Here is a 45,844-nt window from a genome sequence, read left to right as displayed (position 1 = left end):
GATCGCAGGAAATGATCCTGAAATCCGGATCACAATCGACCCTCAGTCCAAAAAAACAAGCCATCAGACAAATGAATCTCCAATTAGGATGGCTAATCTCCAACTTTGTTTTTCCGAAACATTAAATTTGATTTCCAATTAGGATGGCTAATCTCCAGCTTTGTTTTTCCGAAACATAAATATTCTGCGCTCTCTGTAGTCGATCGTGCATAAACCAGTTTTCAGGAAACACCAGCCTGAGTTAAAACTGGAAATAGATAAATTCCGTAACCCGGTTAAGGCTCAACACGCTCCAGACAAACAGCGCCGCCATCCCCAGGGCCAAAGCCGGATGGGGTCGCCAATGCCAATCATGCACCGCCTGCCTCGGAACCACTGTTGCCGGATAACCTTTGGAGGACAAACCCGGATTGTAGGGCCCCAGCCACTGATTGCTGTTGGGCAAAAACAGCACCCCCAAAAGCAACAGCGGGCAAAACACCAAAAGGTGTATCAGATGCTCCCCACTCATATCCGCCCAGGAGTGCCGTCCCATCCAAACGCCAAGATCGGGCCAAACAGGCTCCACCCAAACCACCAGTGTGTGGGGGAAGGTCATTCCGTTCAAACCCAACAACCCCTGATAAATCTCTCCCATGGCTGAAAAATCAGCGGTGCGAAATGGCACCCAAGCGAAAGTAACCACCATAAAGGTGAGGATCCAACCCATCCAATAAGGGATGGAACGGCGACTCTGACGCCAAGCCTGGTTGAAAATCAGGGCTACCCCGTGCAGAAAGCCAAACAGGATAAAGTTCCAACCCGCGCCATGCCAAAAGCCATCCAACAGAAAAGTCAACAAGGAGGGAAGCGTGATGGCAATCAGATAACGTTTGAATCGCCCACCCCCCAACTGGACAGAAAAACGCATAAAACGCAAAGCCAACGGCGTATAGACATAATCCAGGATCAGCCGGGATAGAGAGATGTGCCAACGGCTCCAAAATTCGATCATAGAGCCCGCCTTAAACGGCGAAGCAAAATTGATAGGCAGGCGAATGCCAAACATGAAAGCCAAACCCAACGCCATGTCCGAATAACCGGAAAAATCAAAATAGACCTGAAAACCAAAACTCAACACCCCCCCCCAAGCCTCCAATAAATGGGGCTCGTGGAGAGCAAAACTCGTATTGTCAAACAGGTTACTGGCAGAGAGCCCCATGGTATCGGCAATCAAAACCTTTTTGGCAAGGCCTATGCTAAAAAGGGACACGCCCACTGCCAAATTGAACCACAACTGGTCCGAAGGATTTTTGTCAAACTGTGGCATCATCTCCTTGTGGTGGACAATGGGGCCGGCAATCAATTGGGGGAAAAAACAGATAAACAGTGAATGGGACAACAGACCATAATGGCTCTTCTTGCGCTCCACAAAGGCATCCACCAGCAGGGTGATCTGTTGAAAAGTAAAAAAAGAGATGCCCAGGGGTAGAACAATACCTGCCAAGTGAAACTGGGAGCCAATCAGGCTGTTGAGGTTATCCAGAAAAAAATTAGCATACTTGAAATACCCCAAAACGGTCAGATTGGTCAAAATCCCGAAAACGTACCAGCGATAGCGTAATTGGTGGCTTATTGCGCCGATAATGCGTTGTTCAACGCCATAGTTGAAACCGATGGAAAAGAGCAGCAACAGCACAAACAGTGGATTCCAATAACCGTAAAAAATCAGAGAGGCGGCCACCAGCCAACCGAAAGCGGGTCGGGTTCCCAAACGGTTATAGATCACATAATAACCGGTCAGGGTGAGGGGCAAAAAAAGGAAAATGAAACCAAAGGAGTTGAAAAGCATGACTATGTTTCCGTTAGTTATTGATGTATAATAATCTCATTGAAATCATTAACCTTCCAAAAGAAAGGCGATCATCAGGACTACATCAAACCTGGCTCGGCAATGGTCTCATAACACAGGCTCTCCATACGCCAAACATGCTGGGAGTCCAGAAAAAAATTGCTCCCAGCCACCCCTGCCAAAATAAATACCGCCCCCCCCTCAGGATAATAATTTTTCACTCCCATCATGGGCCACTCGCTACTTTGCGGGTAATTTGTGCCACCACCTTCTCCAGTTGGTCCCAAGCCTCCCGGGTGGCGGGTGCCTCTTCGCCAAAACGGAGTTGGGCACGGGAGACATCGTCCCGCTGTCGTTGAAACAGCCCTCGCTCCCCAAGACTCAACCCTTTCCAGAGACCGTTGCCCGGATCCAGATAGTTGAACACCGTGTTATTGGATTCCATGGCAAAACGTTGCAACTGCTCGTTGGCCTGATCGGAGTTCATGGTGAGATGGCTCCAGTTTTCCCAATGCCCCTTCAACTGCCACTTGTCCCGCTCCTCTTGGGCGAAAACCGGCGACATGGGCACCAGATTAAACTTGAAAAGGTAGAGATAACGAGTCTGTTCCGGATTGACTGGCAGACTGTTAACAAAATCGATGGACTCTCCGACCGTTGCCGCCGTCTCCCCCGGATAACCCACCACAAAGGCCATTTCGATATGGATGCCCGCCCTGATCAAGTAGGAGGTGGCCTCATGGTAGTGACTGACGGTGTCCTTTTTGAACATATTGTCCAGCATGGTTTGGCTGCCGGACTCAAAACCCAGCACCAACATGTCGCATTTGGCCCGCTTTAGAAGTTCAGCGGTGCGGGGGGTGATGGAGCTTGCCCGGATGAAGCTGGCCCAGGAGAAGGGAAAATCCTCCTGGATATAGCGTTCACAAAAATCGATGACCATTCTTTCTGTGAGAAAAAAATTGTCGTCGGTAAACCAAACCCGCTCCACAAAAGAGTGATGGGTTATGCTACGCAACTCCTCAAACAGACCATCCATCGACTTTTTATGCACCTTGGTCAGGGAAAAATTACAAAAACCACACTTGAACGGACAGCCATAGGTGGTCTGAAAAGGGACCACTGTTGCCATATAGTTCCAGGGAATTTTATCCCAGGCGATACGGAACGCATCGATATTGTACTCTTCCGGTACTTTTTTATTGAATTGGAATAGCTCCGACCCCCCCGCTTTTAATCGTATTACTGAGTTGGGAAGATCCCGGGGACGCTTCCCTTTTTTTAACTGTTGGATCATTTCCAGCAGGGTCAGCTCGCCATGCTGATCGTAGATGTAGGCATCAATTTCGGTGATGGGATTGTCCGAGGTAAAGAAATAGACATTTTTCACCCCAGGTTGCTGGTAGAGAGGATCCTCTCGCCGTTGCCACACCTGGTAAGAGTGGTGGGTGTGATTCCCCCCCACCACAATCCAAGAATCGGGCAGATGGTTGCGAACATCCGCCACCAGGGTGCGTACGCTCTCCATCCCCAAAAAGGTGGTGGAAATCACCACACACTTCGGGTTTTCCCTAAACAACGCCAAACTTTGCCGATCCCCCGGATAATGACAGTTGAGCAGAGCGACATCGAGGTCGAAGCGGTTCAAAAAATCGTAGAGATGCAGCCCCGACCAGTAGATTTGTTGATAGGGGCGACGCTGCTCCTTGTGGCGCATTTTTTCCAGAAGATTGGGGGGTAACACCCGATTGTGTGCAAAGTAACTCTCAAGGTTGGGCAGAGTCATGGGCACGCCATCCAGGGTGAGACGAAAGTCATCCTTATGGCGCATTACATCCTTCTGGCCCAATGCGAAATGGCCACCAATGATCAAAACGTCCATGGAAGAACTTCCTTCAATTAAGCTCCAAGATCAGGGCACGCCCCCTGCGGGCAGCCCTACTCGGCCTGCTTGGCAGCAATCGCTCCAATCAGATCCGACACATCCTTCAACTCCCCCACCTCCGAAGCGCTGAAACGAATCTGAAACCCCTGTTCGATGGAGACCAGCAGTTGTACGTAACTCAAGCTATCCCATAGAGGAATATCGTTGGCGCTCAAGGTTTCAGTTACGACCAACTGCTCATCATCGAAAACCTCCTGAAAAATGGGGGTCAATTTCTGCAAAATGGCTTCACTCGACATATCATGCTCTCCAGAATAGCTAGGCTGAATCGACAGTTAAACACATTTGAAAGATAGGGCAGAGAGCATCCTTTGCCCCCCATGGCTGGTCTACGAAAAATCGACTGCCGCGCTCCATAATGACGGCTGCCCTACCCTTGGATTCGGATGGATCCGTGCGTTTTCCAACGATGGTGCCTCCTTCAAATGTGAGAGAAACGAACTGAATGGCCAAAGACATACAGCATCAAAATTGCTTTCCAGGGCATGTTAACACTATTCAGTGCATTGAAGACCAGAGTGAAGTGGATGAAGCAAAGAGTAAACCACGTTGAATTTGTCAAAGCATGAGAAGATTCTTCAAAACCCTTTTTCAATCGTCAGAACAGTCTCTCTATTTCATTGCATTTCTAATAAATTTCTCGGTCATATTCCCATGGATTCAACCAGTTCCTGGGGATGCGTCGTCCCATTGCAACGGATAGCACGAGGTTGCCGAAAACCACATTCTGTTCACGTTCACAAAGAGGACCAATCAATGGTACGAGCAGCCACTCTTTTCGGTCAACGAATTAAGAGGCTGTTTGGTGATTCGCGGAACCAGTTGAAAGTTTAGAAATATATGGTCGATTCTTATACGGAATCCATCCCTAAATGTCCTGATGTGAGCAAAGCTCAACAGCATTGAGCAACCACGGGTAACCAGCTATATCGGTAATCAATTTGGGGGTCTCCCAATAGGGTCTCAATGTATCGGTCAACCTGGATTCCAGGTGATCCACGTCTTCGAAAACCTCATTGGCCAGTGGCTCTCTCAATTCTTGAAACAGCCTCTCCGCTGGATTCAATTCCGGACTGTAGGGGGGCAAATGAAGTCCGGCGATATTTTTTGGCCACTGGAGAGCCCCGCTGGTGTGGCTGGGGGCATTGTCCATCACAAGGAGGATCTCTCTGTCTGAGAAAGCATTTGCCATCTCCTTCATGAAGACATTCATGCAGGCGCTGTTCACATAGGGCAGTGTCAGAAAAAAGCAATTGCCGGAGGCTGGTTCGACCGCAGCATACAACCACAACCATTGGTAGCGGTCATCGGTCGGCCATGGAGCCCGCACCCCTGTGGGCGCCCAGCGCCGCCGGTACCACGATTTCAAACCGAAACGCGCTTCATCAAATGTGAACAATAACTCCGGCTGGCTCAGAACCACGACAGCCCTGCAATTGCTGTTTGAAGGTCAGCGGCCCTCCTTCATGCAGTCTAACGAAGCTGAATAGTTACGATTTGGAAAGGTTCGTGCCAGGCACCCTGGATTCCCGCATCCGCGGGAATGTCAGCAAAAGAGCAACGGCATATGTCCAAATTCTTGATTTGAATTGCTATACGTGGCCAGGCTCCGGAACCGGTTTTTGGTCAGATCAAGGATCGACAAGCCGCCCGACAGTTTTCCATGCGTGGTCTGAAATTATGCGACGGGGAATGGAAGCTGGATGCTTTGGTCCACAATTTACGAAAGTTGCACTCGAAATCCGTTTTGAAGAGGGAAAAGAAGGAGAAAACAGTCCATTAAAGGGCTGAACTGGCCTTTTTGAGTGGCTTGAAGCAAATCAAGTCGCTCTGATAGCGATCTCTCTTTCAAAAACGAAGCTCTGAACCAAATTGCGACAGCCTCTCGCAACTCGGAGTCTATTTCATTGAAAATTATAATGAAGTCTAGCTCATGAAATTTGGCGCAGCCCAGGCAGATCTCTAACTTTTCCACGGCCAGATTCCATCCAAAAAAAATCTTCTCATGTTACTTGAACTCTTATAGAAGTATGTCACTCTAATTTTCCATATTTGCGTGATTTGCAATAATTGCGAAAATATTTTTCCAGTTTCAATCTGACCAAACGAGGTTAGCACCTTGGACCAGGAAAACCCACCACTCAGCCAGGAAGCATCCCTGACCACGACGGAAGCTGGTCGCCGTCTCGGCGTTTCCCAGCGCACCATTCATAACTGGGTGGAATTGAAAAACTTGCCATCATGGAAAACCCCCGGTGGGCACCGACGCATTCCCAAGAGCGCCGTCAATGAAATCATTCGGCAGCGCCAGGAGAAGATTCAAAAAGCCTCTGGGGCGCAAGCCGTTTCCATTCTAGTGGTCGAAGACGATTTGGCCATGATGACGGTCTACAAGTCTATGATTCAAGCGTGGTCTTTCCCACTTGATCTGATGACCGCCGCCAACGGATTCGATGCCTTGATCCAGGTTGGCAAGAAAGCGCCCGACATCATCATCACCGATCTGGTGATGCCCAATGTGGATGGCATCGAAATGGTGCGGGTCCTGCGGGAGAAGCCGGAACTCACCAGAACGCGGTTCGTTGTGGTAACGCTGCTTGACCCTGAGGAGATCACCCGTCGAGGGGGTCTGCCAGAGGATATTCCGGTTTTCCAGAAACCTGTCCCAGCAGGGCTGCTGAAGGCTTTGGTTGGCGAAAAAGCGATTGCGCTTGGAATCAATATAAAGAAACGATGAGAGAGTGGCAGGTATCGCGCTGATTGACGGAAGGCGTCGGAAACCGAAGGGGATTGATATGAGAAAAGTGCAACAGGGCGAAGGCGTCACCCGACGGCGGTTTCTGAAAACGGCGGGTGCCGTTGCAGCTGGAGCAGCTGTCATCACCCGTGCGCCCTTCGTACATACGGCGGAAAAGCCGGTTCTACGTGTTTTGGGAACCCACGTCACCCTGCGGGAGGCGATTCGCAAGAAGGCCGAGGAGGATCTGGGGTTTGCCATTCAGTTCGAGCCGGGGGGAAGCGCCCGTGTGCAGCAGAGGGCTTCCGCACGCCCCGACGCCTTCGACATCTATGAGCAATGGTCCAACAGTATGAACATCCTCTGGCGGGCCGAATCGATCCAACCCATCGACATCCGCCGCATCCGTTATTGGGACGAGATCAACGACCTGACCAAAACAGGACGCCTGACCCCCGAGGCGAAAGTCGGTCTTGGGGATGCCCCCTTCAAGCTGCTCTATGCCCAGCCTGAAGGAACCCTGGGATCACAGCCATCGGAGCTAATCAGCTTCCTGCCCTATGTTCATAACGTGGACTCCTTCGGCTACGACACCCGCGTCATACCCAAGGGGAAAGCCTACGAGACCGAAAGCTGGGGCTGGCTACTGGACGAGCGTTGGCACGGCAAGGTGGCGGTGGTCAATGAACCCACCATCGGCATCTTCGACATGGCGTTGGCAGTTGAGGCGCTGGGACTCATGAAGTTTGCCGATATGGGCAACATGACGGAAGCCGAAGTGGACAAGCTCTTCGACATCCTCATCCCCATGAAGCGGAAAGGTCACTTCAGCGGTTTTTGGAACTCGGTGCCAGAGTCCGCCGACATGCTTGCCAGCGGACGGGCTGTGGTGGCCAGCATGTTCTCCCCGGCTGTGGCTGAGTTGAATGAGCGGGGCATTCCCGCCGTCTATGCCGCCCCCAAGGAGGGCTACCGGGCTTGGCATGGGGTGATGTGCCTTTCCTCCCAGACCACGGGTCGAGTCCTGGATATGGCCTACGAATTCATGAATTGGTGGCTTTCCGGTTGGGCGGGGTCGTTTGTCGCCCGTCAGGGGTATTACATCGCCAATCCGGAGCGGACGCGACCATTACTGACCCCGGCGGAGTGGGATTATTGGTACGAGGGCAAGCCCGCTGCCACGGATCTGCCGGGTCCGGAGGGAAAAATTTCCGTTCGCAAGGGGGCGGTACGCAACGGCGGTTCCTATTGGAGGCGTTTCAGCAATGTGGCGGTCTGGAATACGGTGATGGATACCTACGAATACAGCCTGCCACGTTGGCACGAATTTCTTCTGTCCTGAGCGAGAAAAGTAGCCATGTTCGATTTTTTTAGCCTCTTTCGCTTCACTATCGGTAAACAGATCTTCCTGGGGTTCGGTCTGGTCATGGTCGTGTTCGCCGGTCAGGCAGTGATCGGCAACCTGGGCTTCGACAACGCCGTCACCCACTTTACCCGCTATGGCGAGACCAACCGGGAGGTGCGCACCATCCTGGAAATCGAACGCAACGTCCTGGACCTGCAACGCGGGGTATTGGCATTCACCTACTCTGGCTATGCAGGGGTCGCCCAGAGGGTGAAGGAGCTTCAAGCAGTGTTGACCAACCAGATTGAAACGGTTCGAGGCAAGGTTGGCGACGCGCAGAGGACAGATGTCCTTCGTCGGATGGGTGACAACTTCCGACTCTATGCAGGTAATTTCGATGCCGCCATAGAGGAACGCACCCTTCGCGACCGACTGGTTTTTGAGCGGATGATGGTTTTAGGTGATGAGATCGTGACTCTGTTGGAAGTCATCCACGACTCCGCTCTGGAACGGGGAGATATCCAGGGGGCTGAGATGGCTGGAGCTGCCCAGGGAAAGCTGCTGTTGGCTCAACGGGATGCCTTGCAGTTTCTCATCAAGCCGAAATCAAATCTGGTTGGGGAAACCAAGCGGAGACTGGCCTTGCTGTCCGGGTCGTTGGAGCGTCTGATCGACCACTTGGATGCTGGCGCGGAAATGGACAGCGCCCTTAGGGCCAAGGCATTGGCTCCCCAATTCGAGAAAGCATTTTTTGGCATGGTGCAAGCCACCCGCGCCTACATGCACCTCGTCTACGTGGTGATGGGGGGCGAGGCCGCTGAGATCGCCTTTTTGGCCAGAGAACTCAAGGAACTGACCCTGCGGGAACAGGAGCAGGTGGAAACGGTTATGACCAGTTCGGTGGACCAGACTCAGCGGACCACCGAGTATGCGTCCTTGCTGGCCATTACTCTTGGTCTGTTCCTGGCGTGGTGGATCAGCCGCAACATCGCCGGTCCTGTTCGGATCATGACCCGAACCTTGACCAGTTTGGCTCGTGGTCAAATGAACGCAGAGATTCCTGGAAAAGGTCGGCGCGACGAAATCGGGGCCATGGCCATGGCGGCGGACGTGTTCAAGGAAAAGGCTCACGAATTGGAGAACGCCAGCCGCTACAAATCGGAATTTCTGGCCAACATGTCCCATGAATTGCGGACGCCCCTGAACAGCCTCCTCATCCTTTCCAAAGTGTTGTCCAACAACGAGCATGGCAATCTGAGCCATTCCCAGGTTGATTCCGCCACCGTCATTCATGAAAGTGGCAGCGATCTTCTGCGCCTCATCAACGACATCCTTGACCTCTCCAAGGTGGAAGCGGGTCGTATGGATCTGTACGTGGAGGAGAAGAGCTTTGCCGACTTCATCAGTTCTATCGAACGCATGTTCCGTCCGGTAGCTGAAAAAAAAGGCTTGCTCTTCGAGGCAAACATTGGAGATGGCGTCCCGTCTGCCTTGGAAAGCGACTGGAGCAAGGTCGAACAGATCGTCCGTAATTTCCTTTCCAACGCCCTCAAATTCACTGCCGAAGGCAGCGTCACTGTTCGAGTAGAGCAGCCTCGGCGCGGGCTGGTCTTTATGAGCCCGGATCTGACGGCCGCCAACTGCGTGGGCGTAACCGTGTCCGACACCGGTATCGGCATTCCCCAGGACAAGCGAGAACAGATTTTTGAGGCTTTCCGACAAGCCGATGGCTCCACCAGTCGCAAGTTCGGCGGCACGGGCCTGGGACTTTCGATCTCTCGCAAATTTACGGAACTGATCGGTGGCGAGATCAAGGTGGAAAGCGAGGAAGACCACGGTTCCTCGTTCACCCTTTACCTCCCGCTGCACTTTCCATCGGCTCTGGATAGGGTGGAACGGGCGGCGAAGGTGGGTGGCAAACCCGGTCAAGACAGAGAGGAAGATGCTCGAAAAGCCATCGCATTCCGCGATTTTACCCGGACCATTCTGGTGGTGGACGACGACCGGCGCAACGTCTTTGCCTTGAAACAGGCTCTCGAAGGTCGAGTCGGTCAGGTACTCACCGCGCACAACGGGCGGCAAGCCCTGGATGTAATGAATGAACATCCCGACATTGATTTGGTTCTGATGGATATCATGATGCCGGAGATGAACGGTTACGAAGCGATGCAGGCGATCAGGGAACAAACCCGTTTCAGTAAACTGCCGGTCGTGGCGCTCACGGCCAAAGCCATGCCGGGAGATCGGGAGCAGTGTCTGGAGGCGGGAGCCAGTGACTATCTGGCCAAGCCCGTGGATGCGGAAAAACTGTTGTTGACCCTGGCGGATTGGCTCGGCAACCCCAAGATTCCGATCGTTCCCTATCCGATCAAAAACGGGGATGATACCATCCTGCCAAAAGTTCGCACCCTGTCCAATGGCGACTCAACTGGCGAGGAGGAACGGCTGCGGGAATTCCAACTTGGGGAGCCGCCGATCACTGTTCTGATCGTGGATGACGACATGCGCAACACCTTCTCTCTAGCCCAAGCATTACAGAAAAAGGTAAACCGCGTGTTGATGGCGCGGGATGGCGTGAAAGCACTGGCCGAATTGGAAAAAGAACGCGAGGTCAGTATCGTACTCATGGACATTATGATGCCCAACATGGACGGCTTGGAGGCCATCCGGGAAATCAGAAATCGGGACGACATGCGACATTTGCCGATCATCGCCTTGACCGCCAAGACCATGCCGGAAGATCGCAAGAAATGTCTTGAGGCCGGAGCCGACGATTACCTGAGCAAGCCGGTAGAGCTTGAAAGCCTGTTGGAGAAGATGCGTCAGTGGCTCAAGGCTTCACCCACCAGGGCAACCGGTCCATCGGAAAACAGGGGGAAGGAGTCGGAAATGCCATGAACCAACCCCTCCAACCGAAGATCCTCATCGTTGACGACAAACCGGCCAACCTCAAGGCATTGCGGACCCTTTTGGCGCAAGTGGATGCGGAGATCCTGGAAGCGCCCTCGGGCGATGAAGCTTTGGGTCTCATGGTCGAGCACGAACTGGCTTTGATGCTTTTGGACGTGGACATGCCGGGCATGGACGGCTACGAAGTCGCCAGGATGGCCCAAGGCGTGGACAAGACCAAGGGCGTCCCAATCATCTTTATCACCGCCGCCTACCAGGATGATTTTCATCGGCGCAAGGGCTATGAGTCCGGGGCCATCGACTACATCGAAAAACCGATTGACAACACGATCCTGCTCTCCAAGGTCTGGCTCTTTCTTGACCTCTATGCCGCCCACCAAAAGACCCGGCAAGCCAATGAGGAGCTGCGACAGGAAATCGTCCGGCGCAAGGAAACCGAGGGACACCTGCGGTTGACCCGGTTCATTGTCGAAAAGATGGGAGACGCCGGTTTCCTGATTGACTTCGATGGCCGTTTTCGCGACGTGAACGAGGCAGCATGCCGAACATTGGAATATTCGCGAGATTCCCTGTTGGGTCTCGGGGTGTTCGATATAGATCCCAATTATCCGGCCGAACGTTGGCCGGAAATCTGGAAGACGCTGAGTGAACAGCACAGTTTGGTATTTGAGTCCAGTCACCAGACCAAAACAGGGCACGTTTTTCCAGTTGAGATCCAAGCCAATTTCGTGACCTACCAGGGTGAGGATTACGTCTTCGCCTTTGTCCGCAACATCAGCCAACGGGTGAAAACGGAAACGGCGTTGCAGGTAGCCAGGGAACAAGCAGAGGCGGCCAACCGGGCCAAGAGTGCCTTTCTGGCCACCATGTCCCACGAAATCCGCACCCCTCTCAATTCTATCCTGGGTATGGGTGAACTCCTGGTGGATACCAAGCTCACAGATACGCAGGCATGGTTCGTCAAGACCCTTAACTATTCCGGGAAGTCCCTGCTGATTCTCATCAACGATATTCTCGACCTGTCCAAGATTGAGGCGGATCAGTTGACTCTGGAGGAAACGGTTTTCGACTTACGTCAATTGGTTGATGAGACCATGGAGCTTTTTGCTTTTTCTGCTTTGGACAAAGGTATCAAGCTCAAACATGAAATGGATGAAGGCGTTTCACAGTGGGTACGGGGTGACCCGACCCGGTTGCGCCAAGTGCTGCTGAACCTTATTGGCAATGCCGTCAAGTTCACCCAGGCTGGTCAAGTGACCTTCCGGGTGGAGGGCTGCACCAACGATCACGTATTGTTTAAAATTTTAGATACTGGTCCTGGAATTCCCAAGGAGAAGCAGGAGGAAATTTTCCACCCCTTTACCCAAGCGGACTCCACCACAACACGCAAGCACGGTGGAACCGGTCTCGGCCTGACCATCTGTCGGCGGCTTGTGGATCTGATGGGCGGACGCATTGAGTTGGAAAGTGAAGTCGGTCAAGGAAGTGCCTTCACTGTTATCGTTCCATTGCCTCTGGTCGAAGCTGACGCCACCCCAAAGGGAGAGTATGGCGGGGCAGGCTCTGTTGCGCTGTCCGAGGTTCAGAAGGTTGGGGCCTCCCCCCATAGCTTGAACATCCTGCTGGTTGAGGACTCCCCGGAAAATCAGATGGTCGTGGAAGCGTACCTTCGCAACACGCTACACCAAGTGACCCTTGCCGAGAACGGTGCTGAAGCCGTGGAGAAGTTCAAGAACGGCAGCTTTAATCTAGTACTGATGGACATCCAGATGCCGGTCATGGACGGCTACGAGGCCACACGTCAAATTCGCACTTGGGAGTCGGAGAACAGAGCCGACCCCACGCCCATCATTGCACTGACCGCTCACGCCATGAACGAGGAATCCGAGTCGATCAAAGCGGCAGGTTGTGACCTGCACTTGACCAAGCCGATCCGCAAGAAACGGTTGCTGGAGACCATTGTACAGATCGTTCACCAGGGTAGTTCACCTGCCAGGGCAACCGGTCCATCGGAAGAGATGGGGAAGGAGTCAGAGACGCTATGAATTCTCATTCCAAACCTGAGATTTTCATCGCCGATGACAAACCGGCCAACCTATGGGTGACAAATCCATGATTTCCGAGTAAAAACGGTGATTATGTGTCGATTTTATAGCCAGCTCCTGTGGTGCAGCTAAAGGATACCCTGATCCTTAACAGGTCATTTCATGGTCAAGCAGGTCTCCAGGGTTTCACCTGGAAAACGTATTGCGGGGTCTTTTTCAGCTACCTGAGACGGCGTGAATTGGAATTCGCCAGGGACACGTAAATCGGGCGAGATCATTGGGATCTCTTATCCGGCCTGAAAGTTTGCTGCAGAGCCTATGATTAGACAGAACTCAGAGGGTGGTGACTATGCCTCCTTTTTTACAAAACCAATCCAATAAATCCCCGTTCCACCCGGGAGCCCTTGCCGATGTTTAAGCCCTACCGGTTGTTGTTGATGGTGACCACGCTGCTGGTGGTTTTCGCTTTCACACCCACTCTGGACCCATGGCCCGTCTTGGAAACTGAGAAAGCGTTGGCCAAGAGCAAAGGAAAAAGCCGCTCTTCCTCCCGCTCCAAGAAAAAAGCTTCCTGGGGTCGTTCCAAAGCAAGCCCCCTGAAAAGCAGCTATCGATCCGGGAAGAGCCAGTCCAAGAAGAGCGCCTCCAGTAAAAAATCCAATATTTATTCCAATTCCAAATCAACCCGGAACGCCACCAGCAGCGGGTATGCAAAACCCGGGAAAACAGCAGGCACCAGCAGCGGGTATACAAAACCCGGGAAAACAGCTGCATCCAGTAACGGCTATACCAAACCCGGGACAGCAGCCACCAGCAGCGGGTATGCAAAATCCGAAAAAACAGCCACCTCCAGTGGTAGGTATACAAAACCCGGGCAGAGCAAGACCACAGGTGCAGGATCGGAGGCAACCCAAAAGGTCACCTTCAAATCCCAGCCCAAAATCAGCGCTCTGGATCGAAAATTGGCCCGCAAGCAATCGGCCAAGGCCCTGGGCAAACGCCGTAGCAAGCATATTGCCGCCCGTTCCAAGCTGGTTTCCGAATCCCGTACTTCCAAAACCTATCGCAACGTGACTCGAAATCGAACCTTCGACCGGCGTTCCATCGGCGACAGCCGCCGCCGTTTCTACAACCGTTATGATCCCTTTCCAAGCCGTTACCGTAGTTGGGACATGTTTGGCAGTGACCGCCATTATGGGGGGTTCGACAGCGGCTTTTTGATGACCATGCTGCTCTCCCAGGGAATGGGCAAGGAGATGGGGGACACCATGCTCTGGTATTCCCTGACCGGAAGCCCCGCCATCTCCCTGTTTTTGGCCGACTCCAAACGGGAAGCCATGGAGCGGGGGGATTCAGAGCTGTTGCAACGTGTTGAACAGCTGGAAAGGGATAACCGTCGGTTGCAAAACCAGGGAACCGCCCGTCCTTCATTGGAGCAAGCCCTTGAGACGGCGGAAATTCCCCCGGAAGCGGTTTTTCAGGAGGAGGTGTTGACCGGTGAGCTGTCAGCTCCGCCCATCTCCTTTGGCACAGGGGCCATCGGTGGGGCCTATGCCGCCTTCTGCCTGGGCGACGATGAATTGGTCGGGTTTAAGGAACGGGCAATGGATCTGGCTGTGGAGTGCGCTCATACCGCTGGCAGCGTGGACAACCTGCGTGGTTTCCAGGAGGGCCGTTTTGATGCCCTGCTGGCGCAAAGCGATGTGGTGGACGCCTGGCTGCGCCAAAGCGGAAACCCCGTTCTGGGACCGTTTCAGATGTCCATCTATCAGGAGCCCTTTTGGCTGCTGGTTCACGAAAAGAGCGACATCGACGCCTTGGACGACCTGGACCCGAAGCGTCATAAAATCTATGTGGGTCCCGAAGGGTCGGGTTCTGCGGAGGCATGGAACCACCTGGCCCAACGCTCCAAAAATGGCGGGCTGTTCGGGGATCAGGATTTGAGCCCCCTCACTACCCGCCACAGCTCCTATCTGGGATCTGCTGCCATGGTGGCCGGGGATGTCAATCAGGCCGCCTTCATGGTCATGGGGCTTCACTCGGAACTGATGCGTGCCATTAACGACAAGTTCGGCAACCGCCTGAAACTGGTCCCCGTGCATTCCAATGAACTGGTCAAGGCAGAAGACCGGGAGGGCAATCCCATCTATCGCAGTTGTGAAATTCCCGGTGGGGTATACAGCGAGCTTCAGGAGGGGTGGATCAATCTCACCTCCGGGGTGGAAACCCTCTGTGTGGATACCGTGCTGGCCCTCTCGCCCCAATGGATTGAAAACCACGGCCCCTGGGCGGAAAATATCTTCCTGGAGTCGGTCACCGACGCCATCGCCGAAGTGCGGGATTATCAGGGGTTGGCGGATTGAATCCACCCCCTTGACACATCGGCAGGGGGGTCGAAAGGGGGGCTCCTTCCGGGCCCCTGTCATAACAGGAAAGAGCTGGCGGATTTTTTTCTCTGGCCCCCTGCCATATGGATAAGGAAAGGATTGCGCCATGTCGATACGAGCGGCCATGGGGATGACCAGGGCGGTAGCTGGTTCCATGAAAAAACGTTTGTTCGGGGGAGGGGATGGCCCCAAGGAAAAACCACCTTTCGGGCTTGTCCCTGGGATGCCGATCACCGTGGAGGAGACCCCATTCATTCTCCATGAATCCCAAGGGGGACAGCTGCAGTGGCCCGGCCAGGATCTGGTTATCTCGGCGATGGGCCGTTTTGATCTGGAAGGGGTGCAGCTTTACCGGTTTTATCTGGACCAGGGGAAGGGCTTTTTGGAGGTGGCGGTGGCTCCCAACGGTGAGCCGTTTGATGGCGGTACCCGTTTTTTCCAGTCCCACGACGAAATCAATCCCTCCTCTGCACAAGAGTGGGAATTTTGGTTGTCGGAGGAGGATGGCTCCATCGGTCTTTCGAAATTTAAGAGCGTCAAGGGAAGTTTCCTTTATAATCGCGTGTGGGGTAGGGGGGACGAACAGGTTGCCCCGCTTTCCATGGAGGAACAGCATTTTTTCCCAGAAGAGGTAGAGGCAGAGGCAGCTGTATCACACCAAGCTATGCTCTATGCCCGGTTACTGGAAGGAGAGGGAAATGTCGAATATGCCCTGCTTTCAGCGGTGGAAACTGCGGATGAGGCCTGGGTGGAGATCAGTATGGGCCTGGATCTGGAGCCGACCTACTTCAAAGGGGGCTGATAGGGTGTTGCTTCTCCCCATCGGGAGTTGGAGAGACAGGGACATTTTATCATCGGTATTACTTTTCGAGTCAGGAGAGATGCATCATGGGATGGAAAGGATTTGCCAAGCTGTTTGGAAAAACCGCCAAAGTCAAAATGGAGGATGGCATGAAAAGTGTCACCTCCACCCTGGCCCGGCTTGATCCCGAAGCAGTCAGCCAAGCCCAGATCCAGATGTTGGATGACAAGCTCAATACCCTGCGGGAAAAACTGGTCAAGGCCCGGCGCGCTTACGACAAGGATGTGGAAGAGACCAAGGCCTGGGAGCGCAAGGCCGATCAAGTCCGCCAGGCGTTGCGCATCCTCAAGGGGCGCCTGGAAGGGGTGGATGAATCGGCACGGGCGGGCATCATGGACAAGGCCCGCAAGCTCGCCGCCCAGTTGCAGAACGCCCAGGCGGAAGTGGAACGGGAAAAGGGCGAGGATGGGGAGAAAAAGGCTATTCTGGATCAAATTCAGTCAGTTTACGATCAGGTCAAAGCTCGGCGTGAAACAATGCAACAACAGCTGGACAAGGCCCGGACCCGGATGGAAACGGCCAAAATGCGCCAGGAAGCCGCCAAAATGCGGGAGCAGGAGCAAAAAGAGCTGGCAGGACTCGCTGGCGGCTTCGATGAGATGGGTATTGCTCTCGACGCCATGAACCAAGCCACCGAAGAGGCTGAGACCCAGGCGGCGATGGCCACCATGAGCGCCGACGAAATGGCTGCCAAGGGCAAGAGCGGCGACGAGGATCTGTTGCAGGAGATCCTGGGAGCGGAAGCCAAAAAGGAGCAGGACATCTCCGATCCTTTCGCCGGACTTTGAGGAGGAGAGGGAATAGAATGGTTTCGTTGTTGAGGAGCTGTTGAGAAGGGGCAGGGCATGGGCTTTTTTGGCAAGCTGAAATCGATCAAAAATCTGGTCACGGGGGGTGGGGCTACCGTCACCCTGGAGGTTTTGGAACCCACCCTGGCGGGGGCGTTTCAAGTACGTGTGCAGGCCAATGTCGGCGAGGCGGCTTTGAATGTGGCCCGGGTCTATCTCAAGGTGCGGGGCCGGGAGGAGATTGAGCTTACGGATGTGCCGACAGCCATAGAGGATTCGCAAGGCATCCGCGTCGAGGAGCGCCACCTCCATCGCAGCCAGGAAACAGGCCGCCAGGAATATGAAATCGATGACATCGGAACCCTGGAGGCCGGTTCCGAAAACGAATGGCTCTTTGACGTGGAGTTGTCCGCCGGTTCCCTACCCACTTTTGACGGGGAGCTGTTCCGGCACGGTTGGTCTTTTTATGCCGGTCTCGATGTAAGGGGCAACGATCCGGATTCCGGCTGGGTGGGGGTGGAGATTGCCCAGGGGGGTGAGGCGGTCTCTTCGCCCGGGTTCGATGGTGCTGGCCATGCCGTTTCCGGGGGCCGGGTCAATCTGGAGGTGGAAGCGGTAGAGCCCAACCTGGAGGGACCTTTCCAGCTCCGGGTGCGTGCTGTTGTGGGATCCCAGGATTTGGAAATCCAACGGGTTTATCTGCAGATTCGCAGCGTTGAGGAGGTGGTGGTCGACAACCTGCCCACCCTGGTGGAGGAGGGGATGGAGGTCTACATTGAGCAAGAGGATCTGCCCGTCACCATCAATACCCATGCTGAAGAGCTGGAAGTGGATGGCTCCCTGCAACTTCAGGCCCATTCCGAGCATGAATGGGCCATTGATCTGACCCTGCCTCCAGGGGCCAACCCCAGCTATCAAGGAGAGGCAGCACGCCACATCTGGCAGGTGCAGGCCTGCCTGGTTGCCATCGGCAACGACGCCTGTTCCCGATGGACCCCCATGTGGGTGGCGAATCGTTGATTTCCAAGCAAAAACAGTTGTCCTCCTTGTAAATCTCATCGTCACCAAAAACATCTGCCTGCAAGGTCATGTCGATGACGGAGAACGAAGTTGGGGGAGGTGAGATGGACCAACTTTCGGGGGCTTTTTCAGCTACCTGCGACGGCGTGAGTTGGAATTCGCCATGCACAGGTGACTTTTCATCCTCTGGAAGGGTAGACGAGTATTTGTGAAAAAGAAATAAAAACAACGAGCACGGAATATGCAAGCAGGAGAGTCCTCAAAATTGCATCAGACGTCATAAAAGGGAGATGTTGGACCTCGAAACTCGACTCTAAAAAGCCTATTTTTCCAATTGCTTCATTGCTTCAAACATATGTGTGGCAACTCCCAAACCGACTTCATTGTAGACATTATAGACCTCGGTAATGCCGTGTTCTTTCAAGTATGCTTCCTGGTCAGGATATAGAGCGGTAGCTACTAAAGCCCCCTGATAGCCATGTTCACGTAGATTATCTGCCACTAAAATATTGGCCTTTTGATGGGGCATAGCCAACAAAATCATTTTTACCCCCTGATGGCCATCAGTAAATAGTGACCAGAATTCTGGATGGGAGGCGTCACCGAATACGACATTGCGACCATCTGCGCTGTTCTGCGCCACCACGTTTTCATCAACGTCGATACCCAGGATTTTCCCTTTTGATTGTTTCAATATTTCATCATAGGCTGCCTGTCCTACTTTACCCATCCCCAGGATTAGGAGACAGTTCCCGGAAATAGAAATTTCCTCATCTTCTGGTAAACGCTCATCTCTTTCCCAACGCACTAACCAATCATGGAATTTTTCGTAGAAATCATCCGTTCGGTTATTCAAAGGTGAGGCGAGGAGAAACGAAAAAGAGAGTGCAAGGGCGAGGATGGTAACCCACTCAGTTGGTAACCACTCCACATTTATGGCAATAGCGGCGACAATCAAGCCAAATTCAGAGTAATTGGTTAAAATGGCTCCGCCCTGTGTTGCGGCTCTGGCTCGGACTTTGAAACGAGTCAATAGTAGATAGAACAGCCCCCCTTTGACCGGCAAGATCAGAAGCAGTATCAGAGCAGCCAGAGCAGTCTCCCAAGTTGGCAAACCTGAAAGTCCTATTGTGAGGAAAAAACCAACTAAAAATACATCTTTGAAACCCAGAAGGTGTTTGGATAACTCCCCTGCGCGAGGATGACTTGCCAGTAACACACCTAAAATCAACGCGCCAAGATCTCCTTTCATCCCTACAAGTTCAAATATGGCTGCTCCACCCAGAGCAGTGACGAAACCGAACAGAGTGAGTAGTTCACGGTGGCCTGACAGAGAAAGTATATAGCCCAACAAATGGCGCCCAGGAATTAATGCCAACAAAAAGATAGCCCAGACAGATGGCAACTTGCCCGAGGAAGCAGCCAAAAAGATCACTGCTGCAATATCTTGAATAACCAATATTCCGATGGATGTCCGGCCATATTGTGAGCCCATAGCTCCTCGTTCTTCCAGGACCGTGACAGCAAAAACTGTGCTGGAGAATGAGAGAGCAAAAGCAACGATGAGTGCGGCTGTCCAATTCAGGTCGACAAATGCTTGAATTGCAGTCAGACTCAGGAACAGCAAAATCGATGTGGTGACAATAACACTGATGATCATGTGGGCAGTGGCAGTGCCCCATGTTTCAAGCCGGGCAAGTGTTTTTAATTGTAATTTTAGCCCGATGGTGAAAAGCAGCAGGGTCACCCCAAGATCTGCCAACTCATTCAGAAAAGAGTCGCTGGATACGCCCAGGATATTGAGCATAAAACCTGCTGCCAAAAAGCCTAACATTGGAGCAAGTTGGAATTGTTTGAATATTAGCCCGAATAGAAAAGCTATTGCGATCCAAGCAGGGTCTTGAATCTGAATTGATCCGAGTATGTCCATCATTACACTCCAATAAAATGACGTACTATGGCCTGAGCATCACTGTTTTCGGAACTATTGCCGTCCTATTGGGGAAACAGGGCAGTGGCTTCAGAGGGGGCTGCGTGGCCATCTGAACTACTACACGGTTCCCGGTAATGGACGGAGCCTGAATTTCTTTTTCAATCGGGTGTCTCGGTACTGGCTGCGGTCTCTACGTCGGCGCAGTCAGCGAAGCCGGATGCCCTGGTCCAGGTTTAAACAAATACTGGATCGCTTTTTCCCTCCAATCCCCATCCTGCATCCGCAACCGTCACACTGCTTTGACGCTAGGGCTCAAGGTAGGAGCCTGGTGCGTTAGCAGCGCACGCCGGGATCTGGGCGGGGGCGCCGGGAAACCGGCATTCCTACCGCGATCGCCTCCGTTCACTTTCAAGTATATTGGAGGTTTGCTATCTGCGTTGTTTCCAGTAGTCGTTCTGTCTGCCCTTTTCGTTTAAAACAATAAGGACCCCCCGGCTTTGCCGAGGGATATCCTCGAAAATTAGGCGTTCGCCATCCTCAGATTGTCGTGATCAAATAATACCGAGATTTTTCAGGGTTTCCAGGTTGAGGTAGCGATCGGTGGGTAGATTGTTCGCCTGTTGATAGCCGTTCAAGCCCCGAATGGTCAGCACTCCGATGATGCCGTCGATGGGGCCATCATAATAGCCTTTTTCCTGAAGACTGGTCTGCAACTTACGGATCACGTCGGGGGTTGTGTTTGTCTCGCATAAAATGGGCCGCCACTCCATGCGACCTTCCTGGGCAATTTCCTGATAACTCACCGTTTTGTATTCTGCAGGAATGACGGTACGTGTTTCAGAAGCCGGGGTGACGAGCTTGCATACTTCTTCTGTCTGGTATTTGGCCGGAATGTTGATCTCTTTGGTAGTAGCTGGTATTTCGACCACACGACGAGTGACTGTTTTATATTTGGCAGGGGTTTCAGTCAGGCAAATCTTGTTGCCGGTACGTGTCTTTCTCGGCTCATCCCGGTTATGAATTTCATGCCAGACAAAGCTATGCTCAGAAACTTTTTTGGTGATGGATACTGTATTGTATTCGGCTGGAATTTCAGTATGGCTCGCCTTGGCACTCTCAGCCAGCCTGGAAACCATGATGGTTTTGTATTGTGCAGGAATCTCCACGGTTTTTGTAGTGGCGGGAGATTTCAGGATGCGTTTGGTGATCGTCTTGTAGGTGGCGGGTACATCGACAAGACACATAATTTCGCCCGTGGCTTCATCAATCTTCTGGATGGGGCCGGTCCCCTTTTTCCAAATGGTGTGAGCGGGCACATCCAGGACAGACTCTTCGATCGTTTCATAGACGGCAGGAACAGCAATCAGTTTGGTGGAGGCCTCTTTGACCAAAACCGTCTGTTGCTCCATGCGAAACTGGGCGGCGGAAACATCCACGTTTTCACTGGCTTCAGCCTTCAACACTTGTTTGCTTTCGGTCGTGAACTGGGCTGGACGATAGTGCTCGTGGAAACAGGTGCCAGGTACGGCAGCATCCAGATCAATGCCGTGATCCTTGGCGGCGGCCAGTAGTGCCACGTTTGCCGGAGGATCATTTTTATCCAGACCCGTTTTCCAGAGCTGTGAAGCCTCCTGGGTCATGATGGTCTCCTCATGCGTACCATAGACCGCAGGCACGGGGACCAGTTTGGTGGAGGCTTCCTTCACCAGGACGGTTTCATCGGAGCAGATATACTCGGCCGGGACGGTGTGAACCTTTTCGCCAGCCTCTCGAACCAACACCTCGACCTCCTTGGTCTTATAGACCGGCTCCGCCCAGATCCGGGCATAACACTCTCCGGACTTGGCACTGGGTGGAAGAAGCAGATCGACTCCGGAGAGTTGAGCTATTCTGGAATCGGCCAAAGCTGTTCTCTCCAGGGCAGCCTGCTCAGCTTCTTCAGCAGCCTGGGTTTTGGCTGTCAGGGCCGCCTGTTCTTGCTTTAACACGGCGATTTCATTTTGAAGTTGTGACTCCAGAGCGGCCTGTTCTGCGGTTGTTGCGCAGCCTGAAAGAGTGGCAGCCAGGGCCAAAACAAGGGGGATGCCAGTGTTTTTTCGAAAGTTTAATCTCTTGGTGTCTATGGTTTTCATGTTGTTTTTCCTGTCAAAATAGCCGGATTGGGAAGAGAGTGGCAGGCGTAGCGATTATGTGTTGGGTATTTCGAACAGATTTTAAGGCCTTCTTGGGGAAGTCAATTTTCCAGCAAAGCATTGTTATATTTTTATGGGGTGGTGTCAAACGTACTTGCAGGCAGTGACCCGTGGTTGAGTTTTGCCCACGGTTGATGTGGAAAGGGCTCTTCGGATGGTTCTGCCAAGCTAGGTGTTCAGTCCCGTTTCGTAATACTCCACCTCCCTTTCAGGACCAGATACTAACTCAAGGACTGAATCAGGATTTGGGGGGCAGGCCATCAGTTACGCCGTGGCCAGGCGCTTGCATCGACCGTTTCCTGGTAAGCATGCCAGGTGGCGTGACCGAGTACCGGGAATATCACCACCAGCGCCAACAGCCCGGTTATCACCGAGATAAGCACTCCGCCCAGGATTGTCGCCGCCCAGAGGAATGATACCTTGCGATTGCGCAACACGGCGTTGATGCTGGTGACTACTGCGGTGAGCAGATCGGTCTTGCGTTCCATGATCATGGGTAAAGAATATGCGCTGATACAGAAGGTGATCATCGCAAACACGCCTCCCACCATGGTCCCGATGCCGAAAAAGAAGATCAGGTCCACCGGCTCGCTGTCAAACCTGCCGACCGGGAAGATCAGTTGCAGCAGATGCCCGACGTGGATCCAGAACAGAAACAGGATGATGAGAACGCTGGAAAACAGCGCCAGGTTACCGATCCCCCCTGTCTTGTCACGCAGGCAGTAAGTCAATAGTGGCTCCCGTCCGGTATTCAGCTGACAACTGATGGAGTAGAGACCGATGGCCATCACCGGGCCGATCAGGGTCAGGCCGGAAAGGATGGTCAGCAATACCAGGGGCCCGCCGATGACGAATCCTGCATAGCCAGCGACGTAACACATCAGCAACGCTACCAAGCCGTAGACAAGGCTTTTTTTACGGGTGTGTTTCAGATCGGCCATGCCTAGTCGCAGCCAGCGTTTCGGTGCCTCCATGTCCAGTTCGCGACAAGGTGCAACTAAGGGTAAGGGTTTGGCATCGTCCACCGGATTCTGTAAGTCCTCGTCGATTTGTTCTGACATATCACTCCATCCTGTTTTTATGATTGGTTTCGTGGCTGCCAACGGGCGAACCCAACAAAGCCTCTGGATTTCATCCGAGAACGACGTATGAGGAGGATAAACCGTCTGTTACTCAGTAATCAGTAGATTCTCTTTAAAAGGGCGGACAGAGCCGAGTCAAGGATCCGTTCAGCAGGACTTTCCCTAAAAAATCAGGGTTCGATGCGCGCAACACGATGATTCAATGGGAGAAAATGTTGGTTTGGAAGTGAAATGGGCATTTTTGGGGAGACTTTTTGCAGGATGAGGGGCGCTCCCCGGTGGGGTAGGATTCCGGTTGCGAAGCCAGGAACACCAACTCACCAAAAGGAGGCCCCATCTCATGATACCGCAGACTGCGACCAAAATCCGCTCCCAGATGGCACATTTTTCGGGGAGACTTTCAGTCGGTTTAGGAAAAGTGGCACGGCGGTTGGTGGATGAGGTGATGTATGGTGTTGCGGCCCGTGGCAGCGTACGTCTGACTGAGATTGAAGGTCTTGAAATCTTTGGCGATAAACTGGGGGCCGTTGTCCGAGATGATGCGTGGACGGACCTCCGGGTGTTGCTCCTTGGCGCGCTGGATGATGATCTCCACATCCTGTTCAGTCATGGATTCCCGGATCTCCCAGTGAATGATGGTCCGGCTGCATCCATCCAGGAGGCTGCACAGGTAGTAGAATGTGCCGCTAATGTTCAGATAGGACACGTCCGTATGCCAGTGTTCATGGGGCTTCAAGGGCTGAACAAAGCCGGTTCCCTTCAGGGATTTGCCTGGATTCCAGCGGGTGAGGAGGCCAGCCTTCTTGAGAACCCGCCTGACGGTGGAAGGACTCACGGCCACGATGTCGGCATCCATCATCATGTAGGTCAGGCGGCGATAGCCCTCCAAGGGATGCTCATGGAAAAAGGCGATGATCGCCTGGCGTTCCCAATCCTCCAGCCAAAAATCACGGGGAATCCGACCGTTATGTGTACTTGCCAAGACTTGATCCACCAAGCAAATCGGGAGAAAGTCTTGTGACCAATCAGGTGACAGCGATTTCTCCCAATTCACTATGTGAACCAATATTCTGCACCAGCCACACACGCCCAACTGCCGGATTTAGGATAATTCCAACTCTAAATCAACAGAGCATTATTTATCCATGGCCACGCCACGATAGAGTGCACGCGCGCGTGGTCTTTTTCCAGGGCTTGGAGAGCAGCTTCCAGATGCCGTTCAAGAGAGTGGAACCACTTCTCACGCAATTCATCCCAGATATGCTCCATAGGGTTGAGTTCTGGCGCATGGGGCGGGAGAAACAGGATCGTTTGCGGGCTCATCGCAGACGTGGCTGGCGTCAGCATCTGGGTCTTCCGCCGACTCAAGTGGGTATGATTCCCACCCGCTCATACCAGCCAAGGCATCATAATCGTTGCAAGACTCAAGACGATAAAAAAACCGGCCATATCCGTCACGGTGGTCAGCAAGGGGCCGGATGCCACAGCCGGATCAACCCCAAGCCTCTTGAGTAGCAACGGTACGGTACCACCAATCGAAACAGCGATCATCGTGTTCAATGCCAAGGCGATGCCAATGACCAGCCCAAGATATGGATTGCCTTTCCAAACCCATGCAACCAGAGCAATTAGAATTCCCAAGGCGATGCCATTGATCAATCCGACCGAAATTTCCTTGATCCAGACACGAAACATATCCGCAGGCCGGACAATCCCCAGGGCGAGCTCACGCATGCTTACGGCGACGGCCTGATTTCCGGAGCATCCGCTCATGTCGGAAACCATGGGAAGGAACACCGCAATGGCGATAACGGCAGTCAGGGTCTGTTCATAGGCTGAAATCACGCTGGCAGCGATCATATTGAGTACAATATTGGCGCTCAACCAGGCCAATCGGCGGCGGGAGCGCAAAAAGACCGGCATGGTACGCAATTCTTCTTCGATGACACCCTGACTCTTCAGAGCGTCGGATTCCGCCTCCTCCCGCCTTCTGGAGGAGATATTCTCTTGAAAGACCGTGCCAATCAAAATGCCATCATCATCCACCACGGGGAGACTGAAATATCCGGTTTCGTCAAAAATAATTGCCAGTTCATCCACGGATTTGTCTGTGGAAACATGGGTGGCACCTGCAACCAGGGAGTCGATGGTCTTGGATGATGGTTCACCAAAAAGCCTTAAAATGGAAAGAACCCCAACAAGCCGGCGCTGATCATCTATGACATAGGGGTAAAACTTGAACTCGGATTCGTGTTTTTCCTTTTCAGCGACCAGAATCTTGAGCACCTCTCCAACCGTTTGGCCATTACGGAAGGTCAAGGTTTCCGTATTCATCATGCCGCCGGCTGAATCCGGAGAATATTCCTGGATTAACCGCAGTTGATCGGCATTTTCCTGGTCCATACTCTCCAGAAGACGGGTGGAATCCGCCTGGGTAAGGTCCTGAAGTATTTCAGCCTGATCATGAGTTGGATATTCCTTAAGAATTTTGACTGCGTTTTCAGAAGAAAGGCTGGCAACGACTTGAGCTGCCTCCACATCCGGAATCACCCGTAGCAGACGCGCCGCGTCATCCGGTTCCAGAAGCTGAAACACACTTTCCTTCTCTTCTTCCTCAAGCCGCCTGAAACCTTGGACCATATCGAGGACCGGCATTTCATTTACGGTTTCCTGAACGGTCTGCGTATCGTTTTCCACGATGGCATTACGCAGGACCTCCTCCGGAAGCGGAGTTGGGGTTTCTGTCTGTTCGTCCATTTTACACCAGGGTCCTGTTTCAAGAATTTGCGTTTGATGTGGGAACTGTCGGCAGCCCGGGATCCGGTTTTGATGGGGCTATCAGGTTTCCGATCGCAAGTTGGACGCGTTTATTGTCCATTCGAGAGCGGTGCCGCTCCAAAAACCGCAGGGTCAACCAGTAACCCACTCCCCCGCCGACAATGGCCCAGGGCAGGGAACCTACCAGCATCGGCCATCCGAAGGTCTCCATGAGGCCAACCAACTGAGCCCAGAGCGCATCCAGGCCTTGCTGACCGGTCTCGGTCGTTTTTTCAAGTCTCTGACTGAACGTTTCAAACCCCCGAAGTTTTTCCCAACGCCCCATGATCATCCGACCGGTGACGGTGAAAAGGTAATAGAGCGGTGGCAGCGTGACGACATTGGAAATCAACGTCCAGGCGCAGGCCACCGCCGGGTTGAAGTCCCAACGGTGAATCCAGCGTTTGGTCAACATCCAAATCCCGAGGACCATGGGGATTTGAAAACCCACCGTGGGCGTCAGGGAGAGAAAAAGCCCAACCCCTGTTCCCCGGGCCGTGTACTCGGGCGGATGTTGACCGCGCAGCATGGGACGGATCAGGCGGCGCTTGGTTTGAACAACCAGCCACCGCCATCCCCACGATAGAGACAAGTTACTCATTGATGTTTCCAAAAGTCACAAAGTAGCCATCTCAACGTTGTCAAAGTTCCTGCGGTAGAACTTCATATATTCCACCTTGCGCTCCAGTGCCTCGATGACCGGGATGTTGAAGTTGACGTTTTCGAAGGATTGGGCGCTGCCCAGGCCGCCAGGGCTGAAGACGTTGATCTCCATGAGCTTGTCGCCAACGACGTCCAAACCCACCAGGAACATGCCATCCTGCACCAGCTTGGGCCGGACGACTTCAGCTACATGCAACATCGCCTCATCCACTTCAGCTTTCATTTTCTTGCCGCCGGCGTGAATGTTGGAGCGGATATCCCCGCTTTCGTTGACCCGGCGGAATGCGGCCAGCTTGCCTTTGTAGCGCAGGGGATAGCCGTTCAACATGAACAGGCGGGTATCTCCCTGGGCGGCCGCCGGCAGATACTCCTGGGCAATGACGAATCCGTCGCGACTGATGGCCTCCACCATCTGATTGAGGTTGGAAAGTTCATCCTTGCGCACCAGAAAGACCCCCTGGCCGCCGGAGCCTTGAAGTGGTTTGAGAATAATATTGCCACCCATCTCCCTGGCGAAGGAGCGAATCTCCGCTTTGCTGCGGGAAATCAGGGTTTGGGGCCGCACCTCTTCCGGGAAGAGTTGGAGATACATCTTGTTCATGGCCCGGCCCAGACTGTTGGGGTCATTGAGGACCACCACCCCATGGTCGGCGGCGAGACGCCCAAACTGGATCGCGGCGCTACGCGCCCAGGAACGGCCTTCGCCCTCTTCTCCGGCGGGGTCATTGCGGAGCATGAGAATGTCCAGGTCCGAGACGCAGATTCTTTCGTTCTTTGCCTTGGGGCCTTGGACCTCCGCAAGAAATGTCTTGAGGGCCTTGTATCCCGATTTTGATGGCCCAATAGCATCCCCATAAAGCTTACCATCTGCAGCATAGGAGAATTCACCAGGGTTGATGTACCATACTTCGTGGCCACGGTTGGCGGCAGTCATAGCCAGGCGGGTAGTGGTGTAACCCACCTCCTCGGTCTTGATGTTGTTGATAACAAATCCCAGTTTCATGTTTTTTCCTTCTCTATGATTCCAAAAGATCCAGAACGGTAATCCCGGACTGCAGTTTTTCCATTCTCTCCCGGGCGCTCAGTTCATGCAGAAATCGGGGAGTGAGATAACCCGGTTGAAGCACCTTTCGCCAACGAAGCTCCTGAATAATGGGGATATGGCGGACTCCAATCTTGCCGATCCATAATGGGTCCAATTCACCACCACTGGCCAGGTATTGTAACAGCCACCCAAGCCCGCGCAAATAGACGGCATCCTTGGTCAATCCTCCCCCACGATGGGCGCGCATGGTGACTTGGAAGGCGCTCTGCCTGGAGAATCCATACATGCCGTGAAGCAATCGAAAGGTTTCAGTGAACGAAGCACCTTTGACAACTGACTGGACCGCCACAACCCGGGCGGCCAGGATGCGCAACCGGAATGGCGACAACCCGCCCACCAGATATTCCGCCAGAACGGCGAGTCCTTCCTGAAGCTCCTCGTATCCGGCCAAGCCATGGCTCAGAAGCTTGAAAGGCTGCGCTTGACCATTGAACCAGGTTACCAGATGCACGCCGACCTCATGTTGGAGAAGCGCCTCCAACCGGTAGGATGGCAGCTTGGTTTTGGCTCCGATAAAGAGCTCTCCCTTGGAAACCAAAAAACCGCTGGGAACATCGTCACGGATCTGTGCGGTAGCTGAAAAAATGGGATTCAGACCCCGGTAGTGACGCATCTCATCCTGGGCCAGTTCCACCAGTTTTGGCAGGGGGATGGTCTTGGCGCCACGTCCCCGGGTTCGGGGAGAAATTTTCTGGAGCATCTCTTCTGCCAGCAAGCTCAACTTCTCGTCCACGCTTCCGAATATCTGGATACTGCCAGGAAGAAAACGGGAGGTGTTGCAATCCCCCAGCAGGCTGATCATACGGTCCAACTCATCCTGTTTTTCCCGGAACAAATGGGCTAGCGCCGGATCTTCGATCCGCTCCATGGGGATCTGGAAAAGCTGCCGTTTCAGGTCGGAGGGATCATAGGGGAGTGGGCGATAAGAGAATTCAGGATCTTTCTGACATCCATTTTTTTGAAAAGCCAGCCAAGCTGCATGGGTGTTGACCGGAGTCACCTGAAACAGATAATCGAAATTATCACAGATCCCCGCCAGCCGTCGGTCCACCTCCCAGACCAGTTTGGTGAGCGCTCTCGGACCCATGGCCTGAAAATGGGGCGGGCGTTGGGAAGTCCGGCTCTCCATAAACCGGAACAGGGCTTTTCGGATCCCATGGCTCAATCCTCGGCGGAACTGGCGGAACAGGAGAGGAAACACTTCGCAGGTTTCCACATCCCCGGGCTCCCGAAAGACCGGTCGTAGTTGCAGACCCATGACATGGCAGTCGATGGCATCGCTTCCGGCCGGAATGGTCAGGCCGGCCATCCTGTTTACCGAGGGAAATTTTGACACTTGAACAACATCAACCTGAGCCTTCTGTTTCTGGAAACGAAAACTCCGCAAGCTGGTCTCAAATGTCCGAACGGTGGATTCCAGCAGTCGGTTTTTCCGGCTAAAGATACGGAATGCCGGAGCCGCTACCGGCGTGTCGGCATCCCCTACGAAAGCATCTCCAGCGGGTTCCGCCCAGATCTCAATGATCAGAAAGGCCCCGAACTGAGAGCCGAGGGTCTCCACGATGGTCTTCAGCAGCGCCGTGACCAACTTGGCGTTTTTTTTCTCCCCGGAGGTCGCAAGATAGGCGGATTCCCCCGCCAGGAGTTTTTCCATCCCCGCATCGGTCTGATTGAATGGTCGCCGATATAGGCACAAAAAGGGCAGCGCCCGGTCGATATGAAGCCGTCCCCAACCCGGAAGAGCGGCGCGGATCCGGCCTTTTGCGGTCAACTCCCGGCGGACCTTTTCGACGAAGGCGCGTTCATCCGCTGTCAACAAGGAACCGGGAACTGTTTGCCCATTATCATGACCAGACGATTTCATGCCGTATCCATTACGCCGCTTGATAGGCGCTTTGCCCATGCTTGATTCCACTGTCCTTAGCACTGGGGAGGTGGCGTCCATTGTCGGTTTTCCTTTCCGGGACGTGGAATCCCATTTGTTTCATGGTGAACAGAGCGACCTCTGTGATCTGGTCAGGGGTGAGCCCATCCGAATTCAAAACCAGGTCGTAATAGGTCTTGGTAGAGGGGAAGTGTTTGAAAAGTCCCCGAACAAAGGCCATTCTCTCCTGATTGATCTGGGTAATCATTCGTTTGGCCTTTTCCAGGTCCACTCCCTCACGGTCCGCAATCCGCTTGGCGCATACCTCCACCGATCCGGTGATGCGCATTCGAAACACGTTTTTCCGATTATCCAGAATCAGGTGGGCCCCCCGCCCCAAAATGACGCCACCCATATCCGCGACTCCTTGGATAAGGTGGATCAACCTTTGATGGTAGACCGACCTGTTTGGAGCCCCTTTGGTGACCATCGTATACAACCAATCTTCGAGGAAGCTTTGGGGAAGTCTCTCATCAAATCGGCGCATCAGTTTTTTATCGGTTTTCATCCGTTCCACGATTTGATCAAGAAGCTCCTGGTCGAGACAGGGCACCCCTATTTTCCCCGCCAGGATTCGGCCTGCCGCATTTCCCCCAGCGCCAAAATCCCGGGCAATGGTTACTACAGGTCCGCAGGACGCGATCTCCCGTTTACCATTGGTTCTGGAACCCTGGAACCCAATGGATTTGATCAGGGCTTGAACTTTATCCAAAGCGTCATCATTTTTCATCGTTCATTCCTTTCGCCAGTATGGATTGAACCATATTGAGAAAAAGCTCTTTCTTCAGAGGTTTTGTCAGACTGAAAACCGCCCCAAGCTGAAGTGCGATTTCCAGGATATCGGATTGCGGCATTTTTGCCCCCCCTGAGGACATGGCTATGATTTTTACAACTTCCCGAGGGGCAAAGTTCCGAATCACCTCAAACCCGTCCATATTGGGCATGAATATGTCGGTGATCACCATATCGTAGTGGGTCCGATCGAGCAGTTTTGTGGCCTTTTTTCCATCTTTTACGGTTTTGACGAGGAAACCGGCTTTAGAGAGCGATCTCTCCAGCAAATTCAGGATGGATACATCGTCATCAATGATCAAAATCCTGCCTTTGACCGTTTGTTCTACAGCAATACTGTCCATTCTGGGACTCCAATGGGGACTGATTCGGGAGACCGGTTTTTCGGTTTCAAGACCAGACAACAAACATTCCACTCAACGTTCAGCTCCATGACATCACCTTTCACTTTCAGGGCAGGCGCAATCGTTCTGCTTGTTAACTTGACAACTCTCCCGCAGGGGATTGTTTTTCCAGCAAATCCACTGGCCGTTATGGATTCTGACCCACCATCGGGGAAAACTTTTTCCCCGGTAAAGGCAGAATCCATGGGCAGGCTTTTTCTGGTTGTGCTTCATTTTTGTGACTCCTTTCAGGGTTTCACCGTTATGCGGCGATATGGCCAACCCGAAGATTTTCAAGTTCCATCATCAGCCTGGGGGTTGTTGAGGCCAAGACAGAACGGATCATATCCAAAAACAGGTGATCCGCCTGCCCGGTCCATTCATTCATGAAAAATTTTTTGACCTCCACCGAAATCACACAGGCCGAATCCGGAAAGGTCTGGTGGGCCCAACGGCCCAGTTCTCCGCCAAAGAATTTCACGTTTTCCCGGACATCGAGGTTGCGGCCAAAAAAGCTGAACTTGCGCATATCCGCGATGAATCCATCCACCAGGGGAGCCCAACGCTCCCGATCCATGGTTCCGGTTCCGATATTGAAATCCGGGTTCAATTCCTGTGGATCCCAATCCGCCGCTGGGCCATTGCGGCGACCGTTATAGGAGTGAAGATCAAGTACCACGAATTTTCCCCATCGCGCCCGAAGTTGGTTGAACAGCAACTCCATCTGGGCATAGAAGCCGTCATACATGGTCAGAGCCTGATTTTGCATCTCCGGCGTCACAGGCCCTTTCCAGAGGTTCAGACCCCAGGCGTCCTCGGGCTGCAGATAAACGGCCCGTTCACGGGGGCGGTTGAGATCCATCTCAAATCGGGAGCGATGAACCACGATGCTGTTGGGAGCGATGCTGGTCCAACTCCCGGTGTAGGGATCCTCTTCCCGAAGACGTTCATCCTCCTCAAGGGCGGACAGCTTGTAGAAGCTGGGGGAGATGAAGTGGCCATGATGCAAAGCCACTGCGACCAAAGGGCTGTCACCGGCTTTCAGCTCCCACATGGGGAATCTCCTGCTATTGATCGATTCGATGATCACGTTCGTTACTCCAAAGTTCGTACTCCCTTTCGGATGACGGGCCGGCTTAAGAAATCCGGCCGTTATCCAGAAAGGGAATTTCAGGCAACCGCCTCCAGGGGAACCGGTGGGGAAGCGCTGGGAGATGCTTTTCCTTTGCCCTTGCCGCCATGGTCTTTCTTTTTTTCTTTCATCTCGATCACCTTGGCCTTTTTGGCCTTTTTGGCCTTTTTGGCCTTTTTGGCTTTTTTGGCCTTTTTCCCGGCTTGCTCGACCGGGGTGTCGACAGCCTGGACATCCGCTTTTTCAGCCATCACCTGAGCGGAATCGGCAGTGCCGGAATCCGGTTGCACATCTTGTTTTTTCATCTTTTTATCTGCTTTTTGCGCCTTGGTTTTTGGGGTGTTGCCCTTGCCGTTTTTTGTGTGCTTCCTGCTCATGTCATTCGCTCCTTAAGCGATAGGGTTCCTCTGGCTTCTGCCTTGGAGTTGGTGTTTGGGCGCAGATCAGCCGTGCGGCTCTTTCACATTGAGTACGGTAATCTCCTCCTCGGAGCCCGAGGGACCGTAATCCCCATCCGCTGAACCGCTCAGATCCCGCAGGCACTGGCTCATGTATTCCGCCACCTCGTCCGGAGCGACCTGATCTTCCTGGGCGTAGCGCTCGCAAATGGCCTGATCCTCCTGTTGGCTCTCCTCGAAGTCCGGCGTTTCAGCCCAAACCGGGGTGGCGACAACCAGGGCGATGATGGCCGCGGTGGAGAGGATGGATTTGTTCATGTGCGTATCTCCTGAAAATAGGTTGCGCTCAAAGGTGAGCCGTCTTTTGGAAAGTAAAATAAGCGCGAAAGTTCTTTAATGTAAAACGAATAATACTGAATATTTGGTTTTTATATTTAGATTGAACTTGGAAGATCTTCTTGTTCTGCATTTATTATCGAATAACTTTGAAGGTGATGATCGATTTTGCTTAATTTAAATAATTTCTTCTTGTGATTGCTTTTTTTGGTCGAACTTTGTTGATAGTGATGATCGGAAATTTTGATTGTCGGGTGGTGTGGAGGGCGGGAGAGTGCTATAAACGTTGCTCTGATTCGGAGGCTGGGTATGCTGTGAAGGATGGGAAGGTTGGGCTATGGATATCGATCTGCTGAAGACATTTTTGGAGGTGAATCGGACCCGTCATTTTGCGCGGGCGTCCCGTAACCTGTTCATTACCCAGTCCGCCATCAGCACCCGGATCAAGCAGTTGGAGGAGATCCTGGGGGTTCGCCTTTTCACCCGAAAGCGCAACGATATCCAACTGACCCCGGCCGGGCAGCGATTTTTGAAGGGGGCGGAGGGGCTTATCAGCTTATGGGAAGAAACCCGCAAAAGCGTGACCCTGGATGAAAGCAGCCAGCCCACACTGGTCATTGGCGCACAACCCAGTCTTTGGGACTCCTACCTTCCCGAATGGATCGAGACCCTGCGGCGTGATTTTTCCAATATGGCGATCCGATGTGAGACCCACGGGGGAGAGGCGTTGGTTCAAAGTCTGTTGGGCAGGACGATCGATGTTGGCTTTATGTTTGAACCACCAAAACTGCGGGAGCTTCTGGTCAAGGAGGTGATTACGGTGGAACTGGTGATGGTCTCCACCAAATCAGGAATCAGCGCCCAGGAAGCGATCACAGAGGACTACGTCAACTACCTGATGGTGGACTGGGGGCTATCCTTCACCATTGAGCATGCCCGATGGTTTCCGGAGTTGCCACCACCGTTCCTCCACCTGGATCGTGGGCGGATGGCCTACGATTTCTTGAAAAAATTTGGCGGGGCCTCGTATTTGGCCAAAACCATGGTTGAAGATGATCTGGAAGCGGGTACATTGCACCTAGTGCAGGACGCAGTACCGTTCAAGCGGATTGCCTACGCGGTTTACACCGGCAAGAGTGATAATCTGGTCACTGTGGAAGAGGCATTAACCCATTTAAAAGCAATATGACCTGTGTGGTTTTGCGAGAGTCCCCCGAAAAAAGTCCGTTCAAGCTTGATAGCATTCCCAGGCCAGTTGACTGTTTGATGTGAAAATCTCACCAAACCGCCCAAAAACCTCGCTCTGCCCCTCCTTGACCCACCTTTCAAAGCCCAATCCTGCGAGAAACGAGGGGGATTTACCCCATTACGCCGGAACGAGTTTTGTCTATTACAGATAATCCATTCAGGAGGTGACCATGGGCAAAGTACACAGCTTTGAAAGAAGATGGCGGAGAAGAGAGAAAAATAGCCCAAAATGGAGGCTTGAAGAGCAGGGTGAAAAACTGACTTTCGCCATAACTGTTGATTTTTTTTAAGGAAAAAATGCCAACAAAAACCCCTGAATCCGTGAGGACTCGGGATTCTTTATTTTTGAATGGTGAGCCGTATGCAACCCACAGCGAAAAGTCTCTGAAATTTTTGTGAGGTTCAAACGGAGAAGTTTTTAAGATTTTTTTGGGTGACCAAAAATGCACAAAGCATCTTATCATATTGATTGTTAAGCTTTTTTATGGAAATCGCCAAACTTTCTTCGGTCATGATTTGGCCGCCGTGTCACAATGAATTTCGCTGCCAGATACGCACGGTGACCAAAATGGCTCCAAGGAAATCAGGGTCACTGGAAAACGGCATCCAAAGAATCTGCTGACAACTTCCCCACCTGGGTGGGCTACACCACGAGTACTTGCGGCAAGCCGCTTAAATAATCGTTCTTGATTCCTGAATGCCAAAGAGCCTTGGCTTGGTGAAGGTTCCGTTTTCTCCTGCCCACTTCACGGTAGAAAGGGTGTACCAGGGAGTGGAGATCTTACGGCCTGACCAAATTGTCCCGAAGATTTGCCGCGAGGTTCTGCGGAATTTAACCAGTGGCCGATCAGTTGCCCATCGAATTCGGATCAGATGAGGTTTTCGGAAGGGACAGGAGGTCAATCCATAAACACGGGCTTTGGCTGATCAAATCCATTTCAACCGGCGAAAGGTCCAAAGGCTGAAGCCTGTGACGCCAGCGAGAAGACCGCAAACGACCCAGAACGCCCACTTGTACTCCACCCCGGGCATGCCACCAACATTAATTCCCAGAAGTCCGGTGAGAAACCCCAGGGGCAGAAACACCCCGGTCACCACGGAAAGCATGTACATGGCCCGGTTCATCCGCTCCGAAAGGCGACTGCTGATCTCATCTCGGACTGCGATGGCACGATCCCGGTAGGATTCCAGGTCTGCCAGAAAACGCTGGATCTGATCATCTTTCTCCCGGATCCACCGTTTGTGGACTTTTTTCAGCCAGGGTACCGGCTCCCGATAAAGGGCCGCGAGTGCCCGACGTTGGGGAATGAGATATCGCCGCAATCCGATCACCTCATGTCGTAAGGCGAGGAGCTTAACACTAAGATCCTCGCTCACTGCCTGGGCGCTCTGAACCTCTATCTCATCCAACTCCTTTTCCAGATCATCCATGACCGGTTCCATCCTGTCCAAAAGACGATCCAGCAAGCGAACCAATAACCCGCCCCCATCTTTTGGACCTTTGTTCGCTTCAATCTCCCTCCGGATGTCCTGGACCGACATCAATTTTTCCCGACGCAGGGAAATGGCGCGGTTCTGGTCGATCCAAAGGTTCAGAAACGCCATATCCTCCGGATCAGCGCCCCGGTTCAGGTTGACACCCCGCATCATGGCCAGCAGACCTTCGCCTTCCTTCACAAATCGAGGATCTCCATCCGAATCAAGAAGCGCTTCGGTCAAGATGGCGTCCAGGCCACTCTCCTTTTGCAACCAGTCACGGCTCTCCTGATAGGCCAATTGAAGATGTACCCATAAAAAGCCCTGCTCCGGAGTCCAGGATCTGATTTCATCCCAATCCATGGGACGTCCACCACCCTGGCCATCCAGGATAAATGCATGAATCAGGCTATTCTGGATTTCCATTTTCCTTCTCCCCCTGTTGTTTTTCCAGCTGTTCCTCCATCCCTGGATGGGGTTCGGATTTCACGGGACACCCCCATGGATCCGGAACCTCCTTCAGGTAGACGTCCTGTTGGGGATAGGGAATTTGGATGCCTTCCTCTTTGAACCGGTCCCAGATCTGAAGAAGCGCCTGAGACTTGATGGCCATGGGTTTGCGAACGCGCCAATCGGAAAAATAATGGACATGGAGGTCTACTGATGATGCGCCAAAATTGCTAAGCCAAACCACTGGTTCGGGATCCTCCAGAATGTATTCGTTCTCCTTCAGGGCCTCACGAATGACACGGATGGCGTGGTGGGGATCGGCATCGTAATGCACACCCACCAGGAAAAACGTTCGAATAACAGGGTTGCTGTGTGTCCAGTTGGTAAAGGTGTTGGAGGCGATCTCCGAGTTGGGAATGATGACCTCATGATTGTCCCAGGTTTTGAGGGTAACCGCCCGAATACCGATCTTGGTAACTTCCCCTTCCTTGGCGCTGGCCTGAATGATATCTCCTGTTCGAATGGGCCTCTCCAACAGAAGAAGCAGTCCACTGACGAAATTGTTGGCCACGTTCTGAAGGCCGAAACCCATGCCCACGCCCAATGCGCCGGCCACAATAGCCAGGTTGGTCAGATCGATTCCCATGTAGCGCAGGGTGAACAAAAAACCAAGAATAACGACAGCATACTGGGCAAAGACGGAAAGGCTGTGTCGGATACCAACATCGGCGACCTTCCGAAACATCACCCGATAGGTCAGTTGCCGAACCCAACGGCTCAGCCAGACAAACCCGCCGATCAATACGATCAACAACGCCAGATCCGAAACCTGGATAGGTGTTTTACCCCAGTCGAACAAAACCCACGACCAGGCCTTGATGAGCAATTGAACCGGTTTGGACTGGATGTCCCATCCATAAAGAAAAAACAGCCCGAACCAAGCTCCGGCAAACAGCAGCAGTCGAACGATCCGGTAAATCGGATCGAGTACGCTCTGGATCCAGAACAGACCATTCCTGACCTGGAGATTGATGCGGTTTTTCAGGTAGACATTCAGATCATCCCAGAGGCCATGGAGTATCGACCAGGTCACCAGGACCAGGATCAACCAGGAGATATATTTTCCGGCCACCCATCCAAGATTGACGTATCCGGCCAAGCCAATGGTCGCCGAAGCCAGAAAGGAAAGCGGGATGATGAGGCTCAAGAATCGTATGACCTGCATCCAGTAACCTTCACCCAGACGTTCAGACAGGCCTGAAATGACCCCCTGTCGCAAGCCGAAGATGGGGAGAATGCCCAGAAACAGGAATACCATGAACAGTCTGTCCAGCAGGTCCTGCAACGGCTGGGCAAAGGTCATGGCATGGGTTAGTGCCACCATGCCGGAATAGACGCTTCCCAATACCAGCACGGCGGCCATGATTCTAAAACGGCGTATCTGGGCAATTCCCGCGTTTGGGTTGAATTCGATCAGAAAAAACCGCATGGCCTGAAGGCCAATTCCAATGGCCGGCGGGAGGGCGGCCAGGGTGTAGAGAACCACGCTTCCAGGGGGAGTCAATTCCAAGACAGGAACCGCGATGGCAAGTCCGCCAGCCGGAAGAAGAATCCAAAAATTTTTCCGGATCATGAGGCCAACGCGTAACGCCGTGGCTCTCCCAAAGCTGACTTCTTCCTCTGATTCCGAGCCTCCCTGTTGTTTGACCATCTTGCCACGAACCCACAAGGCCAGAGCCAACCAAAGGGTTTCCAGGGCGAACAGCAGACCCAATGAATACAGCGGCGCCTCCTTGAACGCCCTGCCAAAATCTTCAAACGCGGCCGTGCCTTTGTTGCCCAGTTCTCCAGGAAACGCCATCAAGCCCGCTCCAAGGGTCTGCCATTCCTCAACGGTGGCGGGCAATATCTGCCGAGTTAGAAGGTCGGCGCGAATTTGCGCCGAAAGCATGTGGCGCACGGAACTTTGTTCCTTCGAGGCGGTCCGGCGCAAACCCTCGACCGTTTCCCTCAAACCGCCATAGGATTGAATCAGCCCCTGGATATCCGTGGTCTGCAATGATTTGAACCATTCGGTTGTTGGCCGCTTTTCGGTGACAGTCAATAGCTGGTTCAGAACTTCCTCTTTTCGGCGCAGGAGGTCCAAGGCCGCCTTGGAGTCGGCCAGGAAGCCCGTCAGTCCGTCCAATCGGGACTGGATTTCAGAAGTTGACGTCTCCGTGCCAGGAAGAGAATCATTTTCAGGTCCTCGTTGACTCCGGAGTTCTGCTATGTGGATTTCCAATTGGAAGTAACGGATGCGCTCTTCGGCCAAGAAAATACGCCACTCCAACAACTGTCGTTTTCCGTTGACTTCGCTGGAGTCCCCCGGCAAAGAGCCGATCTCGCCGCGCCACTCGACCATTTTGTCGCGTAGCGCCATGATTTTTTTCTGGAGTTCGGCAAGGATCTGTTCCTGCGCCTCTTGTTGGTTTTTTCTCTGGATCGTGGTGAAGTGATCTTGTAACGTCTCCACCCACTCCAATGCCAACAGGTGCCGCAGTTGTGCAACCTTTCGCAGTTTCTCCAGAGTCCCAAGTCGTTGCCTGTCGAGGGAGAGGAGTCTTTCCTTTTCGGCAAGTTCCATTTCCAGGGTGGGCAGCTGTTCCTTGCGGGCCGTTTCGGCATCCTGGCCCGTGGCGCTTTTCAGGGCTTGAATCTGACGCTGGAGCTGAGTGATGGCGGCTTCTTCGGCTTTGATGACGCTGGTCAGACTTTGTAGATCAACATCGGCGCTTTCCACGCTCATGCGGGCCGCTTCGAAATCAAGACGCCCCTGTTCCACCAAGTTACGGTCAACATGATCCGCTTGCAGCTCAGACAGGCGCTTTTTCTGATCATCCTTAAGGAGTTCAAACTCCCGCTGGGCCTGGCTCAGAAGGAGGGTGGATTCCTGAAGGCTCTTTTTACGCGCCGCCAAGGTATCCGAACCCGCCAATTCGCCTGCGAACACCATCGCCGGTATGACGATGAGGAGTGTAAGGAGAGCAATAACCGGTTGAAAGATTTTCTTCATACGTCATAGGCCTTGATTTTACGAATGGTCCGAACTTGCCCGTCCAAGGCGCATCATGGACCTGAAATGAACTGGTTGGCGGTTGAACCGCTTTCCCTGCCAAACCGCTCGATGCACTCAAGCAGTTGAGACTTCCGGAAAGGCTTGGTCAGGTGGAAATCGCATCCCGCCTCGATGCTGCGCTCCGCATGTTCTCGCATGGCGTGAGCGGTCAGGGCAATGATGGGCGTCGCAGACCGGTCGTTTTCCCGTTCCCAGGCCCGCATGGCCCTTGTGGCCGCGTAACCGTCCATCACTGGCATTTCGATGTCGGTAAACACCAAGTCAAAATCCTCTTGCCGAAACCGGATCAACGCCTCGGCTCCGTCCTGTACCATTTTGAGCGTGTATCCCGCTGGTTTGAGAAACGCCTCAAAAAGGATTCTGTTTTCCTCGGCGTCATCAGCCAGCAGAATGGACAGAGGCTTATTCGAAGATGCGTCCTGGCCCGGAGTTCCTGTATTCCTTTCGACGCCGGTTAAAACGGCCAATTCAGGCATGTCGGCCATGGGAAGAGAAAGGGCTAGAGTGAACGTGCTGCCCACGCCAACCTGGCTCTTCAGATCAATGCGCCCCCCCATCTTTTCCGCAAGTTGCCTGCAGATCGCCAACCCGAGACCTGTTCCCCGGTATTGCCGCGAAATGGAAGCGTCCGCTTGGGTAAACGGCTGAAAAACGTGCTGCCGCTTTTCTTCCGGAATTCCGATGCCGGTATCGGAAACAGAGATGGAGAACAACCCGTTTTTACCCTTTTCCAGGCTGATGGAAACTTTCCCTTCCGAGGTGAATTTTATGGCGTTGCTTAGCAGGTTGAGAAGGACCTGTTGAAGCCGGGTCGGATCGCCCATGACCCACAGGTCGCTTGGGAAAGATTCCGGCGCCAAAGTCATGGCCAATCCCTTATCACGCGCCTGCAAAGAGAGAATCTCCTTCGTATCACCTATCAACTCGGTCAGGTTGAAAGGCATTGACTCCAATTCCAACTGTCCCGCTTCGATTTTGGAAAGATCCAAAATATCGTTGATCAAGGCCAACAGCGTCTCACCCGCCTTGTTGGAAATCCGGACGTATTGGGCTTGATCCGGTTTGAGATCCGATTCGGCCAACAACTCGCCCATTCCAAGAATGGCGCTAATTGGGGTGCGAATCTCATGGCTCATGGAAGCAAGAAAAAGGCTTTTCGCCTTCACGGAAGCTTCGGCCAACTCAATCATGGCCCGGCCTTGCTCAGTGATCACCTTCTCTCGGGCTCGGATATGCCGCTCCAGACTGATCAATCGCAAACGGTCGATAACCTGGTTGAGTTGTTCCATCTCCTTTGCGAACAGATCCAAGGAGCCCCCGGAAACCTCCTGCAGGAACGGCAGCATCGCTTCACGCAGGGAAAACAGGAAATGAGCCGATTCCGGCTGGGAAACATTATGCTGGGGATGCGATCCTTCCGTTTCCTGGCAGAGGACCAACGCATGATCAATGGCGCTCGAATCTGAGCCGCTTCCTGCCTCTTCCCGATATATTTCCATCAGGGCATCCAAAAACCGGGACCTGTTCTCATGAACCTTAACATCCGGCATGTCACCCGCCTGGAGCTGAGCGGTCCCTTTGTTTTTGGACGCCCATGCGTCAAGGATTGGCTCTCGGAATTGAAGCAGAACCTGCGGCGCCAGAAATCCCTCTTCAACCATAGCGTCTTGGTGTTTCATCATTGCATTCCTCCAACAACGGCGGCCCGCAAACTTCCAATCAATGCAATCCGCCTTTTCTTTTGAACGGATTACGCAGCCAGGGAAGCTTAGACAGCTGTGAAGCGCCTTTCCCTCCCGGCTGGTTCCCGACGGACTTTCGGTCATGGCTTCCCATACCGTCTCCTGAAAGCCGATGGCGTGCCAGCGCGCTACGGATGGATCGGATGAATTGCGTTTTGGACACCTGCCCCTTGATCAGATAATCCTCTGCCCCTTGCTGAGCCGCCGTGATGATCTGGTTCTCATCATCCGTTCCAGAGAATACCACGATGGGAACATTGGCCGCTTTTCCGAGTACGCGGGTGATGGATTCAAGGCCTGCGCTATCCGGTAGATTCAGATCCAGCAGAATCAGGTCAAACTCCTCATGGGTGAGAATATCCAGGGCCTTTGCCAAGGAGTCGGTCTGCCTGAGTGAAAAAAATGGCTCCGGCGAGTCGGAATTTTCTTCCCAGGAGTCTATGGGCAGCCACGCTTGCGCAAGAGCCTGGTAGTCCGGGTCATCCTCGATCATTAGAATCCGAAAGCCGGCGGGCGTCCTGCTCTGTTTCACAACCCCGTCCACCCACACTTTGGCCGGTTGCGCATTCATGCCCATATGCTTTGCGGAGGTGAGGAGTGGATGATCTACAGCCAAGGCCAAAGCCGCAGCCGGCGTCCCGCCCAGAACCTGGATCTTATCGGCCATGTTCCTCAAAACATGGAAAGCCAGTGAGGGATCCTGATGAAGGTGGGTCATGAAGGTCTTGTCATCCACCTTGAGAATGGAGGAGTCCGCCAGAACCCGGGCCGTCGCACATCGAGCCCGTGATTGACCAAACAATGCCGCCTCTCCGAACATCTGGCCTTTTCCAAGTATGATGCCCTGGCTATCAGAAGCCTGTTGCCCGGGAAAACGCAGTTCCACACCACCATCCTGGATGATATACAACCCATCCGCCTGATCCCCTTCTTGAAAGATGATCTCCCCGGGAAGATATTTGCGGCCAAGCCTGCGGCCTGATTCAGCGACTGCGCCCATTTTTTTTACCTTGTTGTTCGGTTTGGTTTTTCGGCAACCCAACTTCGTGATCTGTCGAGACCATGCCTTCTATAAAGCAGATGGGCCGTGACTGGAAATTCTTTATTTTCAATCCAACGTTCGATTTTTTTACTTGAAAATATTTGATGTTCGTCATCCATGTTTTTGAACCATCTTGAGAAAATCAGCGTTGACGTTACCAATGACTGGCCTGGAAAACACCCATATAATTCATATAGGTATGACATTCGCGCTATTCAAGCCGTCTCTTCCGTTGGTGTCAGGGGCGCGTCTCCATCGACGCCAGCAATTGTGACGATCAACCATCAAGATCAAAGTATCGTTTGATTCAATTTTCATGAAGTTAATGATCCGTTTTTTTCGATCATAAAAACAGAAAGATAATTTCATTTTATTTCATTTTTCTTTTTCGGTTTTTTGCTCTATTTGTCCTGTCAAACAGAACTTGAAACGCCAGCCTATGGCGGACAGGCGCACAGATCAACGACAGGAGTCCAAAGATGAAAAGAATTTTTCTGTTCCTCGCCACCAACCTGGCGGTTCTTCTGGTGCTTGGAACCGTGTTGAACATCCTCTCCAGCTTTTTGGGCATCTCCCAGGGAACCACAAGCTCCCTGTTGATGTTTGCGGCGTTGTTCGGCATGGGCGGAGCCTTCCTATCCCTGGCTCTTTCCAAATCCATGGCCAAATGGAGCACGGGAGCGGAAATCATTGAACAGCCCTGTAACAGGGCTGAAGCTTGGCTGCTTGAAACGGTCTCCAGACAGGCCCGGGAAGCGGGAATCGGCATGCCGGACGTTGCTATCTACAATGCGCCGGAGATGAATGCGTTCGCCACGGGCATGTACCGCAACCATGCCTTGGTGGCGGTCAGCTCTGGACTTCTCCAGCAAATGGACCGTTCCGAAGTCGAGGCGGTTCTGGCCCATGAGGTCAGCCATGTGGCCAACGGCGACATGGTGACGCTTACCCTGATTCAGGGGGTCCTGAATACCTTCGTGATCGTCATCGCCCGGTTGGTGGGCGGAGTGCTCGACAACCTGATTTCCCGCAATGAAGAGGAAAGCTCAGGCCAAGGCATCCTCTATCACCTGAGCGTCTTCATCCTCGAGATCGTCTTCGGGCTGCTCGCCAGTATTGTGGTCATGTGGTTTTCCAGATATCGGGAATTTCGGGCCGATGCGGGCGGCGCCAGACTAGCTGGTCGCAAGAAAATGATCTCGGCCCTGGAGCGGCTCGGCCAGGCGCATGGCGAATCTTCCCTCCCCCAGGAGGTGGCCGCATTCGGCATCTCCGGAGCCGGAGGATGGGCCAACCTTTTCATGAGCCATCCTCCACTGGAGGAACGGATTGCGGCACTCAAGGCATAATTGAATGAAAAACCCTTCAAACTTAAGAGATACCAACAATGAGCAACCACATCGTTGCCAGGAATGATACTTGGCCCCTTGTTTGGTCTGATGACGATTACGGCTTCAGGTCATTTGTCGCCAAAGCCATGGAAGCCCCCATCCTGACGGTGAAAGAGGAGTCCGATCTGTTCACGCGGTTTCGGATCCAAAACGATACGTCAGCGGCCCAGACGCTGGTCTTTTCCCACCTCCGCCTGGTTTACTCGGCCTCCTTGGATTACCGGGGGTACGGAATTCCTCTGCCGGATCTGGTTCAGGAGGGAACCATCGGCCTGATGCAGGCGGTAAAAAAGTTCGACCCCTTGCGCGGCGTCCGCCTCGCAGCCTATGCCATCTGGTGGATCCGGGCGGCCATTCATGAGTTCATCTTGAAGTCATGGAGTCTGGTGAAAATCGCCACGACCACTCTGAAACGGAAACTTTTCTACAAGCTGCGCCAATCCAAATCCGGTTTTGCGCCTTTGAACAGAGAAGAGGCGGAAACGTTGGCCACGCAATTCGGAACCGATCCGGACACCATCATCGAGATGGACGCCCGGTTGTCCGGAAAGGACGTTTCCCTGGACCAGCCGATTCTGGATGACGACGGAAACCGGGTGGAGATTCTGCCTGATGCGCGTCCTGGCCCGGAAGCCCGGGCCATTTCCCTGGACCAGCAGCGTTTCCTGCACGCTCAGGTCGAGAAAGGAATCGACGACCTGGACCCCAGGGAGCGGATCATCATCCGCGAACGATTCCAGACCGACCATCCCAAGACTCTGGATGAACTTGCCAGGTTGCTCTCCTTGAGCCGGGAGCGGGTCCGCCAACTGGAGAAGAAGGCCTTGGGAAAGCTCAAGAAACATTTACTGGCGACGGCTCCAATAGAGGATTTCATTCCCAATGCCGGTTGGTGAAACCGGCATGGTCGTTTTGAAACTCCCTGTCATCGAGGAAATCCATTGTGGTTTGGAATGTGTTGTGGGGCATGTGGCCTCTTCTGTTCGGCATCGCCCTGTTGAAATTGAGCATCGGTCTGCATGGATCCCTGCTGGGCCTGCGAGCCAACCTGGAAGGTTTTTCCATCGGGATTACGGGACTCGTGATGTCCGCCTATTTCGCAGGATTTTTAATCAGTTCCCTGGTAACTCCAAAAATGATTTTCCGGGTGGGGCATGTACGGGTGTTTGCGGCGCTGGCTTCTCTGGCATCGGTGGGGGTGCTTCTTCATGCCGTTTTCGTGCATCCATTCATATGGAGTTTTTTCAGACTGGTTACCGGCTTCTGTTACGCGGGGCTCTATATGGTGGCGGAGAGTTGGCTCAATGACAAAGCGGAGAATACTTCCCGGGGTCGCGTCCTCTCCATTTACATGTTGGCGCAACTGATGGGCATGTCGGGTGGGCAATCTCTTCTTAACATTGCGGATCCAGAGGGATTCGAGCTGTTCATATTGGTCTCTGCCCTGGTTTCCCTGTCGCTGGTTCCAATATTGTTGAGCGTAACCCATGTGCCGCATTTCGAGACCCCTTCCCACATAGGATTAAAGGCCCTGTTTTCCTTGGCTCCGCTCGGAGTCGCCACTGCTTTTGGCAGCGGTTTGGCCAACAGCGTTTTATTGTCCATGGGCGCTTTTTATGCCACAGGGATGGGGTTTTCTATTGGTGAAACCTCCCTTTTCATGGGATTGGCTATTCTCGGCGGTGGATTGTTGCAATGGCCTATCGGACGCCTTTCCGACCATATCAACAGGAGAACGGTCATAACCGCTGTAACGTTTCTCGCCGCGTTCACCGCGATGGGCGCCATCATGACTTCAAACAACCCAGGACCTGTGTTCTATGGATTGGTAGCTCTGTTTGGCGGATTCAGCCTGCCACTGTATTCTCTTGCTTCGGCCACTACCAACGACGGTCTTAAGAGGGATCAGATGGTTTCGGCCGGAAGCGCCCTCATTCTGACCAGTGGCATCGGATCCGTTTTGGGACCTATCCTTGTTTCCCTGACCATGACTTCCACCGGTCCCCAGGGTTTCTTCTGGTATTTGGCGGGCGTTCATGGCGTCGTTGGTCTGATCGCCCTGGGACGCATGGCCGTCAAGCTACCCATGCCCGTGGAAGAACAGAAGGAGTATCAATCCATTCCTCCACGGGCCACGCCCATGGCGACGGTCCTGGCGCATGAAAGTCCGGAACCAGACAAAGCTGGAAGGTAACTGCTCGCCCCCCCAAAAAAAATGAGGTGGCAGCACGATATTTCTTGACACGATTTTTCCATGCCAGAATGGTCATTTCCCCGATCGGCATCAGATGCCGGCGTAATGGGGGTGGAATTGGCGCTGGAAGGGCTTTTGGCAACATTTTGAGTTTGGCAAAGGCGCAGCTTGCTTTGTGGCGACTATGGGCTGTTGGGGAGGCCGAAAAATACCATGGTAAAATAATGCCATGGCTTCCATGGACAAAACATCTGTGCGCGCTGAGATTGACCGCTTGAAGGCCGAGTTTGACGCCCTACGGTCATCTGGCAAGGTTTCAGACGAAATTCAGGCGCTGATGGCCAGCCTGCTTTTGATCGTTGATCTGATACTGTCGATATTTCTGGAAAAACAGACGCGCAAGACCAGCAAAAACTCCTCTATCCCTCCGTCGCAAACCGACAAGGACGATACCACCCCGGCACAGGGTAGAGGCAAAGGCCTGGGTTTCTGACGGGTAGACACGGAAATTTGTAAAATCCCGTTTTATAACGGGATGTTGTGCAGGTTATCCCCA

General features: G+C 53.1%; 35 protein-coding genes and 1 pseudogene. 14 read left to right on the top strand and 22 right to left on the bottom strand.

Translation table 11 applies throughout. The features are described from left to right. Positions 1-241: 241 nt before the first annotated feature. The 4 genes from HQL52_11545 to HQL52_11530 form a co-directional block, all read right to left on the bottom strand. Positions 242-1,831 (bottom strand): MBOAT family protein, encoded by a 1,590-nt coding sequence (locus HQL52_11545; protein ID MBF0370078.1) that lies wholly within the window; start codon positions 1,829-1,831, stop codon positions 242-244. A gap of 226 nt (positions 1,832-2,057) precedes the next feature. Next, complete coding sequence (locus tag HQL52_11540; protein MBF0370077.1) at positions 2,058-3,713, bottom strand: radical SAM protein; 1,656 nt, start codon at positions 3,711-3,713, stop codon at positions 2,058-2,060. A 56-nt stretch (positions 3,714-3,769) separates the two neighbouring features. Then, entirely contained in the window at positions 3,770-4,015 is a 246-nt protein-coding gene (locus HQL52_11535; GenBank protein ID MBF0370076.1) for an acyl carrier protein, read from the bottom strand. 629 nt (positions 4,016-4,644) lie between these two features. Beyond that, positions 4,645-5,199 carry an IS630 family transposase gene (locus HQL52_11530; GenBank protein ID MBF0370075.1) on the bottom strand — a complete coding sequence of 185 codons (555 nt, stop codon included), beginning with the start codon at positions 5,197-5,199 and terminating at the stop codon, positions 4,645-4,647. A gap of 165 nt (positions 5,200-5,364) precedes the next feature. Between HQL52_11530 and HQL52_11525 the strand changes: the two genes are divergently transcribed. From HQL52_11525 to HQL52_11485, 9 genes are all read left to right on the top strand, one after another. After that, the gene (locus HQL52_11525) at positions 5,365-5,559 is read left to right on the top strand and encodes a transposase (protein MBF0370074.1); all 195 of its coding nucleotides are present in this window, start codon (positions 5,365-5,367) and stop codon (positions 5,557-5,559) included. 336 nt (positions 5,560-5,895) lie between these two features. Beyond that, entirely contained in the window at positions 5,896-6,513 is a 618-nt protein-coding gene (locus tag HQL52_11520) for a response regulator (GenBank protein ID MBF0370073.1), read from the top strand. A gap of 58 nt (positions 6,514-6,571) precedes the next feature. Next, complete coding sequence (locus HQL52_11515) at positions 6,572-7,855, top strand: extracellular solute-binding protein (protein MBF0370072.1); 1,284 nt, start codon at positions 6,572-6,574, stop codon at positions 7,853-7,855. Between the two features lie 15 nt (positions 7,856-7,870). Further along, positions 7,871-10,756, top strand: a complete 2,886-nt coding sequence (locus HQL52_11510; GenBank protein ID MBF0370071.1) for a response regulator — start codon at positions 7,871-7,873, stop codon at positions 10,754-10,756. Then, positions 10,753-12,813: a response regulator gene (locus tag HQL52_11505; protein ID MBF0370070.1), complete on the top strand. Its 2,061-nt coding sequence runs from the start codon at positions 10,753-10,755 to the stop codon at positions 12,811-12,813. Before HQL52_11510 ends, HQL52_11505 begins: the two co-directional genes overlap by 4 nt. 410 nt (positions 12,814-13,223) lie before the next feature. Beyond that, positions 13,224-15,176 carry a hypothetical protein gene (locus HQL52_11500; GenBank protein ID MBF0370069.1) on the top strand — a complete coding sequence of 651 codons (1,953 nt, stop codon included), beginning with the start codon at positions 13,224-13,226 and terminating at the stop codon, positions 15,174-15,176. 130 nt (positions 15,177-15,306) lie between these two features. Next, positions 15,307-16,002, top strand: coding sequence for a DUF2491 family protein (locus HQL52_11495; protein ID MBF0370068.1), 696 nt, complete (start codon positions 15,307-15,309; stop codon positions 16,000-16,002). An 86-nt stretch (positions 16,003-16,088) separates the two neighbouring features. Continuing rightward, positions 16,089-16,850, top strand: coding sequence for a hypothetical protein (locus HQL52_11490; protein MBF0370067.1), 762 nt, complete (start codon positions 16,089-16,091; stop codon positions 16,848-16,850). A 57-nt stretch (positions 16,851-16,907) separates the two neighbouring features. Beyond that, positions 16,908-17,870 carry a hypothetical protein gene (locus HQL52_11485; protein ID MBF0370066.1) on the top strand — a complete coding sequence of 321 codons (963 nt, stop codon included), beginning with the start codon at positions 16,908-16,910 and terminating at the stop codon, positions 17,868-17,870. 322 nt (positions 17,871-18,192) lie between these two features. Here HQL52_11485 and HQL52_11480 read toward each other — a convergent pair whose 3' ends face one another. The 14 genes and pseudogenes from HQL52_11480 to HQL52_11415 all read right to left on the bottom strand — a co-directional run bounded on the left by HQL52_11480 (position 18,193) and on the right by HQL52_11415 (position 32,609). Next, on the bottom strand, positions 18,193-19,800 hold the full coding sequence (locus tag HQL52_11480) for a cation:proton antiporter (protein ID MBF0370065.1): 1,608 nt from the start codon (positions 19,798-19,800) through the stop codon (positions 18,193-18,195). Positions 19,801-20,354: 554 nt separating this feature from the next. Next, the gene (locus tag HQL52_11475; GenBank protein MBF0370064.1) at positions 20,355-21,935 is read right to left on the bottom strand and encodes a peptidoglycan-binding protein; all 1,581 of its coding nucleotides are present in this window, start codon (positions 21,933-21,935) and stop codon (positions 20,355-20,357) included. 320 nt (positions 21,936-22,255) lie between these two features. Then, complete coding sequence (locus tag HQL52_11470; GenBank protein ID MBF0370063.1) at positions 22,256-23,056, bottom strand: DUF2189 domain-containing protein; 801 nt, start codon at positions 23,054-23,056, stop codon at positions 22,256-22,258. A 517-nt stretch (positions 23,057-23,573) separates the two neighbouring features. Then, a pseudogene (locus tag HQL52_11465) lies at positions 23,574-23,948 on the bottom strand (transposase family protein). Positions 23,949-24,196: 248 nt separating this feature from the next. Beyond that, on the bottom strand, positions 24,197-24,424 hold the full coding sequence (locus HQL52_11460; protein ID MBF0370062.1) for a transposase: 228 nt from the start codon (positions 24,422-24,424) through the stop codon (positions 24,197-24,199). 42 nt (positions 24,425-24,466) lie between these two features. Beyond that, positions 24,467-25,834: a magnesium transporter gene (mgtE, locus tag HQL52_11455; protein ID MBF0370061.1), complete on the bottom strand. Its 1,368-nt coding sequence runs from the start codon at positions 25,832-25,834 to the stop codon at positions 24,467-24,469. 19 nt (positions 25,835-25,853) lie between these two features. Further along, positions 25,854-26,495 carry a DUF2062 domain-containing protein gene (locus HQL52_11450; protein MBF0370060.1) on the bottom strand — a complete coding sequence of 214 codons (642 nt, stop codon included), beginning with the start codon at positions 26,493-26,495 and terminating at the stop codon, positions 25,854-25,856. Positions 26,496-26,510: 15 nt separating this feature from the next. Continuing rightward, positions 26,511-27,560: a glutathione synthase gene (locus tag HQL52_11445; GenBank protein ID MBF0370059.1), complete on the bottom strand. Its 1,050-nt coding sequence runs from the start codon at positions 27,558-27,560 to the stop codon at positions 26,511-26,513. Between the two features lie 13 nt (positions 27,561-27,573). After that, positions 27,574-29,565 (bottom strand): flavohemoglobin expression-modulating QEGLA motif protein, encoded by a 1,992-nt coding sequence (locus HQL52_11440; protein MBF0370058.1) that lies wholly within the window; start codon positions 29,563-29,565, stop codon positions 27,574-27,576. Next, positions 29,537-30,316: a cytidylate kinase-like family protein gene (locus HQL52_11435; GenBank protein ID MBF0370057.1), complete on the bottom strand. Its 780-nt coding sequence runs from the start codon at positions 30,314-30,316 to the stop codon at positions 29,537-29,539. Before HQL52_11435 ends, HQL52_11440 begins: the two co-directional genes overlap by 29 nt. After that, positions 30,306-30,722 carry a response regulator gene (locus HQL52_11430; protein MBF0370056.1) on the bottom strand — a complete coding sequence of 139 codons (417 nt, stop codon included), beginning with the start codon at positions 30,720-30,722 and terminating at the stop codon, positions 30,306-30,308. Before HQL52_11430 ends, HQL52_11435 begins: the two co-directional genes overlap by 11 nt. Positions 30,723-31,023: 301 nt before the next feature. Beyond that, complete coding sequence (locus HQL52_11425; protein MBF0370055.1) at positions 31,024-31,815, bottom strand: N-formylglutamate amidohydrolase; 792 nt, start codon at positions 31,813-31,815, stop codon at positions 31,024-31,026. A 116-nt stretch (positions 31,816-31,931) separates the two neighbouring features. Beyond that, the gene (locus HQL52_11420) at positions 31,932-32,270 is read right to left on the bottom strand and encodes a hypothetical protein (GenBank protein ID MBF0370054.1); all 339 of its coding nucleotides are present in this window, start codon (positions 32,268-32,270) and stop codon (positions 31,932-31,934) included. Positions 32,271-32,336: 66 nt separating this feature from the next. Beyond that, on the bottom strand, positions 32,337-32,609 hold the full coding sequence (locus tag HQL52_11415; GenBank protein ID MBF0370053.1) for a hypothetical protein: 273 nt from the start codon (positions 32,607-32,609) through the stop codon (positions 32,337-32,339). Positions 32,610-32,964: 355 nt separating this feature from the next. On the opposite strand from HQL52_11415, the gene HQL52_11410 reads away from it, so the two are divergent. Next, positions 32,965-33,816: a LysR family transcriptional regulator gene (locus tag HQL52_11410; GenBank protein MBF0370052.1), complete on the top strand. Its 852-nt coding sequence runs from the start codon at positions 32,965-32,967 to the stop codon at positions 33,814-33,816. A gap of 986 nt (positions 33,817-34,802) precedes the next feature. Here the strand turns inward: HQL52_11410 and HQL52_11405 are convergent. Genes HQL52_11405 through HQL52_11390 form a run of 4 tightly spaced genes read right to left on the bottom strand, consistent with a single transcriptional unit; the run spans position 34,803 to position 41,661 of the window. Next, complete coding sequence (locus HQL52_11405; GenBank protein ID MBF0370051.1) at positions 34,803-35,777, bottom strand: zinc transporter ZntB; 975 nt, start codon at positions 35,775-35,777, stop codon at positions 34,803-34,805. Next, on the bottom strand, positions 35,761-38,856 hold the full coding sequence (locus tag HQL52_11400; protein ID MBF0370050.1) for a mechanosensitive ion channel: 3,096 nt from the start codon (positions 38,854-38,856) through the stop codon (positions 35,761-35,763). The genes HQL52_11405 and HQL52_11400 overlap by 17 nt, the downstream gene beginning before the upstream one ends. A gap of 53 nt (positions 38,857-38,909) precedes the next feature. Further along, the gene (locus HQL52_11395; GenBank protein ID MBF0370049.1) at positions 38,910-40,601 is read right to left on the bottom strand and encodes a response regulator; all 1,692 of its coding nucleotides are present in this window, start codon (positions 40,599-40,601) and stop codon (positions 38,910-38,912) included. Positions 40,602-40,638: 37 nt separating this feature from the next. After that, positions 40,639-41,661 (bottom strand): cyclic nucleotide-binding domain-containing protein, encoded by a 1,023-nt coding sequence (locus HQL52_11390; GenBank protein MBF0370048.1) that lies wholly within the window; start codon positions 41,659-41,661, stop codon positions 40,639-40,641. A 521-nt stretch (positions 41,662-42,182) separates the two neighbouring features. Between HQL52_11390 and htpX the strand changes: the two genes are divergently transcribed. From htpX to HQL52_11370, 4 genes are all read left to right on the top strand, one after another. Further along, a complete protein-coding gene (htpX, locus tag HQL52_11385) occupies positions 42,183-43,052 on the top strand; it encodes a protease HtpX (GenBank protein ID MBF0370047.1) in 870 nt (289 codons plus the stop codon). A gap of 38 nt (positions 43,053-43,090) precedes the next feature. Next, positions 43,091-43,990, top strand: coding sequence for an RNA polymerase factor sigma-32 (locus HQL52_11380; protein MBF0370046.1), 900 nt, complete (start codon positions 43,091-43,093; stop codon positions 43,988-43,990). A gap of 71 nt (positions 43,991-44,061) precedes the next feature. Beyond that, positions 44,062-45,288: an MFS transporter gene (locus tag HQL52_11375; GenBank protein MBF0370045.1), complete on the top strand. Its 1,227-nt coding sequence runs from the start codon at positions 44,062-44,064 to the stop codon at positions 45,286-45,288. A gap of 238 nt (positions 45,289-45,526) precedes the next feature. Beyond that, complete coding sequence (locus tag HQL52_11370; GenBank protein ID MBF0370044.1) at positions 45,527-45,781, top strand: hypothetical protein; 255 nt, start codon at positions 45,527-45,529, stop codon at positions 45,779-45,781. The last annotated feature ends 63 nt before the right edge of the window (positions 45,782-45,844 follow it).

This window comes from Magnetococcales bacterium (assembly GCA_015232395.1).
Taxonomy (GTDB): Bacteria; Pseudomonadota; Magnetococcia; order Magnetococcales; family JADFZT01; genus JADFZT01.
Note: the sequence above shows the minus strand (reverse complement) of the source record. Positions and strands in the feature narration are given on the sequence as shown.

Bases quoted from the DNA above. Each gene is read 5' to 3' on its own strand.
- HQL52_11545 (MBF0370078.1), bottom strand. From the start codon at position 1,831: ATGCTTTTCAACTCCTTTGGTTTCATTTTCCTTTTTTTGCCCCTCACC.
- HQL52_11540 (MBF0370077.1), bottom strand. From the start codon at position 3,713: ATGGACGTTTTGATCATTGGTGGCCATTTCGCATTGGGCCAGAAGGAT.
- HQL52_11535 (MBF0370076.1), bottom strand. From the start codon at position 4,015: ATGTCGAGTGAAGCCATTTTGCAGAAATTGACCCCCATTTTTCAGGAG.
- HQL52_11515 (MBF0370072.1), top strand. From the start codon at position 6,572: ATGAGAAAAGTGCAACAGGGCGAAGGCGTCACCCGACGGCGGTTTCTG.
- HQL52_11510 (MBF0370071.1), top strand. From the start codon at position 7,871: ATGTTCGATTTTTTTAGCCTCTTTCGCTTCACTATCGGTAAACAGATC.
- HQL52_11505 (MBF0370070.1), top strand. From the start codon at position 10,753: ATGAACCAACCCCTCCAACCGAAGATCCTCATCGTTGACGACAAACCG.
- HQL52_11500 (MBF0370069.1), top strand. From the start codon at position 13,224: ATGTTTAAGCCCTACCGGTTGTTGTTGATGGTGACCACGCTGCTGGTG.
- HQL52_11495 (MBF0370068.1), top strand. From the start codon at position 15,307: ATGTCGATACGAGCGGCCATGGGGATGACCAGGGCGGTAGCTGGTTCC.
- HQL52_11490 (MBF0370067.1), top strand. From the start codon at position 16,089: ATGGGATGGAAAGGATTTGCCAAGCTGTTTGGAAAAACCGCCAAAGTC.
- HQL52_11485 (MBF0370066.1), top strand. From the start codon at position 16,908: ATGGGCTTTTTTGGCAAGCTGAAATCGATCAAAAATCTGGTCACGGGG.
- HQL52_11480 (MBF0370065.1), bottom strand. From the start codon at position 19,800: ATGGACATACTCGGATCAATTCAGATTCAAGACCCTGCTTGGATCGCA.
- HQL52_11475 (MBF0370064.1), bottom strand. From the start codon at position 21,935: ATGAAAACCATAGACACCAAGAGATTAAACTTTCGAAAAAACACTGGC.
- HQL52_11470 (MBF0370063.1), bottom strand. From the start codon at position 23,056: ATGTCAGAACAAATCGACGAGGACTTACAGAATCCGGTGGACGATGCC.
- HQL52_11460 (MBF0370062.1), bottom strand. From the start codon at position 24,424: ATGCTGACGCCAGCCACGTCTGCGATGAGCCCGCAAACGATCCTGTTT.
- mgtE (MBF0370061.1), bottom strand. From the start codon at position 25,834: ATGGACGAACAGACAGAAACCCCAACTCCGCTTCCGGAGGAGGTCCTG.
- HQL52_11450 (MBF0370060.1), bottom strand. From the start codon at position 26,495: ATGAGTAACTTGTCTCTATCGTGGGGATGGCGGTGGCTGGTTGTTCAA.
- HQL52_11445 (MBF0370059.1), bottom strand. From the start codon at position 27,560: ATGAAACTGGGATTTGTTATCAACAACATCAAGACCGAGGAGGTGGGT.
- HQL52_11440 (MBF0370058.1), bottom strand. From the start codon at position 29,565: ATGGGCAAAGCGCCTATCAAGCGGCGTAATGGATACGGCATGAAATCG.
- HQL52_11435 (MBF0370057.1), bottom strand. From the start codon at position 30,316: ATGAAAAATGATGACGCTTTGGATAAAGTTCAAGCCCTGATCAAATCC.
- HQL52_11430 (MBF0370056.1), bottom strand. From the start codon at position 30,722: ATGGACAGTATTGCTGTAGAACAAACGGTCAAAGGCAGGATTTTGATC.
- HQL52_11425 (MBF0370055.1), bottom strand. From the start codon at position 31,815: ATGTGGGAGCTGAAAGCCGGTGACAGCCCTTTGGTCGCAGTGGCTTTG.
- HQL52_11420 (MBF0370054.1), bottom strand. From the start codon at position 32,270: ATGAGCAGGAAGCACACAAAAAACGGCAAGGGCAACACCCCAAAAACC.
- HQL52_11415 (MBF0370053.1), bottom strand. From the start codon at position 32,609: ATGAACAAATCCATCCTCTCCACCGCGGCCATCATCGCCCTGGTTGTC.
- HQL52_11410 (MBF0370052.1), top strand. From the start codon at position 32,965: ATGGATATCGATCTGCTGAAGACATTTTTGGAGGTGAATCGGACCCGT.
- HQL52_11405 (MBF0370051.1), bottom strand. From the start codon at position 35,777: ATGGAAATCCAGAATAGCCTGATTCATGCATTTATCCTGGATGGCCAG.
- HQL52_11400 (MBF0370050.1), bottom strand. From the start codon at position 38,856: ATGAAGAAAATCTTTCAACCGGTTATTGCTCTCCTTACACTCCTCATC.
- HQL52_11395 (MBF0370049.1), bottom strand. From the start codon at position 40,601: ATGATGAAACACCAAGACGCTATGGTTGAAGAGGGATTTCTGGCGCCG.
- HQL52_11390 (MBF0370048.1), bottom strand. From the start codon at position 41,661: ATGGGCGCAGTCGCTGAATCAGGCCGCAGGCTTGGCCGCAAATATCTT.
- htpX (MBF0370047.1), top strand. From the start codon at position 42,183: ATGAAAAGAATTTTTCTGTTCCTCGCCACCAACCTGGCGGTTCTTCTG.
- HQL52_11380 (MBF0370046.1), top strand. From the start codon at position 43,091: ATGAGCAACCACATCGTTGCCAGGAATGATACTTGGCCCCTTGTTTGG.
- HQL52_11375 (MBF0370045.1), top strand. From the start codon at position 44,062: ATGTGGCCTCTTCTGTTCGGCATCGCCCTGTTGAAATTGAGCATCGGT.
- HQL52_11370 (MBF0370044.1), top strand. From the start codon at position 45,527: ATGGACAAAACATCTGTGCGCGCTGAGATTGACCGCTTGAAGGCCGAG.